This is a genomic window from Enterobacter sp. 241F3 (assembly GCF_034106785.1).
Lineage (GTDB): Bacteria > Pseudomonadota > Gammaproteobacteria > Enterobacterales > Enterobacteriaceae > Enterobacter > Enterobacter vonholyi.
Genome location: NZ_JAWNDD010000006.1, coordinates 1 through 57671, shown reverse-complemented (window position 1 = coordinate 57671; position 57671 = coordinate 1). Strand labels below are relative to the sequence as shown.

The window sequence follows — 57671 nt, the reverse complement described above, 5'->3', positions numbered from 1 at the left end:
GCAAAACCGGCGACGGCAATGGCGATGCGGTAGTGGTTTTCGTCAACCAGCTCAACATTGTATGGAGGGTAGCCGTTGCTCTGGCTTTGGTTATTTTCTAAATGATTAAACAGGCGGTCAAAACCAATTGCAGAACGGTAGAGCGGAGAAAGATCGAAGTTACGCATAAATAAAACTCCTGAAATCAGCGAGAAGTTGAAGCCTTCCACCATGGACAGGCCTTTGCGCCCCCGAACACCCATCAGGCGAGTTCGTTATCGGGCCACATGATTAAAATGGGTCTGCAATCGGCCTTTTCAAGATCGACACCTGCACTTTTTTTTGCACTTTCCTGCATCTCGCTTAGACTGGGACAACAGCACAAAGGGTTAAATTGCGATGGCTGCCACAGTGCGGGGTTATCGGGCTATCCATTTTGGATAAGGCTCGCTATAACCCTGAGTTGAAGGTCTATGCAGTGCCATTAACGATGACTGAGTGATGATGAAAAATGTTCTGATAAAGCTGACGACGTTCAGCGGGGTTGTTTTACTTTGCGGGTGTTCGAGCGTGATGTCTCACACCGGCGGTAAAGAAGGAACATATCCGGGGACGCGAGCCAGCGCGACGATGCTCTCCGATGACGATACAAACTGGGGCACAAAATCCCTGGTAATCCTCGATATGCCGTTTACGGCCGTGGCGGATACGCTTCTGCTGCCGTGGGATATGTTTCGTAAGGACAACTCCGTACGCTCACGGGTAGAAAAAAGCGAGCAGGAGAATCTGGCGACAAACGCCGTCATCCCGCCCGCTGACATGCCTCCACGCTAGCGCTGCGCGGTTTCCGTTACCCAAAGCTGACGGAAACCGGCTGTCTCTTCCATCCATGCAATAACGCGTCCGTCCGGAGAAAACACGACCGCATCAGCAGATGGCGGATTGCCGTGATCGGACGTCAAAAACGTCACCTCTCCGGTCTGTGCGTCGCAGCACGCGATCCTATTTTCGAGCACAAACCCCAAACGATCGCCGGAAGGATGCCAGTTAAATGCAGACTGAATATCGCTTCCGTTTCGCGTCAACTGGCGCGGCTCGCCGCCCTCCGGCGAGATCAGCCACAGCTGCACAATGCCGTTATCATCCCGCATCAGAAACGCAATCTGTGTCCCCTGCGGATTACTGCGAACCCAGTGACGCGGCACGTTTACCAGACCCGGATACGCCCTCTGATGCGTAAAGGTTAAACGACGCTGCTCTACTCCCGCTGGCGGCGCTGGCAGGGTATCCGTCGTGCCCTGTAGCGGCGCATCGCCCGCACGCTTCCAGCCCTGCTCGTCTTCGGGCAGATTAACAATAAAAAGTTCAGGCACTTTCTCGCCCGTTGCAGACAGGGTATCGCCGATAAACGCCAGCCTGTCGTTGCCCACCCAGCCCTCTTCGTAAGCGCGGTTAATCTCGTCGCTGCCCGGCTGCGGATTGGGCGTCGTGCGGCTAACCAGTACGCTCCAGAAGGTTCCCGAATATTCACGGGGATGGTTCCCCTGCGGGTTTACCGGACCGAAAGGCGCCGCCACGCCGACGTTGCGTAAATCAAGTTTAGGATCGCGCACGTGCAGCACGTGGTCGTTATAGGTAAAGCTGACGAGCAGGCCGTTCGGGCTGAAGACATGGACGTGGCTTCCGCCGCGCAGCGCGCCAGGAGTGTACGGCGAAGTGATATCCATCGCGTCCAGGTTGCTCAACTGGCCGTGATGCGCAATCACCCCCTGACGATGATGAAAATCGTAGTGCCAGTCTGCATCCGGATTTTTCGGACCGTGGATAAACACGTATTTCTCCTGCGCGGGATGAACGGTCACCACGCCGACGTGCGCGCCGTCAGTGGCGCGATAAACCACCTCCACCTCACCCGTGCCGACGTTGACCCGCTCGATGGTTTCACCGGTGAACGACGCACCTGACGGGCGCACGTCATAGACCAGCCACTGGCTGTCCGGCGTCCAGGTATTGATGTTGGTCAGCTGGTGGTTGCGGGAAGCGAAGGTGATTTGTTTCATGAGGATACCCTGATGCACAGTTATCGCATCAGGGTATAGCAAGCGGGTGTTTAGTTCAGCACAAACTTCTCAATCGCGTAGGCCACGCCGTCTTCGAGATTGGATTTGGTGACAAAATTAGCCACTTCTTTCACCGACGGAATAGCGTTTTCCATCGCCACGCCCATGCCCGCATATTCAATCATCGCGATGTCGTTTTCCTGATCGCCCAGCGCCATGATTTCATCCGGCTTAATGCCCAGCGCGTCGGCCAGCGATTTAACGCCGGTGCCTTTATTGACGCGTTTATCGAGGATTTCGAGGAAGTACGGCGCACTTTTCAGCACGGTGTATTTCTCTTTCACCTCGGCCGGAATGCGTGCAATCGCCTTATCCAGGATCTTCGGCTCGTCGATCATCATCACTTTCAGGAACTGGGTCGCGGGATCCATTTTCTCGGCTTCACAGAACACCAGCGGAATGGTCGCAACGTAGGATTCATGTACCGTGTAGTAGCTGATATCACGGTTGGCGGTGTAAAGCGTATTGCGATCGAGGGCGTGGAAGTGGGAACCCACCTCACGGGACAGTTTTTCCAGGAACAGGTAGTCATCGTAGCTCAGCGCGGTTTGCGCAACCGTACTGCCATCCGCGGCTTTCTGTACCAGCGCGCCGTTATAGGTGATGCAGTAGTCGCCAGGCTGATTCATGTGCAGCTCTTTCAGGTAGCTGTGCACGCCCGCATACGGACGCCCCGTGGTCAGAACCACATTCACGCCCTTTGCGCGCGCCGCGGCGATCGCGTTTTTAACAGCTGGAGAAATGGTGTGGTCCGGCAACAGCAGCGTGCCGTCCATATCGATTGCAATGAGTTTGATAGCCATGAGTTCCCCGGGATAAATGAGTGCTGCCTCATGCTAACGCGATTAAGCACACAAAAATAGAGCTACATTGCGCAACAGGAACACCCCTTTTACGTTTATTCCGGGGAACAAAGGCTTACTCGCGGGTGAGAACGATTTTACCGAACGCGCCGCGATCCAGATGTTCAAGTGCCTGTTCAAGCTCGTTAAAGCGGTAGCGATGCTCAATCACCGGCTTCAGTCCCGTGACGTCAACAGCGCGAACGAAATCTTCCAGCGCCCTGCGGTGGCCTACGCCGATCCCCTGAATGACGGGAGATTTCAGCAACAGTTCGCCAGCAGAGAGCGAAATGTCAGACCCGGCCAGCACGCCAATGACCGATATGCGTCCATGAACGGCAACGGCGCGCAGGGAATGCTTCAGGTTCTCTCCGCCCACGGTTTCAATAATATGGTCGATGCCGCGATCCTGAGTCAGCGCCAGCGTATTTTCAGCCCAGTCGCCTTTCAGACGGTTGATGCCCTGGCTGGCCCCCAGCGTTTTGGCCAGCGCCAGTTTTTCATCGCTCCCCGAGGTGACAAACACCTCCGCGCCGTGCGCTTTGGCAATTTGCAGGGCGAAAATCGCCACGCCGCCCGTTCCCTGTACCAGCACCGATTGCCCGGCGCGCAGCTGACCGCGTTCCACCAGCGCAAACCAGGCGGTAAGCCCTGCGCAGGGTAAGGTGCTGGCCTCGGCGTCATCCAGGGTCTCCGGGGAGGCCGCCAGCGCGTCTTCCTTCACAATCACGTACTCGGCCAGCATTCCCTGGAAGTATCCGCCGGACGTTTTATAGGGCAAATTGCGCGCGTCAGCCTGCGGTTTACCGTCGATCCACTCCGGGAAGAAGGTTGAGATGACGCGGGCGCCTGGCTGGAAACGCGTGACTCCTTCACCAATGCTGTCGACGACGCCCGCCATGTCAGACGCCGGGGTAAACGGGAAGGAAAGCGGAATCGGCATCGTGCCTTCAATCACCATTTTGTCGCGATAGTTGAGCGCGACGGCATTCACCCTTACGCGCACTTCACCCGGACCGGGCTGTGGAATGGGCTCCTGAATAAGCGTAAGGCTCTCGCGCCCGAGGGCGCTCATCGTCCAGCGTTGCATTGTCTCGGTCATTTTTTTCTCCGGCCATCAAGTAAGCTTTGGTCCTGACAGTCTACCGTTGACTTATGATCTCCAGTGGCGATAAGTTTTCTCTTTATTGATGCCTGAATGGATACAATCCATGACCGATACGCTGAAAGATATTCCTGTTTTTGTCGCTGCCGTTGAGGCAGGAAGCTTTGCACAGGCCGCAGTTCGCCTGCACCTGTCGCGCTCGGCGGTGGGAAAAAGCATTGCTCGCCTAGAGGAACGCCTTGGAGTACGGCTCTTTCAGCGCACCACCCGCAGCCAGAGGCTGACCGATAACGGCGCCCTTTTTTATGAACGCTGCCTGCGCGCGCTGGAGGAGATTCGGGGCGCAGAGTCGCTGCTTGAAACGGGGAAACAGCAGGTCAGCGGCCGCCTGCGCGTTGCCATGCCGGTACTCTTTGGCCGCCAGTGCGTCGCGCCGCTGTTGATTGAACTGGCGCAGGAACACCCCGGGCTTGAGCTTGAAATGTCGTTCAGCGACCGCGTGGTGGATCTGGTGGAGGAAGGGTTTGATATGGCGGTGCGTAACGGCACGCTGCAGGACAGCAGCGTGCTGGTCGCCAGAAAGCTGGGAGAACACCGCATGGTGCTGTGCGCCACGCCGGAGTATCTGCTGAAGAAAGGCCAGCCACAAAGCGTTAATGATTTATCCCAGCATACGGCCATCAACTATTTGAGCGCAGGCAGAGTGTTGTCCTGGCAGCTGATGGATAACGAAGGAACGTCACACACCTTTACACCCCGGTCATCACTCAATATGGATGATTTGCAGGCGATCTGCGACGCGGCGCTGACCGGGCACGGCATTGCCTGGCTCCCCTGCTGGATGGCCGTTAAAGAAATCCATCAGGGAAAACTCGTCCCGCTCCTGAAGCAGGCGCCGGATGTCCATTTTGACGTCCATGCTGTCTGGCAGCAGACGCCGCACCTGCCGCTGAGGGTAAGAATGGCCATAGACACGCTGGCGAGCCGTTTACCGTTCGTGATGTCGCTGGATATGCCTGCGCCCATAAAAAAGCCGCGCTAAACGCGCGGCCAGTTATCGTGCGGTATAACGTCGATTAAATATCGATATTTGCCGCTTTCAGGGCGTTCTCTTCGATGAAGGCACGACGTGGTTCAACCGCATCGCCCATCAGGGTGGTGAACAGCTGGTCTGCAGCAATCGCGTCCTTAACGGTAACGCGCAGCATGCGGCGGCTTTCCGGATCCATGGTGGTTTCCCACAGCTGCTCCGGGTTCATTTCGCCCAGACCTTTATAGCGCTGGATCGCGAGGCCGCGACGGGACTCTTTCACCAGCCAGTCCAGCGCCTGCTCGAAGCTGGCTACCGGCTGACGACGTTCGCCACGTTCGATGAACGCATCGTCTTCAATCAGACCGCGCAGCTTCTCGCCTAGCGTGCAGATACGACGGTATTCCGGACCGGTCACAAACTCGTGCTCCAGCGGGTAGTCGGTGTCGACGCCGTGAGTACGCACGCGAACGATCGGCTCGAACTGCTGATCGGCATTCTGCTGAACATCGCATTTCCACTGGCTGCCGTGCTGCTCTTTTTCGTTGAGATCGGTCACCAGGGCGTTCACCCAGCGAGTGACGGTCTGCTCGTTGCTCAGATCGGCTTCGGTCAGGGTTGGCTGATAAACCAGCTCCTTCAGCAGCGTTTTCGGATAACGGCGTTCCATACGCGTAATCATTTTCTGCGTGGCGTTGAACTCGGACACCAGACGCTCCAGCGGCTCACCGGCCAGTGCAGGGGCGTGCGAGTTCGCGTGCAGGGTCGCGCCATCAAGCGCGATTGCGATTTGGTACTGATCCATCGCTTCGTCGTCTTTGATGTACTGTTCCTGCTTGCCTTTCTTCACTTTGTACAGCGGCGGCTGGGCAATGTAGACGTGGCCACGCTCAACGATTTCAGGCATCTGACGATAGAAGAAGGTCAACAGCAGCGTACGAATGTGCGAGCCGTCGACGTCCGCATCGGTCATGATGATGATGCTGTGGTAGCGCAGTTTGTCCGGGTTGTACTCGTCACGGCCAATGCCGCAGCCCAGCGCGGTGATGAGGGTCGCCACTTCCTGAGAAGAGAGCATCTTGTCGAAACGGGCTTTCTCAACGTTGAGGATTTTACCCTTCAGCGGCAGAATCGCCTGGTTCTTACGGTTACGGCCCTGCTTCGCAGAACCGCCCGCGGAGTCCCCTTCCACGAGGTACAGTTCGGACAGCGCCGGGTCGCGTTCCTGACAGTCAGCCAGTTTGCCCGGCAGGCCTGCCAGGTCCAGCGCGCCTTTACGGCGGGTCATTTCACGCGCTTTACGCGCCGCTTCACGGGCACGCGCCGCATCGATAATTTTGCCCACCACGATTTTCGCGTCGGACGGGTTTTCCAGCAGGTATTCGCTCAGCAGTTCGTTCATCTGCTGCTCAACCGCCGATTTCACCTCAGAGGAGACCAGCTTGTCTTTGGTCTGTGAGGAGAACTTCGGATCCGGCACCTTCACGGAAACCACGGCAATCAGGCCTTCACGGGCATCGTCACCGGTGGCGCTGACTTTCGCTTTCTTGCTGTAGCCTTCTTTGTCCATGTAGGCGTTCAGGGTACGGGTCATCGCCGCACGGAAGCCTGCAAGGTGAGTACCACCATCACGCTGTGGAATGTTGTTGGTAAAGCAGTAGATGTTTTCCTGGAAACCGTCGTTCCACTGCAGCGCCACTTCTACGCCGATACCGTCTTTTTCGGTGGAGAAGTAGAAGATATTCGGGTGAATAGGCGTTTTGTTCTTGTTCAGATACTCAACGAACGCCTTGATACCGCCTTCGTAGTGGAAGTGGTCTTCTTTGTTGTCACGCTTGTCGCGCAGGCGAATCGAGACGCCGGAGTTCAGGAACGACAGTTCACGCAGGCGTTTCGCCAGGATGTCGTACTCAAACTCGGTGACGTTGGTGAAGGTTTCAAGGCTCGGCCAGAAACGCACCATGGTACCGGTTTTGTCGGTGTCGCCAGTGACGGCCAGCGGTGCCTGCGGCACGCCGTGCGTATAAAGCTGACGGTGGATTTTGCCTTCGCGCTGGATAACCAGCTCCAGCTTCTGCGACAGGGCGTTTACTACCGAAACACCTACGCCGTGCAGGCCGCCGGAAACTTTATAGGAGTTATCGTCGAACTTACCGCCTGCGTGCAGGACGGTCATGATCACTTCCGCCGCAGAGACGCCCTCTTCCGGGTGAATACCGGTTGGGATGCCACGACCGTCATCGGTGACGGAGACGGAGTTGTCCGCATGGATGGTGACCACGATGTCTTTACAGTGACCCGCGAGCGCTTCGTCGATAGCGTTATCTACCACCTCGAATACCATGTGGTGCAGACCGGTGCCGTCATCCGTGTCGCCGATATACATACCCGGGCGCTTACGCACCGCATCCAGCCCTTTCAGGACTTTGATACTGGAGGAGTCATAAGAATTCGACATCAACGTTTCTCGCTCATTTCAACTTGGGTTAATCCGTTATTTTACCCTTTTCCACGGTAAACATCTTCGAATTTTCGTCCGACATGTCTATAACGTGTTCAGCGCTTATCGCGCTAACGAAAACCTGCGACTGCGTGGCTTTTAAGCGGCTGGCAAGCAGCCCGCGCCGCGCGTCGTCAAGTTCCGAGGCAAAATCATCTATCAGGTACAGGCAGCGTCTTCCGCTCTCGCGGGTGAGAAACTCTCCCTGTGCCAGGCGCAGCGCACACATCAGGAGCTTGAGCTGCCCGCGCGACAGCGTGTCTTCCACTGGCGCACCGTCAGCACGAATGCGGAAATCCGCCTTGTGCGGGCCGTGCGCGGTATAGGTCAACATGCGGTCGCGCTCGAAGCTTCTCTCTAACACCTCGGCATAGTCCGTCTCTTTCTCCCAGCCGCGCTGGAAGGAGAAGGTGAGAGAGAATTCAGGTAAAAACTGTTTGCAGGTGTCGGCCATGTCTTCGGCGATACCAGCGCTGTATTCGGCACGCCAGCGGCTAATCTGTTCCGCAAGAGGGATTAACTCCATGTCCCACGGACGCAGCTGGGCGTAGCGCGTCACCTGGCGCAGCGCGGCGTTACGCTGCTTGAGCAGACGCTTCAGGTTGCTCCAGGCGTTAAAGAATCCGGCTTCGTTGTGAAAGCATCCCCAGTCAAGGAACGCTCTTCTGTATTTGGGGCCGCCGTTGAGTAAAGTAAACCCCTCGGGCGTTATCAGCTGCATCGGCATCAGCAGCGCCAGCTCCGCCACTTTATGGCCGTCAGTGCCGTCGATGCGCACCTTGCTGTCGCCCTGCTTGTCTTTGGTCAGGCCGATGGCGGTCTCCCGCTCCTCGCCCTGCAAACGCCCGTGCAGAACAAAGGATTCCTGCTCGTGGCGAATAACGCGACCAATCTGCAAACTGCGAAACGCCCGGCCGTGGCCGAGCGTATAGATGGCTTCCAGCACGCTGGTTTTGCCGCTGCCGTTCGCGCCAACCAGGAAGTTAAAGCCGGGGGATAAAGCGAGATCCGCGCTTTCGATATTGCGAAAGTCGCGGATCAACAGACGGGTGAGCGACATTACAGTCTCATTGGCATGACAACATAGGCAGCCGACTGTGATGCGGCATCTTCAATCTGTACGCTCGAAACGGAGTCGGTCAGCAGGATGCGCACGTTCTCACATTTCAGCGCATTCAGCACATCCAGCACGTAGCTAACGTTGAAGCCGATTTCCATCTCAGCCCCGGCGTAGGTGACGTCCAGAATCTCTTCTGCCTCTTCCTGCTCCGGGTTGTTGGCGGTGATTTTGATCTGGTTTTCACTCACGTACAGGCGCACGCCGCGGAATTTCTCGTTAGAGAGAATGGCCGCACGTGCAAACGCCTGCTTGAGGCTATCGCAGCCTGCTTCCAGCGTTTTGTCCGGATTCTTCGGCAATACGCGGCGATAATCCGGGAAACGGCCGTCAACCAGCTTAGACGTGAAGACAAAATCACCCACGTGTGCACGGATGTTGTTGCTGCCGATCTGCACGCGCAGCGGCGTGTCGCCACCGTCGAGCATACGCATCAGCTCAATCACCCCTTTACGCGGCACGATCACCGAATGGTTTGGCAGTGAGTCGCCAATCGGCATAGAACAGACCGCCAGACGGTGGCCGTCGGTTGCCACGGTACGCAGCTCTTCACCTTCGGTTTCGAACAGCATGCCGTTTAAGTAGTAACGAACGTCCTGATGCGCCATGGAAAACTGCGTGGCTTCAATCAGACGCTTCATCGTCGCCTGAGGCAGGGTGAATTCAACTTCGCTCTGCCAGTCGTCCAGGTTCGGGAAGTCCGCTGCTGGCAGCGTGGAGAGCGAGAAACGGCTGCGGCCAGAACGCACCAGCATACGGTCGCCTTCCAGCTGCACGGCGATTTCAGCGCCTTCCGGCAGCCCGCGGCAGATATCAAAGAATTTACGTGCCGGAACCGTGGTCGCGCCCGCGTCGTGCGGCTGCGTCAGCGTAACGCGCGCGATCATTTCCATTTCCAGATCTGTACCGGTCAGCGACAGCGTACCGTCCGCGACCTGAAGCAGCAGGTTTCCGAGAATAGGCAGCGTTGGGCGACCGCCTAATGGGCCACTCACCTGTTGCAGCGGTTTTAATAAATGTTCACGTTCAACGGTAAATTTCATAGCGTCACGATGATAATGTTCTGATTAGATTGGAAAAATCTTCTTTTATGTCGTGGCTTTCTTCGCGTAACTGCTCAATCTTGCGACAAGCGTGCAGCACGGTCGTATGGTCACGGCCACCAAACGCATCCCCAATTTCCGGCAGACTGTGGTTGGTTAACTCCTTTGCCAGCGCCATCGCCATCTGACGCGGACGCGCCACCGAGCGGGAACGACGTTTAGACAGTAAATCTGCCACTTTGATCTTGTAGTACTCAGCCACCGTCTTTTGAATATTGTCGATAGTGACCAGTTTTTCCTGCAATGCCAGCAAATCGCGCAGCGCTTCACGCACAAAATCGATGGTGATCGCACGACCGGTGAAGTTGGCATTGGCGATAACGCGGTTCAGTGCCCCCTCCAGCTCACGGACGTTGGAGCGCAGACGCTTGGCAATGAAGAACGCCACTTCACCCGGCAGGCGAATGTCGTTTTCATCGGCTTTCTTCATCAGGATCGCGACGCGGGTTTCCAGTTCCGGTGGCTCGATCGCCACGGTCAGGCCCCAGCCGAAGCGGGATTTCAGACGATCTTCAACGCCGTTGATCTCTTTTGGGTAACGATCCGAGGTCAAAATGATCTGCTGATTGCCTTCCAGCAGGGCATTGAAGGTGTGGAAAAACTCTTCCTGCGATCGTTCTTTATTGGCAAAGAACTGGATGTCATCGATCAGCAGCGCGTCAACGGAACGATAGTAGCGTTTAAACTCTTCGATCGCATTGTTTTGCAGGGCTTTTACCATGTCCTGAACGAAGCGTTCGGAGTGCATATACACCACTTTTGCATTGGGCTTGCGCGCCATAATGCCGTTGCCCACCGCATGCAGCAGGTGCGTTTTACCCAGACCCGTGCCGCCATAAAGAAACAGCGGGTTGTAGGCTCCACCGGGATTATCAGCAACCTGACGAGCCGCCGCGCGCGCCAGCTGGTTCGATTTACCTTCAACGAAGTTATCGAACGTGTGTTTCACGTTAACGTTAGAGCGGTAGGTTGGCTCAGCCGGTGCAGGGACATTATCCCAGCCCTGACGAGCGGGTGCGACGCGAGGGGCCGGAGCAGGAGCGGCCTGAGCAGGTGCTGCGACGTTCACGGTTTCACGTACGGTTTGGGTGACCGGCTTTGTGCCCACTTCAAAGCGCAGCTGCGGGGCATCTGACCCACAGAAATCGTTTAGCAGTCCATTGATGTTATTAAGGTACTTGTCCCTTACCCAATCGAGCACAAAACGGTTTGGCGCATACAAAGCCAGCGTGTTATCGCTCAGTTCCGCCTGCAACGGGCGGATCCACATACTGAATTCTGTGGCTGGTAACTCATCCTGCAATCGGGCAAGACACTGCTGCCAAAGCGAAAGTGACACGGCGGACTCCACTCGAACAATAAAAGAAAACTATTGAATATTCATGATTGTTGGCGCACATCGACATGACCCTGTGTAAAGGGGGACGTGCGAATTGCTATCTGCAATTTATCCTGACCAGGATCCTGGGATCCCGATCGGGACCGCGGATCATAGCTTAAACTGAGCCAGAGATCTTCTGTTTCTCACAGATTCTTCCCGATTTATCCACAGGAAGATCCAGAACCGGGTAAGTGTAAACGATCCTGGCGCGAGTGCCCCGCGATTTAGTCCGCATATTGGAAAAATTAATGAGCACAGACAATTTATTGCTTAAATGATCTAACGAAGATCCGGGACGATCCTTGCGCTTTGTCGGTGAGCCCGTATAATCCTCGACCCGGCGCGTGATGCTCATCTTCCTGCGTCGTCCGTTGCTCATTTTCCACGCGAAAACGTGCGGAAATACGCGGGAAATAAGGAAAGAGAATTGACTCCGGAGTGTACAATTATTACAATCCGGCCTCTTTAATCACCCACGCTGAGGCGTTAGTCGTTCGAAACTCGTTCGGGTATACGCAAAAGTCAGTGAATTTATTCAAGTTTAGGTAGAAATCGCCATGAAACGCACTTTTCAACCGTCTGTACTGAAGCGCAACCGTTCTCACGGCTTCCGTGCTCGTATGGCTACTAAAAATGGTCGTCAGGTTCTGGCACGTCGTCGTGCTAAAGGCCGCGCTCGTCTGACCGTTTCCAAGTAATAAAGCTAACCCCTGAGTGGTTAAGCTAGCATTTCCCAGGGAGTTACGTTTGTTAACTCCCGCTCATTTCACTTTCGTCTTCCAGCAGCCACTACGGGCTGGCACGCCGCAAATCACCATCCTCGGCCGCCAAAATTCGCTGGGGCATCCCCGCATCGGTCTCACAGTCGCCAAGAAAAATGTTAAGCGTGCGCATGAACGCAATCGGATTAAACGTCTGACGCGTGAAAGCTTCCGTTTACGTCAGCACGAACTGCCTTCAATGGATTTCGTGGTGGTGGCTAAAAAGGGGGTTGCCGACCTCGATAACCGTGCTCTCTCGGAAGCGTTGGAAAAATTATGGCGCCGCCACTGTCGCCTGGCTCACGGGTCCTGATAGCCCTCATTCGGGTCTATCAACGCCTGATTAGTCCGCTACTCGGGCCGCACTGCCGTTTCACACCAACATGCTCAAGCTACGGAATTGAGGCATTGCGCAGGTTTGGAGTGATAAAAGGCAGTTGGTTGACGGTGAAACGCGTATTAAAATGCCACCCTTTACACCCCGGTGGAGACGACCCCGTCCCTCCAGGACCCTTTGATACCAGAGAACACTAACGATGGATTCGCAACGCAATCTTCTTATCATCGCTTTGTTGTTCGTGTCTTTCATGATCTGGCAGGCATGGGAGCAGGATAAAAATCCTCAACCCCAGCAGCAGACCACGCAGACTACGACCACCGCAGCGGGTAGCGCCGCCGACCAGGGCGTACCGGCCAGTGGCCAGGGGAAACAGATTACGGTTAAGACCGATGTGCTTGAGCTGACAATCAACACCCGTGGTGGTGATGTTGAGCAGGCGCTGCTGTTGACCTACCCGAAAGAGCTGAAGTCTAACGAACCGTTCCAGTTACTGGAAACCACGCCTGAGTTTATCTACCAGGCGCAGAGCGGCCTGACCGGTCGTGATGGCCCGGATAACCCGGCTAACGGTGCGCGTCCACTGTATACCGTCGAGAATGACACCTTTGTGCTGGCTGATGGCCAGAACGAACTCGTTATCCCGATGACCTATACCGACGCCGCAGGCAACACCTTCACCAAAACCTTCACCCTGAAACGCGGTGAGTATGCGGTGAACGTGGGCTACAGCGTACAGAACGCCAGTGCGAAACCGCTGGAACTGTCCACCTTTGGCCAGCTGAAGCAGTCCATCAATCTGCCGTCTCACCGTGACACCGGAAGCAGCAACTTTGCGCTGCATACCTTCCGTGGCGCGGCGTACTCCACGCCAGACGCGAAGTATGAGAAATACAAATTCGACACCATTGCCGATAACGAAAACCTGAACGTCAGCGCTAAAGGCGGTTGGGTGGCAATGCTGCAGCAGTATTTCGCCACTGCGTGGGTGCCAAATAACGACGGTACCAACAACTTCTATACCGCGAACCTGGGCAACGGTATTGCAGCCATCGGCTACAAATCTCAGCCGGTTCTGGTACAGCCGGGTCAAACCGGTAAGCTGGCAAGCACCCTGTGGGTCGGCCCGGAAATTCAGGACAAAATGGCCGCTGTTGCGCCGCACCTGGATCTGACCGTGGATTACGGTTGGTTGTGGTTCATCTCTCAGCCGCTGTTTAAGCTGCTGAAGTTCATCCACAGCTTCCTGGGTAACTGGGGCTTCTCCATCATCGTTATCACCTTCATCGTTCGTGGCATCATGTACCCGCTGACTAAAGCGCAGTACACCTCCATGGCGAAGATGCGCATGCTGCAGCCGAAGATTCAGGCAATGCGTGAGCGTCTGGGCGATGACAAACAGCGTCAGAGCCAGGAAATGATGGCCCTGTACAAAGCAGAGAAAGTGAACCCACTGGGTGGCTGCTTCCCGCTGCTGATTCAGATGCCAATCTTCCTTGCGCTGTACTACATGCTGATGGGTTCCGTTGAGCTGCGCCACGCGCCGTTCGCTCTGTGGATCCATGACCTGTCCGCACAGGACCCGTACTACATCCTGCCGATCCTGATGGGCGTGACGATGTTCTTCATCCAGAAGATGTCGCCGACCACCGTGACCGACCCGATGCAGCAGAAGATCATGACCTTTATGCCGGTCATCTTCACCGTGTTCTTCCTGTGGTTCCCGTCAGGTCTGGTGCTGTACTATATCGTCAGCAACCTGGTGACCATCATCCAGCAGCAGCTGATTTACCGTGGTCTGGAAAAACGTGGCCTGCATAGCCGCGAAAAGAAAAAGTCCTGATCCGATAAGTTAACGCTAAAATAAGGGCGGTCGATTGACCGCCTTTTTTATTTGTATTGAACGAGAGCAACCATGAGCCATAACGACACTATCGTCGCCCAGGCAACCCCACCGGGACGCGGTGGTGTAGGCATTCTGCGCATCTCCGGCCTGAAGGCGCGCGAGGTGGCCGAAGCGGTGCTGGGTAAACTGCCAAAGCCGCGCTACGCTGATTACCTGCCGTTTAAAGATACCGACGGCACGCCGCTGGACCAGGGCATTGCGCTGTGGTTCCCCGGCCCTAACTCCTTCACCGGTGAAGACGTGCTGGAGCTGCAGGGCCACGGCGGCCCGGTAATCCTCGACCTGCTGTTAAAACGGATCCTGACCCTGCCGGGCCTGCGCATTGCGAAGCCGGGCGAGTTCTCCGAACGTGCCTTCCTCAACGACAAGCTCGACCTGGCGCAGGCTGAGGCCATTGCTGACCTGATCGACGCCAGTTCTGAACAGGCGGCCCGCTCCGCCCTGAACTCGCTGCAGGGGGCATTCTCCGCGCGTGTGAATCACCTTGTGGAAGCACTTACTCACCTGCGCATCTACGTGGAAGCGGCTATCGACTTCCCGGATGAGGAGATCGACTTCCTCTCTGACGGTAAAATCGAAGCCCAGCTCAACCAGGTGATGAGCGATCTCGACGCCGTTCGCGCCGAAGCGCGCCAGGGCAGCCTGCTGCGCGAAGGGATGAAGGTAGTGATTGCAGGACGTCCTAACGCCGGCAAATCGAGCCTGCTGAACGCCCTGGCGGGCCGTGAAGCGGCAATTGTGACCGACATTGCCGGTACCACTCGCGACGTGCTTCGCGAGCACATCCACATCGACGGCATGCCGCTGCACATCATCGACACCGCCGGTCTGCGCGATGCCAGCGACGAGGTTGAGCGCATCGGTATCGAACGCGCCTGGCAGGAGATCGAGCAGGCCGACCGCGTGCTGTTTATGGTGGACGGCACCACGACCGACGCCGTTGACCCGGCAGAGATCTGGCCGGACTTTATTGCCCGCCTGCCGACCAAACTGCCGATCACCGTGGTACGTAATAAGGCAGACGTGACTGGCGAAACGCTGGGCATCAGCGATGTGAATGGTCACTCACTAATCCGCCTGTCGGCGCGTACCGGTGAGGGCGTGGACGACCTGCGCAATCATCTCAAACAGAGCATGGGCTTTGACACCAGCATGGAAGGCGGCTTCCTGGCGCGTCGCCGTCACCTGCAGGCGCTGGAAGAGGCGGCTAACCACCTTGTCCAGGGTAAAGCGCAGCTGATCGGCGCGTGGGCGGGTGAACTGCTGGCGGAAGAGCTGCGTCTGGCGCAGCAGAATCTGAGCGAGATCACCGGGGAGTTTACCTCGGACGATTTGCTGGGACGGATCTTCTCAAGCTTTTGTATTGGTAAATAATTCCCGCTAATCCATGGTGATTTCCTCCTGGGAAATCACCATTGTCCAAATGGCAACTCGCCTAATCCCTTTTCACCCCCTATCCTGCATGCCTGCATCTATGGGGGGTTTATGGCGCGTTTTCTGTTTTGTAGTTTCGCATTAGTTCTGCTTTATCCGTCCGGTATTGATATGTATCTGGTGGGATTACCGCATATCGCCAGCGATCTGGGCGCCAGCGAAGCGCAGCTGCACATCGCGTTTTCGGCCTACCTCGCGGGGATGGCGTCGTCGATGGTGTTTGCCGGAAAGATCGCGGATAAGGCAGGCCGTCAGCCTGTCGCTATCTCCGGTGCCATCGTTTTTGCCCTGGCGTCCCTTCTCTGCTCACAGGCGCAAAACAGCACCGTGTTTCTGACCGGGCGCTTTATCCAGGGCATCGGGGCGGGCGGTTGCTACGTGGTGGCGTTTGCCATTTTACGCGACACCTTAAGCGCCCAGCGTCGCGCCAAAGTGCTGTCGATGCTGAACGGCATTACCTGCATCATCCCGGTGCTAGCCCCGGTTGTGGGCTATCTCATCATGCTGAAATTCCCCTGGCAGAGCCTGTTCTGGACCATGGCGGCGATGGGCGTGCTGGTGTTTGTCCTGTCAATTGCCGTGCTGAAAGAGACCCACCCAGGCTCGCAGAATACCGGCCATACCGCAACCATTCACCCGGCAGAGAAGCTCCTCAACCGCTTTTTCCTCAGCCGTCTGGCCGTGACCACGTTAAGCGTGGCGGTGATCCTGACCTATGTAAACGTTTCCCCGGTTTTGCTGATGGAGACCATGGGCTTCGATCGCGGTCAGTATTCAACGGTGATGGCATTAACCGCGATGGTCAGTATGGCCGTTTCGTTTTCGACGCCGTTTGCGCTAAATGTTTTCAGCCAGCGCACATTGATGCTGACCTCACAGGTTTTATTCCTCGCCGCCGGCGCGATCCTGGCGACCACCAGCTCACATGCGGTCATGCTGGCGGGTATTACGCTGATTTGTGCCGGGTTCTCGGTTGGCTTTGGCGTGGCGATGAGCCAGGCGCTTGGCCCATTTTCGCTGCGGGCAGGCGTGGCAAGCTCGGTACTGGGGATCGCGCAGGTCTGCGGCTCGTCGCTGTGGATTTGGCTGGCGGCGGTCATCGGGCTTAACGCGCTGAATATGCTGATCGGGGTTCTGATTGGCTGTAGCATACTCTGCATTACCTTACTTATGGTCATCCAGCCCGCGGCGCACTATGAAGAAGCCCATCAGCAGTCTCGATCTTAACCTGTTGCTGTGCCTGCAGCTTTTGCTGCAGGAGCGCAGCGTCACCAAAGCGGCAAAGCGGATGAACGTGACGCCGTCGGCGGTAAGCAAATCGCTGGCCAAACTGCGCGACTGGTTCGAAGACCCGCTGTTTGTTAAAACGCCGCTAGGGCTGCTGCCGACGCCGCTGACGGTGAGTCTTGAGCAGGATCTGGCTGACTGGATGCAAATCGGCAACCAGATCCTCGATAAATTCCACCATGATTCTCCGGGCGGGCTGACGTTCGTGCTGGCCGCGGAAACGCCGTTGATACTGATCCGCTTCAATGCCCTGCTGGAGCAGGTGAACCAGCGCTATCCGCAGGCTACGGTGAAAATGCGCCACTGGGATTACGACTCTCTGGACGCCATTACGCGTGGAGAGGTGGACCTGGGATTCACCGGACGCGAAACACACCCGCGATCGCGTGAATTGCTGAAGCTAATGCCGTGGTTCATCGACTATGAGATCCTGTTCAGCGACCGTCCGTGCGTGTATCTGCGTGAGGATCACCCCGCGCTACAGGATGAATGGAACCTCGAGACCTTTCTGCGCTACCCTCACATCAGCATCTTCTGGGAACGCAGCGACACCTGGGCACTGGACGAAGTGCTAAAGGAGATGGGTCGGGAGAGAAACATTGCCATGAGCGTGCCGGGCTTTGAGCAGTCGATGTTTATGGCAGCGCAGCCCGGTCATAGCTATATCGCCACGGCTCCGCACTACTGCCATCACTACAATCAACTCCACCAGCGGAAGCTGATCGCGCTTCCTATTCCCATTGACGAAGCGCAGGCTGAAAAGCTCACCGTTCCCTTCACGCTGATCTGGCATAAACGGAACAGCCATAATCCGAAAATTCTATGGTTGCGGGAAACCATCAAGGCGCTGTACGGTGCGAGCGATCCAATTTTTGCCTAAGAAAATGTAAAGTTCGGTCCTAAGGCTTCTCTTACTCCCATTTACTGATTAAAACAGGAGTCAAGTTAAGCGATAATCATGTAACCGTTTAACCGATTACGACCATTATCAAGGAGCGAAAAATGGCTACGCACTTTGCAAGAGGGATACTTACGGAAGGACGTCTCGTATCGGCAAGAATTTCTTCAGCCTGTCACCGTGAAGCACTCGATCTCCCGGAACACCGGAGGACGCGGTTTTTAGCGTCCAGAGCACTTCTCGCAGAACTGCTGTTTATGCTGTACGGCACCAGCGAGCTGCCGGACATCATTACCCAACCCGAAGGCCGCCCGGTCTTTGCCGACCCGGATCTCCCTCGTTTTTCGATTGCCTACGCGGGCAATATCATTGGCGTCGCGCTGACCACCGAAGGGGATTGTGGGCTCGATATGGAACTTCAGCGCGCAACGCGCAGCTTCCATGGCGGTAACGCACATGAAGACTATCCGCTCTCCAGCAATGAGAAGCTGTGGGTACGCAACCAGAACGATCCTGTCGAAGCCCGAGCCCAGCTCATTACCCTGCGCCAGAGCATTCGTAAGCTCTGCGGATGCGCCTCAGACGACGCCAGCTTGCTGCAGCTGTTGCCTGGTTCCGGACGTCTGCGTGCCGCCCAGGCCACGCTGGTGGAGGCACTCAGTGACGCAGAGGATGTGCTCATTTGGTCCATTGCGGTTACCCCTGCCATTGAACGCATGAAAATCTGGGAATTTGACAGTCAACAGGGATGGCGTAGCCTTCCTGATGTGCCCGAGCGCGCCAACGAGCCCGCCGCACGCCTGATGCGTTTAACCAGTTTACCGACAGAAAAAGCATTCACCCTTAGCTGATCCAATCAGGGTCATCATGATGAAACAGGAGTAATCATGTCTGATACGTTGAAAGTAGTTACGTTACTGGGAAGCCTGCGCAAAGGTTCATTTAACGGGATGGTTGCCCGCACGCTGCCACAGCTGGCACCGGCAGGTATGGAAATTAGCGCCCTGCCGTCTATTGGCGATATTCCGCTGTATGATGCGGACGTCCAGCAGGAAGAAGGGTTCCCGCAGAGCGTCGAGGCGCTGGCAGAGCAGATCCGCCAGGCTGACGGCGTGGTCATCGTCACGCCGGAATATAACTACTCGGTTCCGGGTGGCCTGAAGAATGCCATCGACTGGCTGTCCCGTTTACCTGAACAGCCTCTGTCAGGCAAACCGGTGCTGATCCAGACCAGCTCAATGGGCGCGATTGGCGGCGCTCGCTGCCAGTATCATCTGCGTCAGATCCTGGTATTCCTGGATGCGATGGTGATGAACAAGCCGGAATTTATGGGCGGAGTGATTCAGAACAAAGTCGACCCGCAAACGGGTGAAGTGGTGGATCAGAGCACGCGCGACCATCTCTCTGGCCAGCTGACGGCGTTCGGGGATTATATTAAGCGGGTAAAAGCCTGATAAAAAGCCCGGTGGCGCTAGCGCTTACCGGGCCTACACTCGTCAGTAGGTCAGGTAAGCGAAGCGCCACCTGACACCACAAACCGCACCTTAGTGCGCGTCAATAAACACAATCTTCAGCACAAACAGCAGCGCCACAATGATGACGCAAGGGCTGAGGTCGCGGAAGCGGCCGGTACCGATCTTCATTACGCAGTAAGAAATAAAGCCCAGCGCGATACCTTCGGTAATCGAGAAGCTGAACGGCATCATCACGGCGGTAATAAACGCCGGCACCGCTTCGGTTAAATCATCCCACTTCACGCGAGACAGGCTGGAGGTCATCAGCACCCCCACATAGATCAGCGCGCCGGCCGCCGCGTACGGAGGCACCATGCCCGCCAGTGGCGAGAGGAAGATCACCAGCAGGAACAGAATACCCACCACAACCGCCGTCAGGCCGGTACGGCCGCCTACGGACACGCCGGAAGAGGATTCAATGTAAGCGGTAACAGACGAGGTCCCGATAAATGAGCCGGTCACGGAGGAGATACTGTCCACAAACAGCGCCTGCTTCATGCGCGGGAATTTGCCTTTCTCATCTGCCAGACCCGCTTTGTCGGTCACGCCGATCAGCGTACCGGAGGAGTCGAACAGATTCACCAGCATGAAGGAGAAAATCACGCCCGCCAGGCCCAGGTTCAGGGAACCCGCCAGATCAACATGACCAACAACAGTAGAAACGCTCGGTGGCGCGGAAACGATGCCGTTATAGTGAACGTCGCCCAGAATCCAGCCCAGCAGCGTGGTCACCACGATGGACACCAGCACTGCCGCGTGAATATTGCGGGAAGCGAGGATCGCGATGATAAAGAAGCCCAGCACGCCCAGCAGCACGTTATGCGAGGTCAGGTGACCGATGCTCACCAGCGTATCCGGGTTCGCCACGATAACACCCGCGTTTTTCAGCCCCATCATACCGATGAACAGACCGATACCGCTGGTAATGCCCACGCGCAGGCTCACGGGAATGTTTGCAATCATCCAGTAACGTACGCGGAAAATGGTCAGCAGCAGCAGGCCAACCGCGCCCCAGAAGATAGCGCCCATGCCCACCTGCCAAGGCAGACCCATCGCCTGAACAACCACAAACGCGAAGAACGCATTCAGGCCCATCGCCGGTGCCAATGCAACCGGCAGGTTAGCGAATACACCCATCAGAATGCTGCCAAGGGCGGCGATCAGGCAGGTGGTTACAAAGACGGCGCTGGTATCCATGCCAGCAACGCCCAGAATTTGTGGGTTCACAAAAACGATATAGACCATCGTCAGGAAGGTGGTGAAACCTGCGATCACTTCGGTGCGTGCCGTTGTGCCGTGCTCGCGCAGTTTAAAAACGCGCTCAAGCAGACCCTGACCAGATGTCTGGGTAGTGTGTTGTTGACTCATCATCAATTTCCGAACAAGGAGGGAAAATTCGTCGCTATCCTATACCAAAATGCGACAATAGTGGCGGTTACGTGATACTTTTTTCATTGATTTTGCTTATACGGCAACGATTGCGTCCCGGTGAACCGCCGTACGTAAACGTTAAACTTGTTAAAAGGGAAAGGCATGTCCGGAATTGAAGCGGTATTTTTCGACTGCGACGGTACGCTGGTCGACAGTGAGGTCATTTGTTCCCGCGCGTATGTCACCATGTTCCAGGAATTTGGCATTACTCTGGAACTCGAAGAGGTGTTTAAACGCTTTAAGGGCGTGAAGCTCTACGAGATCATCGACATCATTAACGAAGAACACGGCGTCGTTCTTGAGAAGGCGGCTCTGGAACCGGTGTACCGCGCCGAGGTTGCACGCCTGTTCGATTCGGAGCTGGAGGTGATTCCGGGCGCAAACGCGCTGCTGGATGCCATGACGGTGCCGATCTGCGTGGTCTCCAACGGTCCGGTCAGCAAAATGCAGCACTCGCTGGGCAAGCTTGAGATGCTGCACCACTTCCCGGAAAAACTGTTCAGCGGCTACGATATCCAGCGCTGGAAGCCGGACCCGGCGCTGATGTTCCATGCGGCAAAAGCGATGAACGTTAACGTAGAGAACTGCATTCTGGTGGATGACTCGTCTGCGGGCGCGCAGTCGGGGATTGATGCGGGAATGGAGGTGTTTTACTTCTGCGCCGACCCGCACAACAAGCCGATCGATCATCCAAAAGTCACGACCTTCACCGATCTGGCGCAGCTACCCGCGCTGTGGAAGGCTCGCGGGTGGCATATTACGCGTTAAGTTGCCCCTCCCTGCAGGGAGGGCGACAGGTTTATCTGAAGAGCTTTTGAACAAACTCAGCATAGGCCGGACGCCAGACGTCCATTTCGTGATTCAGACCGGGGTACATCTTATAGTCGAATTTGATGCCCTGTTTTTCCAGCTCCGCTTTCAGACCGGCGATATCTTTGCCGGTCACTGAATCGCGCTCGCCGACAACGACGGTGAAGTTATGCAGCTGCCGGTTAATGGCCTCCGGCTGCTTAAAGCGTGCGGCCACGCCTTCGTCAGGTACGGTTGTTGTGGTAACGCCGCTGAACGTTCCCAGCCAGCCGAAGTTCTCCAGATGATTCATCCCGGAGACCAGCGCCTGATAACCGCCCTGTGACAACCCCGCCAGCGCCCGGCCGTCAGCATCTTTACGCACGTTGAAGCGTGTATCCACCAGCGGAATAATCTCGCTCATCAGTTCACGGTCTGCGGCTTTCGCATTGAGCGGGTAGAAAGACTTCCGTCGTTCTGCCGGTGGGAAGTTCTCGGGGATGGCCTCAGCGCTCTCCGTCTCGGTGTCGGGTACCACCACCAGCATCGGTTTGATTTTCCCCTCGGCCATCAGGTTATCCATGATTTGCGGCAGACGGACCTGGTCGATGGCCGAGAGCCCGGTATCCCCAAAACCATGGTAGAAGTAGAGCACCGGTAAGGGTTCCCCTGTGCCGTTGTAGCCAGGGGGAGTCCATACATAGACGCGGCGCTCTGACCTGAGCGACGGCGAGTGCCAGGTCAGGGTGGTGAGATCGCCATGCGGTACGGCGCGATCGTCGAGAATACTGCCCGGAACCAGAATCAGGCTGGTGTTCACCTGCCTCTGAGGTTTTTGATAGCGGCTTCCCGTGTCGACTGAACGGAAACCATCGATGTCGAAATAATATTCGTAGAGATTCGGGGCCATCGGCTCGCTTTTCCATGACCAGACGCCATTGTTCTCTTTCGTCATATCATGGGAAACCTGGCTTTCAGGCATTGACCCCGTCACCACGGAGACTCGCGTTGCGCCGGGTGCAAACAGGCGAAACGTAATGCTTTTATCCGCATTAACCTGGGTCACATAGTGGCTGACCGGGGTAGTCTGGTCAGGTGTGACCGGCAACGGTGCGGCAATAACGTCTGTTCCAGTACCGATCCCGATGCTGATGGCCACCGCCAGGCACGCTAATGAATTTTTCATATCCCATCCTTTGCTGTTTTTTTCGTCTCACGTTAGCGCGTTTCGAACGTCAGGCAACGGATGAAGGGGAAAATTGTGATTACACTAGAAATAACAACGCCGGTGAGTACCGGCGTTGTTATCAGATGACAGGATTACTCTTTCGGATCTTTACCCGCCAGCAGCTTGTCCAGCTCGTCGCCGCCCACGTGACGGAAGTCCTGACCTTTCACGAAGTAGAAAATGTATTCGCAAATGTTCTGGCAGCGGTCGCCGATACGCTCGATGGAGCGCGCGCAGAACAGGGCGGTCAGTACGCTTGGGATCGTACGGGAATCTTCCATCATGTAAGTCATCAGCTGACGCACGATGCCTTCATACTCCTGATCGACCTTTTTATCTTCACGGTAGATACGCACCGCTTCGTCAAGATCCATTCGCGCAAAGGCATCCAGCACGTCATGAAGCATCTGCACGGTGTGGCGGCCCAGCGACTCCAGGCTCACCAGCAGCGGCTGGTGCTGCTGAGAGAACTTCTCCAGCGCGGTGCGGCAGATTTTATCCGCAACGTCGCCAATACGTTCCAGCTCGGCGATGGTTTTGATAATGGCCATCACCAGACGCAGGTCGCTCGCCGTCGGCTGACGTTTCGCGATAATACGCACGCAGGCCTCGTCGATAGCGACTTCCATCATGTTGACGTTTTTGTCGCCTTCAATGACGCGTTTCGCCAGCTCGCTGTCCTGGTTGTGCATCGCCGTAATCGCATCAGAAAGCTGCTGCTCGACCATACCGCCCATGGTCATCACCTGGGTGCGAATGCTTTCCAGCTCTGCGTTGAACTGGCCGGAAATGTGTTTATTAAGATTGAGGTTGTCCATGGTTTCTCCACATGCACTAAGGCAAATCAACCGTAGCGGCCAGTAATATAATCTTCGGTTTGTTTCTTCGCGGGCTTAGTGAAGAGATCGTCCGTGTTGCTGAACTCAATCAATTCACCCAGGTACATAAACGCCGTGTGATCGGAGCAACGTGCAGCCTGCTGCATGTTATGGGTCACGATAACCACGGTGTAATCCTGCTTCAGCTCGGTGATCAGTTCTTCAATACGACCGGTTGAGATCGGGTCCAGCGCTGAACACGGTTCATCCAGCAGCAACACTTCCGGGCGAATCGCAATACCACGCGCAATGCACAGACGCTGCTGCTGACCACCGGAGAGAGAGTAACCGCTCTGGTGCAACTTATCTTTGGTTTCGTTCCATAATGCGGCCTTGGTCAAAGCCCACTGCACGCGCTCGTCCATATCGGCGCGGGAGAGCTTTTCAAACAGGCGAACGCCAAAGGCGATGTTGTCATAAATGGACATCGGGAACGGCGTGGGTTTCTGGAACACCATCCCCACTTTCGCGCGCAGCAGGGCGATATCCTGAGCCTGGGTCAGAATATTTTCGCCATCGAGGATGATTTCCCCTTCAGCGCGCTGCTCCGGATAGAGCGAATACATTTTGTTAAAGGTACGCAGCAGCGTGGATTTCCCACAGCCGGACGGACCGATAAATGCCGTGACCTGGTTCTTCGCGATATCCAGGTTGATGTTCTTCAGGGCATGGAATTTGCCGTAGTAGAAGTTCAAATCACGAACCTGAATCTTACCCGGGGCAGTATCAACCATACTCATTGACTCATTTCCTCATTCGGCGCCGCGAGCTGCCGCGCCGTAAAAAATTAACCGTGTTTCTTCTTCGCGAAAATGACGCGCGCCAGAATGTTCAGCAACAGTACGCAAAGGGTAATGATCAGCACCCCGGCCCACGCCAGCTGCTGCCATTCCGCGAATGGGCTCATCGCAAATTTAAAGATCGTCACCGGCAGGTTGGCGATCGGCTGCATCATGTCCGTGCTCCAGAACTGGTTGGAGAGGGACGTAAACAGCAGCGGCGCAGTTTCACCCGCGATACGCGCAACCGCCAGCAGGATACCGGTCATGATCCCGGATACGGACGCCTTCAGCGTAATCGCAGAGATCATCTTCCATTTCGGCGTACCCAGTGCATAAGCCGCTTCACGCAGGCTGTCCGGCACCAGTTTCAGCATGTTCTCGGTGGTTCGAATCACAATCGGCACCTGCAGCAGCGCCAGGGCAATCACACCCGCCCAGCCGGAGAAGTGTTCCATCTGCGCTACAACAACGGTGTAAACGAACAGACCCACCACGATAGACGGGGCTGACAGCAAAATATCGTTAATGAAGCGAATCACTTCCGCCAGCCAGGATTTACGACCGTATTCTGCCAGGTAAATGCCCGCCATGATGCCCAGCGGCGTGCCGAAGACCGTCGCCCAGAGGATCAGCAACCCGCTGCCGGCCAGCGCATTCGCCAGGCCACCGCCCGCCGTGTTCGGCGGCGGCGTCATTTCGGTGAACAGCGAGAGTGACATTCCGTCAATCCCACGAACGATTGTCGAGAAGAGGATCCAGACCAGCCAGAACAGGCCGAATGCCATCGTCGCCATTGAGAGCGTCAGGGCAATGCGGTTTTTCATGCGGCGTCTGGCCTGCATCTTGCGGCGGGATTCCGCCAGTTCAGCGGTAGCTTGCATTTCGAGAGTAGCCATTAGCGTGCTCCCTCATTTTTAGCGAGGCGCATAATCATCAGCTTGGAAATCGCCAGAACAATGAAGGTAATAACGAACAGAATCAGACCCAGCTCCATCAGCGCCGCCACGTGCAGCCCGGATTCCGCTTCCGCAAATTCATTCGCCAGCGCCGAGGTAATACTGTTACCCGGCATGTAGAGCGACGCGCTGTCGAGCTGGTAGGTGTTACCGATGATAAAGGTGACCGCCATGGTTTCACCCAGCGCACGACCTAAGCCCAGCATCACGCCCCCGATCACCCCATTTTTGGTGAACGGAAGGACAATGCGCCAGATCACTTCCCAGGTGGTGCAGCCGATGCCGTAGGCCGACTCTTTCATCATCACCGGCGTTTGTTCGAACACATCACGCATGACCGCCGCAATGTACGGAATTATCATGATGGCGAGGATCACACCTGCCGCCAGAATGCCGATACCGAAAGCCGGGCCAGAGAACAGGGCCCCCACAAACGGAATGGCAGAGAGGACATTACCCACCGGTTCCTGGAAATATGTAGCGAACAGCGGGGCAAAGATGAACAGGCCCCACATGCCGTAGACGATACTCGGAATAGCTGCCAGCAGTTCGATGGCAATACCCAGCGGACGACGGAGCCAGCCTGGCGCCAGCTCCGTCAGGAACAGGGCAATACCAAAGCTTACCGGAACCGCAATCAGCAAGGCGATGAACGAGGTTACCAGCGTGCCGTAAATCGGCACCAGAGCACCGTAGATGTCGTTCGGCGCGTCCCACTCTTTGGTCCACAGGAAGGAGAAACCGAATTTCTGGATGCTCGGCCATGAGGAGAAAATCAGAGACACGATAATGCCGCCCAGCAGCAATAGCACAATCAGCGCAGCCAGTTTGACCAGCGCGCTGAAAATCATGTCACCTTTTTTACCCGGAGGGTTAAATGCAGGCTTGGTTGCAGCCATAAATTACTCTTCTGTTTGAGACGTTTTTACGAATATGCCCGGTGGCGCTGACGCTTACCGGGCCTACAGCTTAAACCGTAGGGCGGGTAAGCGCAGCGCCACCCGCCATCTTCGTTAAATATATCCTGTTAGTACAGCGCTTTACCGCTGCTGTCTTTCACGTTGGTTTTCCATGCAGCACGAATCTGCTCAACCACGTTGTCCGGCAGGGTGGCGTAATCCAGAGCGTTAGCCTGTTTGCCGCCGTTTTTGTATGCCCAGTCGAAGAACTTCAGCACTTCAGCGCCCTGCTCAGGTTTCTTCTGCTCTTTGTGCACCAGGATGAAGGTGGTAGAGGTGATTGGCCATGCACCTTCGCCCTTCTGGTTAGTCAGATCCTGAGCGAAGGATTTGCTCCAGTCAGCGCCTTTGGCAGCGTTAGCAAAGTTCTCTTCGGTCGGGCTAACCGGTTTGCCGTCTGCAGACACCAGTTTGGTGTAGGACAGGTTATTCTGCTTCGCGTACGCATACTCTACGTAGCCGATGGAGCCAGGCAGACGCTGTACGAACGCGGCGATACCGTCGTTACCTTTACCGCCCAGACCGGTAGGCCAGTTAACGGTTGAGCCGGAGCCGACTTTAGATTTCCACTCTTCGTTCACTTTCGCCAGGTAGCTGGTGAACACGAAAGACGTACCGGAACCATCCGCGCGGCGAACCACGGCGATGTTCTGAGAAGGCAGCTTCAGGCCTGGGTTGAGCTTAGCGATCGCTTCGTCATCCCATTTTTTGATTTTGCCCAAGTAGATGTCACCCAGCGTTTTGCCGTCCAGCACCAGCTCGCCCGACTTCACGCCCGGCAGGTTGATCGCCAGGACCACGCCACCGATCACGGTAGGGAACTGGAACAGGCCTTCCTGAGCCAGCTTATCATCAGACAGCGGAGCGTCAGATGCGCCGAAATCAACCGTGTTCGCGGTAATTTGTTTCACGCCACCGGAGGAGCCGATACCCTGATAGTTAACCTTGTTACCGGTTTCTTTCTGGTAGGTATCCGCCCATTTGGCATACACCGGCGCAGGGAAGGTTGCACCAGCGCCAGTCAGGCTTGCTTCTGCAAATACAGAGAACGCGCTCAGAGATAAGGTCGCGGCGACAACAGTTGCGACAGTGGTACGCATAACTTTCATAATGTCTCCTGCAAGATTTTCATAAATCGTTGTTTAGTGGCTACGATGAGCAAAATAGGACAAACAGGTGACAGATAAATGTACGAATTATGACAGTTTTATGACAATGAAAATTTAACTTAAAATACCGCTCAATAAAGCTTAATTTTCATCGTGTTAGCCACTTTTATGACAATACGTTTTCAGAAATATTTTCTTTATGTGACACTGAAAAAAGTAGCTGAAGATGACAAATTGTCATTATTAAAAACGAGACAGGATTGATTAAAAACAAACCGGGCGGGATAAAAAAGCTCCACCCGAGGGTGGAGCCTGAAGGGATTATTCTACGGTAACTGATTTCGCCAGGTTACGCGGCTGGTCAACGTCGGTGCCTTTGATCAGCGCCACATGGTAAGCCAGCAGCTGCAGCGGAACGGTATAGAAGATCGGTGCAATCACCTCTTCCACATGCGGCATCTCGATGATGTGCATGTTGTCGTTGCTGACAAAACCGGCATCTTTGTCGGCGAAGACGTACAGAACACCACCGCGGGCACGCACTTCTTCGATGTTAGATTTCAGTTTTTCCAGCAGTTCGTTGTTAGGTGCCACAACGATGACCGGCATATCCGCGTCAATCAGAGCCAGAGGGCCGTGTTTCAACTCGCCTGCCGCATAGGCTTCCGCGTGGATGTAGGAGATCTCTTTCAGCTTCAGCGCGCCTTCCAGCGCAATCGGATACTGATCGCCACGACCCAGGAACAGGGCGTGATGTTTGTCAGAGAAATCTTCCGCCAGCGCTTCGATGCGTTTGTCCTGAGACAGCATCTGCTCAATACGGCTCGGCAGCGCCTGCAGGCCGTGAACGATGTCGTGCTCAACGGACGCATCTTCACCTTTCAGACGCGCAAGCTTCGCCACCAGCATCAGCAGAACGGTCAGCTGCGTGGTAAACGCTTTGGTGGAGGCCACACCGATTTCGGTGCCCGCTTTGGTCATCAGCGCCAGATCGGACTCACGCACCAGCGATGAGCCAGGGACGTTACAGATGGCCAGCGAGCCCAGGTAACCCAGCTCTTTAGACAGACGCAGCGCTGCCAGCGTATCCGCCGTTTCGCCGGACTGGGAAAGGGTGATCATCAGGCTGTTACGACGCACCGCGGATTTGCGATAGCGGAATTCAGACGCGATTTCCACATCGCACGGCACGCCCGCCAGGGATTCAAACCAGTAGCGAGAAACCATACCGGAGTTGTAGGAGGTGCCGCAGGCCACGATCTGAATATGCTCGACCTTGGCGAGCAGTTCGTTCGCGTTTGCGCCCAGCTCGCTCAGATCCACTTCACCGTGGCTAATGCGCCCGGTCAGGGTGTTTTTGATGGCGTTTGGCTGCTCGTAAATCTCTTTCTGCATATAGTGACGGTAAGCGCCTTTGTCGCCCGCGTCGTACTGCAGATTCGATTCGATCTCCTGACGCTTCACCTGCTCGCCTTTAGTATCGAAGACGGTCACGCTGCGACGGGTCACTTCCGCGATATCACCCTCTTCGAGGAAGATAAAACGACGGGTAACCGGCAGGAGCGCCAGCTGGTCAGAGGCGATAAAGTTTTCACCCATGCCCAGACCGATAACCATCGGGCTACCGGAACGCGCGGCCAGAAGCGTTGACGGATCGCGGGAATCCATGATCACCGTACCGTACGCACCGCGCAGCTGAGGGATAGCACGGATTACCGCATCACGCAGTGTACCGCCCTGCTCCAGCTCCCAGTGCACCAGGTGAGCAATCACTTCGGTGTCAGTTTCAGAGACGAAGGTGTAGCCGCGCGCTTTCAGTTCTTCGCGCAGCGGTTCGTGGTTTTCGATAATGCCGTTGTGCACCACCACGATGTGTTCAGACACATGCGGGTGCGCGTTACCTTCAGACGGTTCGCCGTGCGTCGCCCAGCGGGTGTGCGCAATACCGGTTCCCCCGTGCAGCGGATGTTCTTCCGCGGCCTGGGCCAGCATCTGCACTTTACCGAGACGACGCAGACGGGTCATATGACCTTCTGCATCGACGACAGCCAGACCGGCAGAGTCGTAACCACGGTATTCCAGACGACGTAAACCTTCGAGAAGGATTTCAGCAATATCACGCTGCGCAACTGCGCCAACAATTCCACACATAATTTTAGATTCCGAATTTAGGCATTATGCCTGCGTTGTCGCTGACCTGTATTTGCCCTTTCCGGGCGCCCCGAGCCTTGTAGAGAGTGGGGTTATTTTTATGGGTACTGCTTGTGGGGGGAGGATTATATTATCCCCTCACCCCGGCCCTCTTCCCAAAGGGGCGAGGGAGAAAAACACCGCACCGAACGATCCCTTCTCTCCTTTGGGGAGAGGGGTAAATCCGTTACTTTTTCTTCACCGGACGTTTCCAGCCCTGTTTGCTGACCTGCGGAACGCGGCTTAACACCAGCTCGTTCTCGGCCACATCGCGCGTTACGGTTGTTCCGGCTGCAATGGTCACCCCGTTACCCACGGTAACAGGCGCCACCAGCTGCGTATCGGAGCCCACGAACACATCATCACCAATGATGGTTTTAAACTTATTCGCGCCGTCATAGTTACAGGTTATGGTCCCTGCACCAATATTCACGTTATTGCCAATTTCCGCGTCGCCCAGATAGGTCAGATGACCGGCTTTCGAGCCTTTACCCAGACGCGCTTTTTTCATTTCCACGAAGTTACCAACGTGAGCGCCTTCCAGCAGCTCTGCGCCCGGGCGCAGACGCGCAAACGGGCCGATGGTACAGGCCACGTCCAGACGGGCATCTTCCACCACGCTGTACGGGCTGATTTCGCAGTCGTCACCAATAATGCTGTTTTTAATCACGCAGCCGGCACCGATTTTGACGCGGTTACCCAGCGTCACGTTACCCTCGAGGATAACGTTAGTATCAATTTCAACGTCACGACCGTGAGATAACGAACCACGCAGATCGAAACGCGCCGGATCGCGCAGCATCACACCTGCCAGAAGCAGTTTTTCAGCCTGCTCGGACTGATAAACACGCTCCAGACGGGAAAGCTGAAGGCGGTTATTCACCCCTTCGGTTTCGCTAATACGCGCCGGATGAACCGCCGCAATCTCACGTCCTTCCTGATACGCCATCGCAATGATGTCGGTGATGTAGAATTCACCCTGCGCGTTGTTGTTGTCGAGTCTGGACAGCCAGCGCTTCATATCCGCGCCATTGGCAATCAGGATACCGGTGTTGATCTCCTGAATCTGGCGCTGTTCATCGCTGGCATCTTTGTGCTCAACAATACCCGTGACGTTACCGTTTTCACGGGTGATACGGCCATAACCGGTTGGATCGTCCAGCACGACGGTTAATAAACCGATGCCGCCCTGCGGTTTGGCTTCACGCAGGCGAGTCAGGGTTTCAACGGAGATCAGCGGGACATCGCCGTAGAGCATCAAAATGTCTTCGTCATCCGCAAAGAACGGTGCTGCCTGCTGCATCGCATGACCTGTGCCCAGCTGTTCAGCCTGAAGCACCCAGTTGAGCTTGTCGTCGCTCAGCGTCTTTTTAAGAAGATCGCCGCCGTGGCCGTAGACCAGGTGGACCTGATTGGCACCCAGTTCATTCGCTGCATCAATGACATGCTGCACCATTGGCTTTCCAGCAAGCGTGTGAAGCACTTTAGGCAGATCGGAATACATGCGGGTCCCTTTGCCTGCGGCAAGGATCACCACGCTCATCGCACTGTTTGACATACGCATCCTGACGGTAGTTTGAGTGTGAAGTAAAAACGTTTGATGCTTAAAATTCTACATCTTTTTCATCATGAATTAAGGCCGAAAAAAAAAGCCAGCCTGGTATCCAGACTGGCTTTTGTGCTTTTCAAGCCGGTGTTACATCGCTTTTTTGGTCAACTCGATAACGCGCAGTTTCGCGATCGCTTTGGCCAGCTCCGCAGACGCCTGAGCGTAATCCACGTCACCATGAGAGCTGTTAATGTGCTCTTCAGCCTTACGCTTCGACTCCAGGGCTCGCGCTTCGTCGAGATCCTGGCCACGAATAGCGGTATCGGCCAGAACGGTCACACTGCCAGGCTGCACTTCAAGAATGCCGCCGGACAGATAGATAAACTCTTCGTGACCGAACTGTTTAACGATGCGGATCATACCAGGCTTAATGGCGGTGAGCAGCGGTGCGTGACCCGGGAAAATACCCAGTTCACCTTCACTACCCGTTACCTGGATTTTCTCGACCAGACCAGAGAACATTTGTTGCTCTGCGCTGACGACGTCCAGGTGGTAAGTCATTGCCATATCACCCTCCGATTAAGGCGTTAAAGTTTTTTGGCTTTTTCCACAGCTTCTTCGATGGAACCAACCATGTAGAACGCCTGCTCTGGCAGGTGATCGTATTCGCCTTCCATGATGCCTTTAAAGCCACGGATGGTGTCTTTCAGGGAAACGTATTTACCTGGAGAACCGGTAAATACTTCCGCAACGAAGAACGGCTGGGACAGGAAGCGCTGGATCTTACGCGCACGTGCTACCACCAGTTTGTCTTCTTCAGACAGTTCATCCATACCCAGGATGGCGATGATGTCTTTCAGTTCCTGATAACGCTGCAGCAGAGACTGTACGCCACGCGCGGTGTCGTAGTGCTCCTGACCAACAACCAGTGGATCCAGCTGACGGCTGGTGGAGTCCAGCGGGTCAACGGCCGGGTAGATACCCAGAGACGCGATCTGACGGCTCAGTACCACGGTTGCATCTAAGTGCGCAAAGGTGGTTGCTGGAGATGGGTCAGTCAAGTCATCCGCAGGTACGTATACCGCCTGAACGGAAGTGATAGAACCAGTTTTGGTAGAGGTGATACGTTCCTGAAGAACACCCATCTCTTCCGCCAGCGTAGGCTGGTAACCTACCGCTGAAGGCATACGACCCAGCAGTGCAGATACTTCCGTACCGGCCAGGGTGTAACGATAGATGTTATCAACGAACAGCAGAACGTCACGGCCTTCGTCACGGAACTTCTCAGCCATCGTCAGGCCGGTCAGCGCAACGCGCAGACGGTTTCCAGGTGGCTCGTTCATCTGGCCGTAAACCAGGGATACTTTGTCCAGAACGTTGGAGTCGGTCATTTCGTGGTAGAAGTCGTTACCCTCACGAGTACGTTCACCTACACCCGCAAATACGGAGTAACCGGAGTGCTCGATCGCGATGTTACGGATCAGCTCCATCATGTTTACGGTTTTACCTACACCCGCACCACCGAACAGACCAACTTTACCGCCCTTCGCAAATGGACACATCAGGTCGATAACTTTGATACCGGTTTCCAGCAGTTCCTGAGAGCTGGACAGCTCTTCGTAGGAAGGTGCCGCGCGGTGGATAGCCCAACGCTCTTCTTCACCGATGTCGCCTTTCATGTCGATTGGCTGACCCAATACGTTCATGATACGACCCAGTGTTGCTTTACCTACCGGGACTTCGATCGGGTGCTCAAGGTCTTTTACTTCCAGACCACGACGCAGACCGTCGGAAGAACCCATCGCGATGGTACGCACGATACCGCCGCCGAGCTGCTGCTGAACTTCCAGCACCAGGCTCTCGTTACCATTCTGTACCTCAAGCGCGTCGTACACGCGTGGTACGGCGTCCTGAGGGAACTCGACGTCCACCACGGCGCCGATTACCTGGACAATCTTTCCAGTAGCCATCTTGAATCCTCTACGTAATTCGTAAACCTGGTTAAACCGCGGCGGCCCCCGAGACGATCTCGGTGAGTTCCTGAGTAATGCTGGCCTGACGAGCTTTGTTGTAAACCAACTGCAGCTCTTTAATCAGGCTGCCGCCATTATCGGTCGCGGCTTTCATCGCCACCATTCGTGCGGCCTGCTCGCTGGCCAGGTTTTCTACAACGCCCTGATAAACCTGAGATTCAACGTAACGACGCAGCAGGGTATCCAGCAGCGGTTTCGGATCGGGTTCATACAGGTAATCCCAGGTTTTTTGCTTCAGCTCGCCATCTTCTGATGCCGGTAACGGCAGCATCTGAGTGAGCGTTGGAACCTGAGACATGGTGTTAATGAATTTGTTGCTGACAACGTACAGTCTGTCCAGACGGCCTTCATCATAAGCCTGCAACATCACTTTAACCGGGCCGATCAGTTCGGACAGGGACGGGTTATCACCCATACCGGTCACCTGAGCGACAATGTTGCCACCAACGGAGTTAAAGAAAGAGACGCCTTTAGAGCCGATCATTGCGATATCGCACTGAACGCCTTTTTCAGACCATGCTTTCATATCCGCCAGCAGTTTTTTGAACAGGTTAATGTTCAAGCCGCCACACAGACCACGGTCGGTCGACACCACCAGGTAGCCCACGCGCTTAACGTCGCGTTCTTCCAGGTAAGGGTGCTTATATTCCAGATTACCGTTTGCAAGGTGACCAATCACTTTGCGCATGGTTTCTGCATAAGGACGGCTGGCCGCCATGCGATCCTGCGATTTACGCATTTTGGAAGCGGCGACCATCTCCATCGCTTTAGTGATCTTTTGCGTGTTCTGGACGCTTGCGATCTTACTACGTATCTCTTTTGCGCCGGCCATGAGCTTCTCCTCAATGCCAGGCGGCTTGTCCTGAGACAAGCCGCCGGACGATTACCAGGATTGGGTTGCTTTGAAGGAATCGAGGATAGCTTTCAGCTTGCCTTCGATTTCGTCGTTATAGCCACCGGTCTGGTTGATCTCTTGCATCAGCGGAGCGTGATCACGGTCGACGTAAGCCAGCAGAGCGGCTTCGAAGCTACCGATTTTCGCCAGTTCCACATCTTCGAGGTAACCGCGTTCAGCCGCGAACAGTACCAGGCCCTGCTGAGCAACAGACATTGGTGCGTACTGTTTTTGCTTCAGCAGCTCGGTCACTTTCTGACCGTGGCTCAGCTGTTTACGGGTTGCTTCGTCCAGATCGGATGCGAACTGAGAGAACGCAGCCAGTTCACGATACTGTGCCAGCGCGGTACGGATACCACCGGACAGTTTCTTGATGATCTTGGTCTGAGCAGCACCACCAACACGGGATACGGAGATACCCGGGTTAACTGCCGGACGAATACCGGAGTTAAACAGGTTGGTTTCCAGGAAGATCTGACCATCGGTAATAGAGATTACGTTGGTCGGAACGAACGCAGAAACGTCACCCGCCTGGGTTTCAATGATCGGCAGAGCGGTCAGAGAGCCCGTTTTACCCTTCACTTCACCTTTGGTGAAGTTCTCGACGTATTCCGCGTTAACGCGGGAAGCACGCTCCAGCAGACGAGAGTGGAGGTAGAATACGTCGCCAGGGAACGCTTCACGTCCAGGTGGACGACGGAGCAGCAGGGAAACCTGACGATAAGCAACAGCCTGTTTAGACAGGTCATCGTATACGATCAGCGCATCTTCACCGCGGTCACGGAAGTATTCGCCCATTGCGCAACCGGCGTAAGGCGCCAGGTATTGCAGTGCAGCAGATTCAGACGCGGTCGCTACCACAACGATGGTGTTAGACAGTGCGCCGTGCTCTTCCAGTTTACGAACCACGTTAGAAATGGTGGACGCTTTCTGGCCGATGGCCACGTACACGCATTTGATGCCGGAGTCACGCTGGTTGATGATGGCGTCGATAGCCATCGCGGTTTTACCGGTCTGACGGTCACCGATGATCAGTTCACGCTGACCACGACCGATTGGGATCATGGCATCAACGGACTTATAACCTGTCTGAACAGGCTGATCTACGGACTGACGGTCGATAACGCCTGGTGCGATAACTTCGATTGGAGAGAAGCCATCGTGCTCAACCGGACCTTTACCGTCGATTGGCGCACCCAGGGTGTTAACAACGCGACCCAGCAGGCCACGGCCAACCGGTACTTCCAGAATACGGCCAGTACACTTAACCTTCATGCCTTCGGCGAGGTCAGCGTATGGACCCATCACAACTGCACCTACGGAGTCGCGCTCCAGGTTCAGTGCGATAGCGTAACGGTTACCCGGCAGGGAAATCATCTCACCCTGCATACAATCGGCCAGGCCGTGGATGCGGATAACACCGTCACTTACAGAAACAATAGTACCTTCGTTGTGAGCTTCACTCACAACACTGAACTGAGCAATGCGCTGCTTGATCAGTTCGCTGATTTCGGTGGAATTCAGTTGCATGCTCCAGTCCCCTTAAGACTGCAAGACGTCTGCAAGGCGTTCAAGACGGCCGCGTACGCTGCCATCAATGACCATATCACCCGAACGGATGATTACGCCTGCCATTACAGACTTATCGATTTTGCAATTCAGCTTAACTTTGCGTGACAGACGTTTTTCCATCGCGGCGGTGATTTTCGCAAGCTGTTCATTACTCAGTTCAGTCGCAGAAGTCACTTCGACTTCAGCGGTTGCTTCACTAAGGGCACGTAAGTGCTCAAACTGCTCGAGAACATCCGGGAGCACACGGAGACGACCATTTTCTGCCATCACCTTAATCAGGTTCTGGCCGTTGGCATCCAGTTGCTCTCCGCACACGGCGATAAACGACGCGGCGAGAGTTTCAGGTGCTAACGCACCGGAAAGCAACTCAGCCATTTGTTCGTTTTTCGTCACCTCAGCGGCAAACGCCAGCATATCCTGCCAGCGATCGACATTTTGGTGTTCGACAGCAAAGTCAAAAGCTGCTTTGGCGTAGGGGCGAGCTACCGTAACAAATTCAGACATCAGCCCCTCCCTCCTTACAGTTCAGCGACAAGTTTGTCCACGATGTCGCTGTTAGCAGCTTCATCCACGGAACGTTCGATGATCTTCTCGGCGCCAGCAACAGCCAGAATCGCAACCTGCTTACGCAGTTCTTCACGAGCACGTTTACGCTCAGCATCAATTTCTGCCTGAGCCTGTGTCACGATCTTAGTACGTTCCTGTTCTGCTTCAGCTTTGGCTTCGTCCAGGATCTGCGAACGGCGTTTGTTAGCCTGTTCGATGATAACCTGAGCTTCCGCTTTCGCTTTTTTCAGCTGGTCTGTCGCGTTGGCCTGTGCAAGGTCCAAATCTTTCTTAGCGCGTTCTGCAGAAGCCAGACCGTCAGCAATTTCTTTCTGACGTTTTTCGATGGCAGCCATTAAAGGCGGCCATACATACTTCATGCAGAACCAGACAAAGAGAATAAACGCGATGGCCTGGCCGAGGATTGTTGCGTTCATGTTCACAGCACAATACCTCTTTAATATCTGTGGCTTAGGGTTTTAAAACTACTACTACGCGACAGCAAACATCACGTACAGACCCAGACCTACAGCGATCATTGGGATAGCATCCACCAGACCCATAACGATAAAGAACTGAGTACGCAGCAGAGGAATCAGATCAGGTTGACGCGCTGCGCCTTCCAGGAATTTGCCCCCGAGGATGCCGATACCGATCGCAGCACCGATAGCCGCCAGACCCATCATCACAGCGGCAGCCATGTACAGCAGATCCATATTCAGGTTTTCCATGACAGTCTCCAGTTTGTTTCAATTAAAACGTAGTAGTGTTGGTAAAAAATCAGTGCTCTTCAGACGCCATCGACAGATAGACGATCGTCAGAACCATGAAGATAAAGGCTTGCAGCGTAATGATCAGGATGTGGAAAATGGCCCACGGCACATTCAGAACCCACTGTGACCACCACGGCAGAAGACCCGCGATCAGAATGAAAATCAGCTCACCCGCATACATGTTGCCGAACAGTCGCAGACCCAGTGAGACAGGTTTGGACAGCAGGCTAACGCCTTCCAGGATCAGGTTGACCGGAATAAACGCCCAGTGGTTGAACGGCTGCAAGGTAAGCTCTTTCACAAAGCCGCTTACGCCTTTCATTTTGATGCTGTAGAAAAGAATCAGGATAAATACGCCCAGCGCCATCGACAGGGTGATGTTCACGTCCGCAGACGGTACAACACGCAGCGCTGGCAGGCCGAAGATGTGCTCACCGATAAACGGCAGCAGATCGATTGGCAGCAGGTCCATCAGGTTCATCAGGAAGACCCAAACGAACACGGTCAGGGCCAGCGGAGCAATCAGCTTGCTCTTGCCATGGTACATGTCTTTGACGCTGCCATGGACGAAGCCGATGATCATTTCGATGAAGGTCTGGAATTTCCCTGGTACACCGCTGGTCGCTCGTTTAGCAACACCGCGGAACATGGCCAGGAACAGAAGACCCAAAACCACCGAGAAGAACATGGAGTCGATGTTGATCGTCCAGAAGGTGGCCGGGGGGTTATGTGGATCCACCAGCGAGAATGTACGCAGGTCCAACTGAAGGTTATTCAGATGGTGACCTATGTAATCCTGCGGCGTCATATTTTCTGAAGCCATGATGCCTTTTACCCTTTGTTATTGATTACAGCTGGAGCCAGAACTTGTACCACCAGCACCAAAACCCACGTTGCTATCAGCGGCATGAAGACCACTTTCAAAACCGCCAGCGCCATCACCAGTAGAGCAAAGGTCAGCAACACCTTACACACTTCGCCGAGAGCGAAGGACCAGGCCACGCGGCCTTTGGCGGGTGTATGCGCCTGATGACGCCAGGCAAAAATCATAAACAACACGTTTGGCAGCACAACCGCCAAACCCCCGCACACGGCGGAGATGCCCCAGAAGGGGTCTTTGAGGCTAAACAGCAGTCCACTTGCTATCACAGCCAGAAACTGAATGAACAGAAGCTTACGAGCAACGTTTCTACTCAAGAGCGACACAGACATCACGTTTTTACTCCTGCTCCCTTCGAGGTATGCCGCGTGTCGTATAAAACGTCCTTTAAGGCTCAGAGTCAAGCATCAAAAAGCGGTCAAATTATACGGTGCGCACCCGTGATTTCAAACATTAAGTAGCGAAAAGGTGAATAAATGTTTAAATATTTTTCCCCACCGCTATTTTTTAACTTTCGAGCAAAGCACCAACCTTCGACCAAAACTGCAAACAGCGCGAAAACGTTGTCGATAAAGCGTGCACGAGATCACAAAACACACATTTGCGATAAGGTTGTATTTATCAAAGGCGCAAATCGCAGAAATTTATCTTTATGAAATTAAACGCAAAATGTCGCAACTATTTTCAAAACAGCCCGGTACACAATAAAAACGTTTTATTGACATTCTTAATAAATAATTAACATTGCGTTCTGGTTACTGCTTTCCACTTTTAGCAGACTTATATTTTCACAGATGACTATCTTCCAGGGGAAGAATAGTCGCCAGGTTAACCAGAAGAAAAACCTTAGTGAAAACGAGGTTAAGAGCTCACCAGTAAATCCCCTGTAGTTGTGCTGTTTTTTAACATGCGAAGAACAGCACAAATTCCACATTTTTTATTAATTTTTTAAAAATTGTTTGGCTTAATTATCACCAGATGACGTTCGCCATCGAGCTGAGGAATGTTTAATTTCTCGATGGATTCAACAGCAAAACCGTCCGGAAGCTGTTCAATCTCATCGCCTGGCAACTGCCCTTTTAGCGCATAAAAGCGGCCATTCTCAGCAGGTAAGTGCTTGCACCAGCTCACCATATCATTGAGCGACGCAAATGCGCGGCTGATAACCCCGTCAAACGGCGGCTCTGCCGGGAAAGCCTCTACCCTGCTCTGTACGGGCGTAATATTTTCAAGCTTCAGCTCATGCTGTACCTGACGTAAAAAGCGCACACGCTTGCCAAGACTGTCCAGAAGCGTGAAATGGCTCTCAGGGCGAACAATCGACAGCGGAATACCCGGCAGACCAGGGCCCGTCCCTACGTCGATAAAACGCTCACCTTTCAGATAAGGGGCAACCACGATGCTGTCGAGAATGTGGCGAACGAGCATCTCGTTGGGGTCGCGAACAGACGTCAGGTTGTACGCTTTATTCCATTTATTCAGCATATCGACATAGGCCACCAGCTGATTTTTCTGGTGATCGGTGAGCGAAATACCTGCCTGATCCAGCAGACGAGAGAGTTTGTTGAGCACGGTGAATACCTGTTGGAAAACTTAGGTGGCGGGTGGCGCTTGGCTTACCCGCCCTACGGGTTCAGTAGGCCCGGTAAGCGCTGCGCCACCGGGCAATATTCCGGGCCTTACGCGCTACGGCGCAGCATGCCCTGCTTTTTCAGCCACACCAGCAGAATGGAAATCGCTGCAGGCGTGACGCCGGAGATACGTGAGGCCTGGCCGATCGAGACCGGTTTGTGCTCGTTCAGCTTGGCGATCACTTCGTTGGAAAGGCCAGTCACCTGGCGGTAGTCCAGCATTTCCGGCAGCAGCGTGTTTTCGTTACGCTGCTGTTTTTCGATCTCATCCTGCTGACGCGCGATGTAACCTTCGTACTTAACCTGGATCTCAACCTGCTCTGCCGCTTCAGCATCTTCCAGGCCCGGCGCGAACGCGGTCAGTTTGACCAGGTTCTCGTAGGTGACTTCAGGACGGCGCAACAAATCTTCACCGCTGGCCTCGCGCGACAGCGGCGCGGTTAAGTGAGCGTTTACTTCGGCAGCGGTTTCCGCCTGCGGATTCACCCAGGTGGTTTTCAGGCGCTGACGTTCCTGTTCAATGCGCTCCAGCTTCTCGTTAAAGCGCGCCCAGCGTTCGTCATCGACCAGACCCAGCTCGCGGCCGATTTCGGTCAAACGCAGGTCGGCGTTATCTTCACGCAGCATCAGGCGATATTCCGCGCGAGAGGTAAACATACGGTACGGTTCTTTGGTACCCAGCGTGCAGAGATCGTCAACCAGCACGCCCAGATACGCCTGAGAACGGCCGGGTGCCCAGCCCTCTTTCTCAGCAGAGAAGCGCGCGGCGTTCAGACCGGCAAGCAGGCCCTGTGCAGCCGCTTCTTCGTAGCCGGTGGTGCCGTTAATCTGACCCGCAAAGAACAGACCGTGGATGAATTTGCTCTCCAGGGTTGGCTTCAGGTCACGCGGATCGAAGAAATCGTACTCAATAGCGTAGCCAGGGCGAACGATTTTTGCGTTCTCCATGCCCTGCATTGAGCGAACAATTTGCATCTGCACGTCAAACGGCAGGCTGGTGGAGATGCCGTTCGGGTAAATTTCGTTCGAGGTCAGCCCTTCCGGCTCCAGGAAGATCTGGTGCTGGTTACGATCGGCGAAGCGCATCACTTTGTCCTCGATCGACGGGCAGTAGCGCGGACCGATCCCTTCGATCACGCCGGCGTACATCGGGCTGCGATCGAGGTTATTGCGGATCACATCGTGGGTTTTCTCGTTGGTATGCGTGATATAGCACGGCACCTGCTGCGGATGCTGTGCCGCATTGCCCATGAACGAGAAGACCGGCATTGGGTTATCACCGTGCTGTTGCGCCAGCACGCTGAAATCAATGGTGCGCGCATCAATACGCGGCGGCGTACCGGTTTTCAGGCGGCTGACGCGCAGCGGCAGTTCACGCAGACGGCGAGACAGTGGAATAGAAGGCGGATCGCCGGCACGGCCACCGCTGTAGTTATCGAGACCAATATGAATTTTACCGTCAAGGAATGTACCCACGGTCAGCACCACGGCTTTGGCGCGGAATTTGAGGCCCATCTGGGTCACGGCACCCACGACGCGATCGTTCTCAACGATTAGATCTTCAACCGCCTGCTGGAAGATCATCAGGTTCGGCTGATTCTCCAGGGCGGTACGCACCGCCTGACGGTAAAGCACGCGGTCTGCCTGGGCACGGGTCGCACGCACAGCGGGACCTTTACTCGCGTTTAGTATCCTAAACTGGATGCCGGCCCGATCGATCGCTTTCGCCATCAGGCCGCCAAGTGCATCCACTTCTTTTACCAGGTGTCCTTTCCCAATGCCGCCAATCGCCGGATTACAGGACATTTGTCCCAGCGTGTCGATATTGTGTGTCAAAAGCAGGGTCTGCTGACCCATTCGCGCTGCGGCCATTGCGGCCTCAGTGCCTGCGTGACCCCCGCCAATGATGATGACGTCAAAAGGATCCTGATAAAACATGGTGGTCTGCCTCGCGTAAAGCGGTATGAAAATGGATTGAAGCCCGGGCCGTGGATTCTACTCAACTTTAGTCTTTCGAGAAAGCATTGGGATCCTGGGCTATTAAAAAGAAGATCTTTTTATTTAGAGATCTGTTCTATTGTGATCTCTTATTAGGATCGCGAACCTGTGTGGATAAGTCCGATCTCATAAAGAAGATCATGCAGTTAGAAAGGATCGTTTGCTGTTAATGATCGGTGATCCTGGACCGTATAAGCTGGGATCAGAACGCGACTTTATACACAGGCTAAAAACGGCGCTACGGTTGTTATTTGGATAACTACGGGTTAATACGAGCTTTTAACCAGAGTTATCCACATCTGTTCGCGCGATCTTTAATCGTTTTTGAGTAAATTTTTCCATTCCGCGAGCCAGATCTCGGCTGGATCCTCGGGAATGTCATGATCGAGGATGTTGATCTTGAGCGTTTCACCCAGCTGTTTTGCTCCGCAGGAGGTAACAGCGGCTTCGACTTTCTCTATTGCCCCGCAAAAGGTGTCATATTCACGACTGCCGATCCCCACTGCGCCAAAACGGATGTTTGACAGGTCGGGCTGCTGTTCCAGCAGTTCGTCATATAAAGGTTGCAGATTATCCGGCAGATCCCCCGCGCCGTGCGTGGAGGTGATCAGCAGCCAGACCCCGTCAGTCGGGAGATCTTCAAGCAACGGGCCGTGCAGGGTTTCCGTGGAAAAGCCCGCCTCTTCCAGCTTTTCAGCCAGATGTTCCGCTACGTATTCCGCACCACCAAGGGTGCTGCCGCTGATAAGGGTAATGTCCGCCATTGATCGCTCGCCCAGATAAAGAGACGGCCATTGTACGCTGTGAACGAGCTGGGATCTACCTGTGGAAAATGTGGGAATGAATTTGCCCGATCACGGGCGGATGGTACGCATGATCGGGTTTTGCAGGGAGATCAGGGTCTCGGTGGACTGAATTTCATCGATTGTTTGGATCTTGTTGATAAGTACCTGCTGGAGCGCGTCGATGGATCGGCACATAACTTTAATAAAGATGCTGTAGTGCCCGGTGGTGTAGTACGCCTCGGTGACTTCATCCAGCGCGTTCAGTTTCGCCAGGGCAGAAGGGTAGTCTTTGGCGCTTTTAAGAATGATGCCGATAAAGCAGCAGACGTCGTAACCCAGCTGCTTTGGGCTGACGTCAATGCGCGCACCGGTAATGATCCCTGCCTGCTTCATCTTTTCTACGCGAACGTGAATGGTTCCCGGGCTGACGCCAAACTGTTTCGCCAGTTCGGCATAGGCGGTACGGGCATTGGCCATTAACGCCTCCAGAATGCCGCGGTCGAGATTGTCGATCTGATAATTTTCCATAGCTTTTTCTTATGAAGATTAATGAATCACTTTATTCTAGCGCTATATTTTATCGAATCAAAAATGAAGGTGGCTTTTTGTTGATGGGTTATTGAATAAGGCGCCGTTTCTGTTGCTTAATCAATATCAACAGGACGCAGGAGTATAAATAATGAAAACCGCTTACATCGCAAAACAACGCCAGATCAGTTTCGTAAAATCCCATTTTTCCCGCCAGCTGGAAGAGAAGCTTGGGCTGATTGAAGTCCAGGCACCGATCCTCAGCCGCGTGGGTGACGGGACGCAGGATAACCTCTCTGGATGCGAAAAAGCGGTACAGGTGAAAGTGAAAACACTGCCAGACGCCCAGTTCGAAGTGGTTCATTCACTGGCGAAGTGGAAGCGTCAGACCCTGGGACAACACGACTTCAGCGCGGGCGAAGGGCTCTACACGCACATGAAAGCCCTTCGCCCTGATGAAGATCGCCTTTCACCGATTCATTCTGTTTACGTTGACCAGTGGGACTGGGAGCGCGTAATGGGTGATGGTGAACGTCATATCGGCACGCTGAAATCCACCGTTGAGGCGATCTACGCCGGGATCAAAGCAACCGAAGCGGCAGTGAGCAAAGAGTTTGGTCTGGCAACGTTCCTGCCGGATACGATCCACTTTGTCCACAGCCAGGAACTGCTGACCCGTTTCCCGGATCTGGATGCCAAAGGCCGCGAGCGTGCGATCGCCAAAGAATTAGGTGCTGTGTTCCTGATCGGTATCGGCGGCAAATTGTCTGATGGCAAACGCCACGACGTTCGTGCGCCTGATTATGATGACTGGAGTACTGCGGGTGAGGGCGAATTTGCCGGGCTGAACGGCGATATTCTTGTCTGGAACCCGATACTGGAAGACGCATTCGAGCTCTCTTCTATGGGGATCCGCGTGGATGCTGACGCGCTGAAGCGCCAGCTGGCGGTCACCGGTGATGTAGACCGTCTCAAACTCGAGTGGCACCAGGCGCTGCTGCGCGGCGAAATGCCGCAGACGATTGGCGGCGGTATCGGCCAGTCCCGTCTGACCATGCTGCTGCTGCAATTACCTCATATCGGTCAGGTTCAGTGTGGTGTCTGGCCGCAGCAGGTACGTGAAAGCGTTGGCTCTCTTCTGTAATTAACGCTGCCAGCGTCTGAGCAGGCGGCTACGCAGCCCGGTATCAAAGCGCCAGATATGATCGAAGATGCGCATGATGCCGGGTTTTCCATGGGCGGACATCGCCACCGCATGAAAACGGTGTTGATGCACCCGCTGTAATTCCTTCACCTTATTGACCACATCATCCGGCAGCCGCTGGGCAATAAAATCGGAAATCACCACTGCGTCAGCGTCGTACCAGTCGCCGTCCTGCATACGCTCCACAATGCTGCGAAAACAGCTTGCCAGATCGGTTCCACCGCGAAAACGCTGGCTCAGGAAGCGGATTGCCTGCTCGATCCCCTGCTGGTTCGTCAGCTCATAGCCCACGACTTCGCTGGAGAACAGCATGATGAAGCAGCGACGGCGATCGGCGAGCGCCACGCGCATCAGTGCCAGACAGAACGCCTTCGCACACTGCTCGTTAAACCCACCCATCGATCCGGACGTATCCACGCAAACTATGAATGGCCCGCGCGGCTGTTCATCAAAATCCTGATGAGCCACAGGACGCTGGCTTACCTTTTCGCGCCAGGCTTCGCCGTGCAGCCGGTAGGTGAGGAGCTGTTTTTCCACCAGCCGACGATAAAACTCATACTCCAGCTCGGTCATCCCGAGCGTGCTCAGTTCCGTGGGCAGCAGGCGTAAAATGTCATCACTCTGCTGGAGCCCGTCGACCTGCTCCGGCACGGTAGCCGGTTCGCGCACCAGGGTGCGGAAGGTCTCCATGGGGGCATCTTTCTTTGGGACCGACTTTGCCTCCCTTGAGCGACCCAGCTGTTCTGCAAGCTTCATCAGCTCGGGCTGCTGCGCCAGAAAATCGCCGTATTTGACGATCAGCTGATAGTCCCCGCGCCGGAGCTGACCGGCGCTCATATCCCAGAGACGCCCTGCGGCGTTTTCATTCTCCACCAGCACCTGCTCAAGCTGGCCGCTTAAGGTCATGCGCTCCTGAACTTCACTGAGCAGCTGTTCGCGCTCTTCGTCCAGCAGCTGCTGGTTTAGCGTCGTAGCCTGCACCACCAGGCTGAGGCGCCAGCGCTGTAAGAAGAGGGTGTGCAGTGCGGGAGTGAACGTGGCGTTATCCGTGACCAGCGCCCGGGCCTGGCTGGCAAACGGAGAGTGGACCTTGTCGAGCAGCGTCAGGGTTTGCGGAAGCTGAACGATAAACTGCGATGTGGAGAGCCGCTGGCACTGCTGATAACAGGCCACCTCTTCCGTTAGCTCAGGCGGAACTTCGGTCTCCCTGAACCGCTGACGCAAATTTTCCCGCCAGCGCGGAAGATCGTCCGTCATCGCCTTTTTGAGCTTCGGAAATTTTTCAAAGAAGGCTGCCAGCTGCGGCGAAGCCAGAAGGGTTATGACCACTTCTTCGATCAACCCTTCCTCGCTGACGGCCAGCATGACGTTAAGCGTATCCAGAGTTAGCATTGACGCGCCTGTTTAATCTGCGCGCTGACGTCCTGCAGGCTGGCTTCGATGCGACCTAACCAGTCGCTATGAATAAAGAGGCACTTTTGCTGCTCGCTAAAGCGGGTGTGCTGCTGGTGCCATTCCGTATCCAGCGCTTCCAGCTGCTGCTTAATCTCTTCCGGTACGCTGTCCGAGGCGGTGCCCGGCAGCGCCAGACGCGATCCCTGCAGGCTGACGTCGCGGATCACCAGATGCTGGCTGCTGTCCACTTCCATATTCAGCGGCTGCGCGAAACCGATGCCGTTGAGCTTTCCACGGATCTCTCCGCCCTTATCCAGCCACTGTGCCAGCGCCTCGCGCTCAATCGTCACATGCACCACCTGCATATCATGCAGCTTAAGCGGCTGTTGGAGCAGCAGGGTCAGCGTCGGGCTGGTGAGTTCGGTGGGTAATTCATAGTGCGGTTTGCGTGCGAACATCCCCCCCAGGCGATTCACTTTCAGCGCGGTTTTATCACTTTGCTGCTGCTGGAGCTGGATGCGCCGCTGGGCAATCGCCCCCAACTGATTGAGCATCGCCTGCTGTCCCCAGGCGTGTCCGGTCATCAAAACGTCAAGCTGCTGCTGCATCAGGTTCATGCCTTCCGCGTCGTGCCAGAGGCAGTCTTTCAGCAGGATCAGATCGATGGGCGCCACGGCATCGCGGCCGCTGAACAGGGCGCTAGCCTGCAGAAGACGGATCGCTTTTTTCCAGCGGCGATCGGAGACATAGGGCGCCGAGGGAAGGTGATCAAGCTGCTGACGCAGCAGATAGATCAGCTCGAATACCGCGTCCGGCAATTTGATTTTGCCAATATCCTGCTGCCACTGGTGGTACTCCTCATCCGTCACCTGCAGCGAAGCGGGTACCGGATTTTCGCTCTCGTCCTGCTGGCTGACCAGCATGGAGCGGAAGTTGGATTTATCCTGTACTTTGTCCAGCCACAGGCGGATCAGCATACGGTCATACAGCGCTTCCAGGCTGCTGTCGGCTTCAGGCAGTTCGTTTGAGGCGGCCACCAGCAGGCGCATTGGGATTTTTTCTTCACTGGCGCCGTTGCGGAACCGACGTTCGTTTATCGCCGTGAGCAGGGTGTTCAGAATGGCCGGTCCCGCTTTCCAGATCTCATCAAGAAAGACAATTTCAGCCTCCGGAAGATACCCTTCTGTCAGACGCTGATAGCGCCCCTCATCTTTCAGTGCCTGAATGGAAAGCGGGCCAAAAACTTCTTCTGGGGTGGAAAACCGGGTCATGAGATATTCGAAGGCGCGGGCGTTCTGAAAAGCAAATTTTAGCCTGCGGGCAATCAGGCTTTTGGCAATGCCCGGCGGACCCAGCAAAAACACGCTCTCGCCGCTCAACGCCGCCAGTAAACAGAGGCGAATGGCGTGGCTACGCTCGAAAAGGCCTTTCTCCAGCGCGCTGCTAAGGCGGGAAATTCTTTCTGCTAATAAATGTGAGTGAGCCATAATAGTTTTGCATCCTTTCGCCGTCGTGGCGGCCAATTGAAGCGAGTATAGACGTTTCAGTCAGGGCTGGTAATAGACTGAAGTGCGGCGCAATTTTCTTTGCGCTACATTAATGCGGTTGCATTTAGGGGTACGATTTTGCAATGAATCGTGCATACTGTGCGCTTTTTGTGGGCCAAGGGACCAGGAACACATTTGTTATTTAAACGAAAAGACTAGTCTATGAGCACTGATAATAAGCAATCATTACCCGCAATAACGCTTGCGGCGATCGGGGTTGTCTACGGTGATATTGGCACCAGCCCGCTTTATACGCTTCGTGAATGTCTGTCCGGCCAGTTTGGCTTTGGTGTTGAGCGCGATGCCGTATTTGGCTTCCTGTCCCTCATCTTCTGGCTGCTGATCCTGGTGGTTTCCGTTAAATATCTCTCCTTCGTTATGCGTGCTGATAACGCAGGTGAAGGTGGGATCCTGACCCTGATGTCCCTGGCAGGGCGCAATACGTCAGCCAGGATGACGTCCGTTCTGGTGATTATCGGCCTGATTGGCGGCAGCTTCTTCTATGGGGAAGTGGTGATAACGCCGGCTATTTCGGTGCTCTCGGCGATAGAGGGGCTGGAAATTATTGCCCCGCAGCTCGATTCATGGGTTGTTCCTTTGGCCATTATTGTCCTGACGCTGCTGTTTATGATCCAGAAGCACGGTACCGGGCTGGTGGGCAAACTGTTTGCGCCGATTATGCTGGCCTGGTTCCTGATCCTGGCCGCGCTTGGTTTGCGCAGCATTATCGCGAATCCGGAAGTGCTGCATGCGCTGAACCCTTACTGGGCCGTGCATTTCTTCCTTGAATACAAAGTGGTTTCCTTCGTGGCGCTGGGTGCCGTCGTGCTCTCCATTACCGGCGTTGAAGCGCTATATGCTGACATGGGGCACTTCGGGAAACTGCCTATCCGCGTGGCATGGTTTATTGTGGTGCTGCCGTCGCTGGTGCTGAACTACTTTGGCCAGGGCGCGCTGTTACTTAAAAATCCGGAAGCGATCAAGAACCCGTTCTTCCTGCTGGCGCCTGACTGGGCGCTGGTGCCGATGCTGATTCTGGCGACGCTGGCGACCGTCATTGCCTCTCAGGCGGTGATTTCCGGCGTGTTTTCTCTGACGCGCCAGGCCGTGCGTCTGGGGTATCTCTCTCCGATGCGCATCATCCATACCTCTGAGATGGAGTCGGGCCAGATCTACATCCCGTTCGTTAACTGGCTGCTCTACTTCGCTGTTGTGATTGTTATCGTCAGCTTCGAGCACTCCAGCAACCTGGCGGCGGCGTACGGTATTGCGGTAACCGGTACGATGGTGCTGACATCGCTTCTCTCCACCACGGTGGCGTACCGAAACTGGCACTGGAATAAATTCCTCGTGGCGATGATTCTGGTGGGCTTCCTGTGCATTGACGTGCCGCTGTTCTCCGCAAACCTCGACAAGATTGTCTCCGGCGGCTGGCTGCCGCTGACGCTGGGTCTGGTGATGTTCATCGTCATGACCACCTGGAAAAGCGAGCGTTTCCGTCTGCTGCGCCGCATGCACGAGCACGGGAACTCTCTTGAGGCGATGATCGCTTCTCTGGAGAAATCCCCGCCGGTCCGCGTGCCGGGCACCGCGGTGTACATGTCTCGCGCCCTGAACGTCATTCCCTTCGCGCTGATGCATAACCTCAAGCACAACAAAGTGCTGCACGAGCGCGTGATCCTGCTGACGCTGCGCACTGAAGATGCGCCTTACGTTCACAACGTGCGTCGCGTGCAAATCGAGCAGCTCTCCCCGACATTCTGGCGCGTGGTGGCGAGCTACGGCTGGCGTGAAACGCCAAATGTGGAAGAGGTGTTCCACCGCTGCGGTCTTGAAGGGCTGAGCTGCCGGATGATGGAGACGTCGTTCTTTATGTCTCACGAATCGCTTATCATCGGCAAGCGCCCTTGGTATTTGCGCCTGCGCGGCAAACTGTACCTGATCCTGCAGCGTAACGCCCTGCGCGCGCCTGACCAGTTTGAGATCCCGCCTAACCGCGTGATAGAGCTGGGTACGCAGGTCGAGATTTAAGTCCTTTCGAAAATGCCGGGTGGCGCTGCGCTTACCCGGCCTACCAAACCCGTAGGCCCTTGCAAGCGAAGCGCCGTCGGGCTATTTCTCCCATCAATATTTCACTTAGCGAAACGTTTCGACGTCGATCACAAATCTGTTACGTCATGATGGTTTTCTGAACATTTCTGGCGCTACACTACTTTTAGCGAAACGTTTCGCTAGTGGAGCAAGAAAATGAAGAAAGGCACGGTACTCAACTCAGAAATCTCATCGGTTATTTCCCGCCTTGGGCATACCGATACGCTGGTGGTTTGCGATGCAGGCTTACCGGTTCCGCGCAGCACAACCCGTATTGATATGGCGTTAACGCAGGGTGTTCCTTCGTTTATGCAGGTACTGGAAGTCGTGACGGCGGAGATGCAGGTTGAGGCAGCCATTCTCGCGGCGGAAATCAAACAACATAATCCGCAACTCCACGAAACGTTGCTCAGCCATATTGAGCAACTGCAACAACACCAGGGAAACACCATAGAAATTCGTTACACAACGCACGAGCAGTTCAAACAACAAACCGCAGACAGTCAGGCGGTAATTCGCAGCGGGGAGTGTTCCCCGTATGCGAATATCATTCTCTGTGCTGGCGTCACCTTCTGAGGCCATCATGGACGCATTACTGCAACTCAAAGGGATCGATAAGTCGTTCCCGGGCGTAAAAGCCCTCTCCGGCGCGGCGCTGAACGTCTACCCCGGGCGCGTAATGGCGCTGGTGGGGGAAAACGGCGCCGGCAAATCCACCATGATGAAAGTGCTAACCGGTATCTATCAACGCGATGCCGGTTCACTCCTCTGGCTGGGTAAAGAAACCACCTTCACTGGCCCGAAATCTTCTCAGGAAGCGGGTATCGGCATTATTCACCAGGAACTGAACCTGATCCCGCAGCTCACCATTGCGGAAAACATCTTCCTCGGCCGCGAGTTTGTTAACCGGTTCGGCAAAATCGACTGGAAAACTATGTATGCTGAAGCGGACAAGCTGCTGGCGAAGCTGAACCTGCGCTTTAAGAGCGACCGTCTGGTAGGCGATCTGTCGATTGGCGATCAGCAGATGGTGGAAATCGCGAAGGTGCTGAGCTTTGAGTCTAAGGTCATCATTATGGATGAACCGACCGACGCCCTGACCGATACTGAAACCGAATCCCTGTTCCGCGTCATCCGCGAGCTGAAGTCGCAGGGGCGCGGGATTGTCTATATCTCTCACCGCATGAAAGAGATCTTCGAGATCTGCGACGACGTCACCGTTTTCCGCGACGGGCAGTTTATTGCCGAGCGCGAAGTGGCCACGCTGACCGAAGATACGCTCATTGAAATGATGGTGGGACGTAAGCTTGAAGATCAATATCCGCATCTGGATAAAGCGCCGGGAGAGATCCGCCTGAAGGTAGACAACCTCTGCGGTCCGGGCGTGAACGACGTGACCTTTACCCTGCGCCAGGGCGAGATCCTGGGCGTGGCGGGCCTGATGGGGGCGGGACGTACCGAGCTGATGAAAGTGTTGTACGGCGCACTGCCGCGCACCAGCGGTTATGTCACCCTTGACGGCCATGAAGTGGTCACCCGCTCTCCGCAGGATGGTCTGGCGAACGGCATCGTCTATATCTCCGAAGACCGCAAACGCGATGGCCTGGTGCTGGGCATGTCGGTAAAAGAGAACATGTCCCTGACCGCGCTGCGCTATTTCAGCCATAGCGGTGGAAGCCTGAAGCATAAAGACGAACAGCAGGCGGTCAGTGATTTTATCCGCCTCTTTAACGTCAAAACCCCGTCGATGGAGCAGGCGATTGGCCTGTTATCCGGCGGGAATCAGCAGAAAGTGGCGATTGCGCGCGGGCTGATGACGCGCCCGAAAGTGCTGATCCTCGACGAGCCAACCCGCGGCGTGGACGTGGGCGCGAAGAAAGAGATCTATCAGCTGATTAACCAGTTTAAGGCCGACGGTCTGAGCATCATTCTGGTCTCTTCCGAGATGCCAGAAGTATTAGGCATGAGCGATCGCATTATCGTTATGCATGAAGGGCATCTCGGCGGTGAATTCACTCGCGAGCAGGCCACCCAGGAAGTTCTGATGGCTGCCGCTGTGGGCAAGCTTAATCGCGTGAATCAGGAGTAAGAAGATGACTACCCAGGCTGTTTCTGGTCGCCGCTATTTCACAAAGGCGTGGCTCATGGAGCAAAAATCGCTGATTGCCCTGCTGGTGCTGATCGCGATTGTATCGACCATGAGCCCGAACTTTTTCACCGTTAATAACCTGTTCAACATTCTGCAGCAGACGTCGGTGAATGCCATTATGGCGGTCGGCATGACGCTGGTAATTTTGACCTCAGGTATCGATCTGTCCGTCGGTTCCCTGCTGGCCCTTACCGGCGCGATCGCCGCTTCGCTTGTCGGGATTGAAGTCAACGCGCTGGTGGCTGTGGCCGCGGCCCTGGCGGCAGGGGCCGCGATTGGCGCCGTCACCGGCGTGATTGTGGCAAAAGGTCGCGTTCAGGCATTCATCGCCACGCTGGTGATGATGCTGCTGCTGCGCGGGGTGACCATGGTTTATACCAACGGCAGCCCGGTCAATACCGGCTTCACCGATAACGCCGATCTGTTTGGCTGGTTCGGTATCGGTCGCCCGCTGGGTGTTCCGACACCGGTCTGGATCATGGCTATCGTCTTCCTGGCGGCGTGGTACATGCTGCACCATACCCGTCTGGGCCGTTATATTTATGCGCTGGGCGGTAACGAAGCGGCAACGCGCCTGTCCGGTATCAGCGTTAATAAAGTCAAAGTTATCGTGTACTCCCTGTGCGGTCTGCTGGCGTCACTGGCGGGCATTATCGAAGTGGCGCGCCTCTCTTCCGCGCAGCCGACGGCGGGTACGGGGTATGAGCTGGATGCTATCGCGGCAGTGGTTCTGGGCGGTACGAGTCTTGCGGGCGGTAAAGGTCGCATTGTTGGGACATTGATCGGCGCACTGATTCTCGGTTTCCTGAATAATGGTTTGAATTTGTTAGGTGTTTCCTCCTATTACCAGATGATCGTTAAGGCAGTGGTGATTTTGCTGGCGGTACTGGTAGACAACAAAAAACAGTAACTGACGACACTACAGGACATCTTAGATATGAACATGAAAAAACTGGCTACCCTGGTTTCCGCTGTCGCGCTGAGCGCAACCGTAAGTGCTAACGCCATGGCGAAAGATACCATCGCGCTGGTTGTCTCAACCCTGAACAACCCGTTCTTCGTCTCCCTGAAGGACGGTGCGCAGAAAGAAGCGGACAAGCTGGGCTACAACCTGGTGGTGCTGGATTCACAGAACAACCCGGCGAAAGAGCTGGCTAACGTTCAGGACTTAACCGTTCGTGGCACCAAAATTCTGCTGATCAACCCAACCGACTCTGACGCCGTAGGTAACGCCGTGAAGATGGCAAACCAGGCGAAAATTCCGGTGATCACCCTGGACCGTCAGGCAACGAAAGGCGAAGTAGTGAGCCACATTGCGTCTGATAACGTGCTGGGCGGCAAAATCGCGGGTGATTACATCGCGAAGAAAGCTGGCGAAGGCGCGAAAGTTATCGAACTGCAGGGGATTGCCGGTACGTCTGCCGCCCGCGAGCGTGGCGAAGGCTTCCAGCAGGCTGTGGCTGCACACAAATTCAACGTGCTGGCGAGCCAGCCAGCAGACTTCGATCGTACCAAAGGTCTGAACGTCATGCAGAACCTGCTGACCGCACACCCTGATGTGCAGGCGGTCTTCGCGCAGAACGACGAAATGGCGCTCGGTGCGCTGCGTGCTCTGCAGACTGCAGGTAAATCTGATGTGATGGTTGTCGGATTTGACGGCACGCCGGATGGTGAAAAAGCAGTAAACGATGGCAAACTGGCTGCGACCATCGCTCAGCTGCCTGAGCAGATTGGCGCCACTGGCGTTGAAACTGCCGACAAAGTGCTGAAGGGCGAAAAAGTTCAGGCTAAATACCCGGTTGACCTGAAGCTGGTCATCAAGCAGTAAAAGGCGAATCAGGCAGTCGCTGGCTGCCTGAGGGACACCAATAAAAGAAAAGTGTGGCATACGCCACCGGGTAACACCGGTGGCGCTCTCAGATGGACAACCCAACCATGAAAACCGCAGGCAACCTCGTCGTCCTTGGCAGTATCAATGCCGATCACATTCTTAACCTTGAATCGTTCCCTGCACCGGGCGAAACCGTCACGGGTAATCAGTATCAGGTGGCATTTGGCGGTAAAGGTGCCAACCAGGCCGTCGCTGCCGGTCGTAGCGGGGCGAATATTGCGTTTATCGCCTGCACGGGTGATGACGATACCGGTGAGCGTGTACGCAAGCAGCTCGCGAGCGACAATATTGATATCGCACCGGTCAGCGTTGTTGCAGGGGAATCTACCGGCGTGGCGCTGATTTTCGTCAACGCTGAAGGTGAGAATGTCATCGGTATTCATGCTGGGGCTAACGCTGCGCTGACGACGGAGCGCGTAGAAGCGCAACGTGCAATCATCGCCGGAGCGGAAGCCCTGCTCATGCAGCTGGAATCACCGGTTGAAAGCGTGCTGGCCGCCGCAAAAATTGCGCATGAAAATCATACCACTGTTGTACTGAATCCGGCCCCAGCACGTGTATTATCAGACGAGCTGCTGGCGCTGGTGGACATCATTACGCCGAACGAAACCGAAGCCGAAAAGCTGACGGGCATTCGCGTAGAAAATGATGACGATGCCGCACGAGCCGCGCGTGCACTGCATGATAAGGGCATCGGCACCGTGATTATCACCCTTGGCAGCCGTGGGGTGTGGGCAAGCGTCAATGGCGAAGGCCGTCGTGTGCCGGGCTTTAAGGTGAAGGCGATTGATACCATTGCAGCGGGAGACACCTTCAATGGTGCACTGGTGACCGCGCTGCTGGAAGGCAAGAAAATGGATGACGCTATTCGCTTCGCTCACGCCGCTGCCGCGATTGCGGTGACGCGCAAGGGCGCCCAGCCTTCCGTTCCGTGGCGTAAAGAGATCGATGAATTCTTAAGTCAGCAGGGGTAACGCTTGGCTACAATGAAAGATGTCGCCCGTATGGCGGGCGTTTCTACCTCGACGGTCTCCCACGTCATTAATAAAGATCGCTTCGTCAGCGAGGCGATTCGGGAAAAAGTCGAAGCTGCGGTAAAAGAACTCAACTATGCACCGTCTGCGCTGGCGCGCAGCCTTAAGCTCAATCAGACGCGCACCATCGGTATGCTGATCACCGCAAGTACCAACCCCTTTTATTCAGAACTGGTTCGCGGCGTGGAGCGCAGCTGCTTCGAGCGCGGCTACAGCCTGGTGCTGTGTAACACCGAAGGTGACGAGCAGCGCATGAATCGTAACCTGGAGACGCTGATGCAAAAACGCGTCGACGGGCTACTGTTGCTCTGCACCGAAACGCACCAGCCCTCGAAAGAGATCATCCAGCGCTATCCTTCTATTCCCACCGTGATGATGGACTGGGCCCCATTCGACGGAACCAGCGATCTCATTCAGGATAACTCCCTGCTGGGTGGTGATATGGCGACTCAGTATCTGATTGATAAAGGCTATACCCGCATCGCCTGTATTACCGGTCCGCTGGATAAAACCCCGGCGCGTTTGCGTCTGGAAGGGTATCTCTCCGCCATGGATCGAGCAGGGCTCGCCATTCCTGATGGCCACCGGATCACTGGTGATTTCGAATTTAACGGTGGCTTCGAGGCTATGCAGAAACTGCTGACGCAAGCGCAGCGCCCGCAGGCGGTCTTTATTGGTAATGATGCGATGGCGTTTGGTGCCTATCAGGCGTTGTACCAGGCGGGGCTACGCGTGCCGGACGATATGGCGGTGATTGGCTACGATGATATTGAACTTGCCCGCTACATGACGCCGCCGCTGACTACTATTCATCAGCCGAAGGATGAACTGGGCGAGCTGGCCATAGATGTGTTGATCCACCGTATGGCGCAGCCCACGCTGCAGCAACAACGCCTGCAGCTTACTCCTGTTCTGATGGAACGCGGTTCGGTTTAGCTTTCTCTTTATGACGTTCTTTAATCAGGTTTCTGCCGTCTTTCGGTTTTAACAGCATAAAGACCAGCGCCGATACCACGGTAAGTGCACCCATGGTAATAAAGGTATAGTGGAACTGCTCAACGGTATTTGCGTTGTCAAAACCCTCATAAAACCTCAGCACCGCTGCACTCACGGCAACCCCTAAACTGATCGACAGCTGTTGCGTTACCGCCAGCACGCTGTTGCCGCTACTGGCGTTCTCGTCAGTCAGGTCGGCGAGGGTGATGGTGTTCATCGATGTGAACTGCGTCGACATCGCCATGCCCAACACAAACAGCGGCAGGATCAGCATCCAGACGGGTAACGCGGCGGACTGCAGCGAAAACTGCGCAATCATCAAACCGATAAAGACCGTCACGCCAACCAGCGTCTTACGATAGCCAAACCAGCGCAGCACCTGCGTAACGGTTGATTTTGCCAGAATCGAGCCCATTGCCGTGGGCGCCATCATGCAGCCAGCAATCAGGGCCGGGTAGCCGAAACCCACCTGCAGCATCAATGGCATCAGGAACGGCACACAACCCGTCCCCAGACGAGACGCAATGTTGCCTGCAATCCCTACGGAAAAGGTTCGGGTGTTAAAGAGCCCCAGGGAGATTAACGGTGTCGGATGGCGGCGCGCGTGACGTATATAAAGAAGAAATAACAGAATACCGCCCAGGATAACGGAGAGCGCTATCCACGTTGCGACGATCTTCTCGCCAAACAGCTCCATCCCGCTGGAGAATAATACCAGGCTCAGGCCGAACAGGAAAAAGCCGCCCATGTCGAAGCTGCGCCTTGGCGTGGTGAAGTTCGGCATATATTTGCGGGCATACAGCAGCCCCGCAACGCCAATTGGGATATTAATCAGGAAGATCCAGTGCCAGCTTGCCCATGTGACAAACACGCCACCGAGTACCGGGCCAAGTATCGGGCCAACAAGGCCTGGCATGGTAACGAAGTTGAGCACGGGAAGTAACTCGCTGCGCGGGTAGGCTCGCAGTAGGGCAAGGCGCGCCACGGGCATCATCATCGCGCCGCCGATACCCTGCAATACGCGGAAGATAACCAGCTCTGTTAATGATGAGGAGAGCGCACAGGCCAGTGAACCGAGCGTAAAGAGCGTTACGGCCAGCATGAAAACTCTGCGGGTGCCAAAGCGGTCGGCCAGCCAGCCGCTGACCGGTATTAACATTGCCACCGTCAGGGTGTAGCTGATGATGGCGGACTGCATCGCCAGTGGGGAACGGTTGAGGCTTTGCGCAATAGCGGGAAGCGCGGTGTTGAGGATGGTAGCATCCAGTGCCTGCATAAAAAACGCCATGGCTGCAATCCACGGCAATCCGGCCATGCTGCGCGCTTTTTTCTTTGTCATTTATTTACCTGCTGGTGGGTTGGCGCGGCCAGTAATGCCTGGCACGCACTCAGGGCTCGTTGCCCGTCGCTTTCCTGGATGGCATCCACTATCGCCTGATGCAAATCCAGTTTTACCACTTCGTTTTGTGTAATAGAGGTAAAGTAGGTGTGATACACCGAATGAAATAATGAGGCAAAAGAGGTAAGGAACGGATTGGCGCTCATCATATAGATGTGTTCATGCCAGGCCATATCGACCTCAACCCAGCGTTCGCGGTTGAAGTGTTTTTTCAGGAACACCATCTCTGCCATCAACGCGTTAAGCTGCGCTTTCTGCTCTGCTGTTCCCAGCGTAGCGGCAAGCAGACATGCCTGAGGTTCAAGGCTGCTGCGCATCACCAGAAAGTGATCGACGACCTGATGAAAGTTATCTTCCGTCATCCACCAGGAGAGCAGCTCCTGATCGAGAAAATTCCAGTTACTCTGTGGCATTACGCGTGTGCCAATGCGAGGACGTGGAAGCACCATACCTTTTGCCGTCAGGGTTTTTACCGCCTCGCGAACCGCGGTACGACTCACCCCAAACTGCTCACCCAGCTCCATTTCACCCGGCAGGATGCTACCGGGGGCATATTTACCCGCTAAAATTCGCTGCGCCAGCTTTTCTGCCAGCACGTACGACAGGTTTTTTTGGGCGGCCAGCTGTTGTGCGCTTAATGGCATCGCTTTTATTCCTTAAAGATACATGCTGATAATTATGCCACCTCGAATGTGATTGTGGTTGCAGATACATCAAATAGAACAATTTGTAGCTTGATTTCACCTCTGGTGGTGAAAAAAAACGCGGATGAAAACTTTTTTTAAATTTCCTCTTGTCACGTCGGAATAACTCCCTATAATGCGCCTCCACTGACACGGAACAACGGCACACACGCCGCCGGGTCAGCAGAGAATAGCGTAAATAAACGCTTGACTCTGAAGCGGGAAAGCGTAATATGCACACCCCGCGCCGCTGTGAAAAGCGAAGCGGCACTGCTCTTTAACAATTTATCAGACAATCTGTGTGGGCACTCAAAGTGACATGGATTCTTAACGTCCTCGGACGAAAAATGAATACCAAGTCTCTGAGTGAACATGCGTAATTCATTACGAAGTTTAATTCACGAGCATCAAACTTAAATTGAAGAGTTTGATCATGGCTCAGATTGAACGCTGGCG

54 protein-coding genes and 1 other annotated feature (1 of these 55 running past the window's edge) are annotated in these 57671 nt (G+C 55.1%); of the genes, 20 read left to right on the top strand and 34 right to left on the bottom strand.

From position 1 onward, the window contains the following. Positions 1 to 167: the beginning of a small heat shock chaperone IbpA gene (gene ibpA, locus UR504_RS16090; RefSeq protein WP_008500162.1), read on the bottom strand. It extends 244 nt beyond the left edge of the window; the window shows 167 of its 411 coding nt (coding positions 1–167); its start codon is at positions 165 to 167; the stop codon falls past the left edge of the window. After that, positions 161 to 232, bottom strand: a sequence feature (ROSE (Repression Of Heat Shock gene Expression) occurs in the 5'-region of heat shock genes and acts as an RNA thermometer to modulate expression.). It overlaps the preceding gene by 7 nt. A 248-nt stretch (positions 233 to 480) precedes the next feature. On the opposite strand from ibpA, the gene UR504_RS16085 reads away from it, so the two are divergent. After that, positions 481 to 813, top strand: coding sequence for a YceK/YidQ family lipoprotein (locus tag UR504_RS16085; RefSeq protein ID WP_096150942.1), 333 nt, complete (start codon positions 481 to 483; stop codon positions 811 to 813). Here the strand turns inward: UR504_RS16085 and UR504_RS16080 are convergent. The 3 genes from UR504_RS16080 to UR504_RS16070 form a co-directional block, all read right to left on the bottom strand. Then, on the bottom strand, positions 810 to 2039 hold the full coding sequence (locus tag UR504_RS16080; RefSeq protein WP_302237065.1) for a DUF3748 domain-containing protein: 1230 nt from the start codon (positions 2037 to 2039) through the stop codon (positions 810 to 812). The genes UR504_RS16085 and UR504_RS16080 overlap by 4 nt on opposite strands. 50 nt (positions 2040 to 2089) lie before the next feature. Next, complete coding sequence (gene yidA, locus UR504_RS16075) at positions 2090 to 2902, bottom strand: sugar-phosphatase (protein WP_302237063.1); 813 nt, start codon at positions 2900 to 2902, stop codon at positions 2090 to 2092. A 115-nt stretch (positions 2903 to 3017) separates the two neighbouring features. Continuing rightward, positions 3018 to 4043 (bottom strand): zinc-dependent alcohol dehydrogenase family protein, encoded by a 1026-nt coding sequence (locus UR504_RS16070; RefSeq protein WP_302237061.1) that lies wholly within the window; start codon positions 4041 to 4043, stop codon positions 3018 to 3020. A 109-nt stretch (positions 4044 to 4152) separates the two neighbouring features. On the opposite strand from UR504_RS16070, the gene UR504_RS16065 reads away from it, so the two are divergent. Continuing rightward, complete coding sequence (locus UR504_RS16065; RefSeq protein ID WP_302237058.1) at positions 4153 to 5088, top strand: LysR family transcriptional regulator; 936 nt, start codon at positions 4153 to 4155, stop codon at positions 5086 to 5088. A gap of 34 nt (positions 5089 to 5122) precedes the next feature. Here UR504_RS16065 and gyrB read toward each other — a convergent pair whose 3' ends face one another. The 4 genes from gyrB to dnaA are packed head-to-tail and all read right to left on the bottom strand — an operon-like array spanning position 5123 to position 11135. Next, complete coding sequence (gene gyrB / locus UR504_RS16060) at positions 5123 to 7534, bottom strand: DNA topoisomerase (ATP-hydrolyzing) subunit B (protein ID WP_127729011.1); 2412 nt, start codon at positions 7532 to 7534, stop codon at positions 5123 to 5125. A 28-nt stretch (positions 7535 to 7562) separates the two neighbouring features. Further along, positions 7563 to 8636 (bottom strand): DNA replication/repair protein RecF, encoded by a 1074-nt coding sequence (recF, locus tag UR504_RS16055; RefSeq protein WP_048030318.1) that lies wholly within the window; start codon positions 8634 to 8636, stop codon positions 7563 to 7565. Next, positions 8636 to 9736 carry a DNA polymerase III subunit beta gene (gene dnaN / locus UR504_RS16050; protein ID WP_008500170.1) on the bottom strand — a complete coding sequence of 367 codons (1101 nt, stop codon included), beginning with the start codon at positions 9734 to 9736 and terminating at the stop codon, positions 8636 to 8638. The genes recF and dnaN overlap by 1 nt, the downstream gene beginning before the upstream one ends. A 4-nt stretch (positions 9737 to 9740) precedes the next feature. Next, positions 9741 to 11135: a chromosomal replication initiator protein DnaA gene (dnaA, locus tag UR504_RS16045; protein WP_010426558.1), complete on the bottom strand. Its 1395-nt coding sequence runs from the start codon at positions 11133 to 11135 to the stop codon at positions 9741 to 9743. Between the two features lie 599 nt (positions 11136 to 11734). On the opposite strand from dnaA, the gene rpmH reads away from it, so the two are divergent. The 9 genes from rpmH to UR504_RS16000 all read left to right on the top strand — a co-directional run bounded on the left by rpmH (position 11735) and on the right by UR504_RS16000 (position 19254). After that, entirely contained in the window at positions 11735 to 11875 is a 141-nt protein-coding gene (gene rpmH, locus UR504_RS16040) for a 50S ribosomal protein L34 (RefSeq protein ID WP_000831330.1), read from the top strand. 16 nt (positions 11876 to 11891) lie between these two features. Then, positions 11892 to 12251, top strand: a complete 360-nt coding sequence (rnpA, locus tag UR504_RS16035; RefSeq protein WP_032640303.1) for a ribonuclease P protein component — start codon at positions 11892 to 11894, stop codon at positions 12249 to 12251. Next, the gene (yidD, locus tag UR504_RS16030) at positions 12215 to 12472 is read left to right on the top strand and encodes a membrane protein insertion efficiency factor YidD (RefSeq protein WP_001307474.1); all 258 of its coding nucleotides are present in this window, start codon (positions 12215 to 12217) and stop codon (positions 12470 to 12472) included. Before rnpA ends, yidD begins: the two co-directional genes overlap by 37 nt. Before the next feature lie 2 nt (positions 12473 to 12474). After that, on the top strand, positions 12475 to 14118 hold the full coding sequence (gene yidC / locus UR504_RS16025; protein WP_115876769.1) for a membrane protein insertase YidC: 1644 nt from the start codon (positions 12475 to 12477) through the stop codon (positions 14116 to 14118). Between the two features lie 72 nt (positions 14119 to 14190). After that, on the top strand, positions 14191 to 15555 hold the full coding sequence (gene mnmE / locus UR504_RS16020) for a tRNA uridine-5-carboxymethylaminomethyl(34) synthesis GTPase MnmE (RefSeq protein WP_115876770.1): 1365 nt from the start codon (positions 14191 to 14193) through the stop codon (positions 15553 to 15555). A 111-nt stretch (positions 15556 to 15666) separates the two neighbouring features. Continuing rightward, entirely contained in the window at positions 15667 to 16842 is a 1176-nt protein-coding gene (locus tag UR504_RS16015; protein WP_302237052.1) for an MFS transporter, read from the top strand. Continuing rightward, positions 16811 to 17782, top strand: coding sequence for an HTH-type transcriptional regulator YidZ (yidZ, locus tag UR504_RS16010; RefSeq protein ID WP_302237050.1), 972 nt, complete (start codon positions 16811 to 16813; stop codon positions 17780 to 17782). The genes UR504_RS16015 and yidZ overlap by 32 nt, the downstream gene beginning before the upstream one ends. Positions 17783 to 17904: 122 nt before the next feature. Further along, on the top strand, positions 17905 to 18651 hold the full coding sequence (locus UR504_RS16005; RefSeq protein WP_271369055.1) for a 4'-phosphopantetheinyl transferase family protein: 747 nt from the start codon (positions 17905 to 17907) through the stop codon (positions 18649 to 18651). 36 nt (positions 18652 to 18687) lie between these two features. Beyond that, on the top strand, positions 18688 to 19254 hold the full coding sequence (locus UR504_RS16000) for an NADPH-dependent FMN reductase (protein ID WP_014833835.1): 567 nt from the start codon (positions 18688 to 18690) through the stop codon (positions 19252 to 19254). Between the two features lie 90 nt (positions 19255 to 19344). Here UR504_RS16000 and adeP read toward each other — a convergent pair whose 3' ends face one another. Beyond that, positions 19345 to 20682, bottom strand: a complete 1338-nt coding sequence (adeP, locus tag UR504_RS15995) for an adenine permease AdeP (protein WP_302237046.1) — start codon at positions 20680 to 20682, stop codon at positions 19345 to 19347. 165 nt (positions 20683 to 20847) lie between these two features. On the opposite strand from adeP, the gene yieH reads away from it, so the two are divergent. Beyond that, positions 20848 to 21513, top strand: a complete 666-nt coding sequence (gene yieH, locus UR504_RS15990; protein ID WP_302237044.1) for a 6-phosphogluconate phosphatase — start codon at positions 20848 to 20850, stop codon at positions 21511 to 21513. Between the two features lie 31 nt (positions 21514 to 21544). On the opposite strand, the gene UR504_RS15985 is transcribed toward yieH, so the two are convergent. From UR504_RS15985 to asnC, 21 genes are all read right to left on the bottom strand, one after another. Further along, positions 21545 to 22720 (bottom strand): esterase, encoded by a 1176-nt coding sequence (locus UR504_RS15985; protein ID WP_302237042.1) that lies wholly within the window; start codon positions 22718 to 22720, stop codon positions 21545 to 21547. Positions 22721 to 22854: 134 nt separating this feature from the next. After that, complete coding sequence (phoU, locus tag UR504_RS15980; protein ID WP_008500182.1) at positions 22855 to 23580, bottom strand: phosphate signaling complex protein PhoU; 726 nt, start codon at positions 23578 to 23580, stop codon at positions 22855 to 22857. A gap of 26 nt (positions 23581 to 23606) precedes the next feature. Continuing rightward, positions 23607 to 24380, bottom strand: coding sequence for a phosphate ABC transporter ATP-binding protein PstB (gene pstB, locus UR504_RS15975; RefSeq protein ID WP_008500183.1), 774 nt, complete (start codon positions 24378 to 24380; stop codon positions 23607 to 23609). 47 nt (positions 24381 to 24427) lie between these two features. Then, positions 24428 to 25318: a phosphate ABC transporter permease PstA gene (pstA, locus tag UR504_RS15970; protein WP_111964235.1), complete on the bottom strand. Its 891-nt coding sequence runs from the start codon at positions 25316 to 25318 to the stop codon at positions 24428 to 24430. Further along, positions 25318 to 26277: a phosphate ABC transporter permease PstC gene (gene pstC / locus UR504_RS15965; RefSeq protein ID WP_023309793.1), complete on the bottom strand. Its 960-nt coding sequence runs from the start codon at positions 26275 to 26277 to the stop codon at positions 25318 to 25320. The genes pstA and pstC overlap by 1 nt, the downstream gene beginning before the upstream one ends. A 128-nt stretch (positions 26278 to 26405) precedes the next feature. Next, entirely contained in the window at positions 26406 to 27446 is a 1041-nt protein-coding gene (pstS, locus tag UR504_RS15960; RefSeq protein WP_008500186.1) for a phosphate ABC transporter substrate-binding protein PstS, read from the bottom strand. Between the two features lie 321 nt (positions 27447 to 27767). Then, the gene (gene glmS / locus UR504_RS15955) at positions 27768 to 29597 is read right to left on the bottom strand and encodes a glutamine--fructose-6-phosphate transaminase (isomerizing) (RefSeq protein WP_302237036.1); all 1830 of its coding nucleotides are present in this window, start codon (positions 29595 to 29597) and stop codon (positions 27768 to 27770) included. A 226-nt stretch (positions 29598 to 29823) separates the two neighbouring features. Next, positions 29824 to 31194, bottom strand: coding sequence for a bifunctional UDP-N-acetylglucosamine diphosphorylase/glucosamine-1-phosphate N-acetyltransferase GlmU (glmU, locus tag UR504_RS15950; RefSeq protein ID WP_115876777.1), 1371 nt, complete (start codon positions 31192 to 31194; stop codon positions 29824 to 29826). Positions 31195 to 31332: 138 nt separating this feature from the next. After that, entirely contained in the window at positions 31333 to 31752 is a 420-nt protein-coding gene (locus UR504_RS15945; RefSeq protein ID WP_003862360.1) for a F0F1 ATP synthase subunit epsilon, read from the bottom strand. Between the two features lie 20 nt (positions 31753 to 31772). Then, complete coding sequence (gene atpD / locus UR504_RS15940; protein WP_003862362.1) at positions 31773 to 33155, bottom strand: F0F1 ATP synthase subunit beta; 1383 nt, start codon at positions 33153 to 33155, stop codon at positions 31773 to 31775. Positions 33156 to 33186: 31 nt separating this feature from the next. Further along, on the bottom strand, positions 33187 to 34050 hold the full coding sequence (atpG, locus tag UR504_RS15935; RefSeq protein ID WP_024907886.1) for a F0F1 ATP synthase subunit gamma: 864 nt from the start codon (positions 34048 to 34050) through the stop codon (positions 33187 to 33189). A 51-nt stretch (positions 34051 to 34101) separates the two neighbouring features. Beyond that, entirely contained in the window at positions 34102 to 35643 is a 1542-nt protein-coding gene (gene atpA / locus UR504_RS15930) for a F0F1 ATP synthase subunit alpha (protein ID WP_006808751.1), read from the bottom strand. A gap of 12 nt (positions 35644 to 35655) precedes the next feature. Next, complete coding sequence (gene atpH, locus UR504_RS15925; RefSeq protein ID WP_023309790.1) at positions 35656 to 36189, bottom strand: F0F1 ATP synthase subunit delta; 534 nt, start codon at positions 36187 to 36189, stop codon at positions 35656 to 35658. A gap of 14 nt (positions 36190 to 36203) precedes the next feature. Next, a complete protein-coding gene (gene atpF, locus UR504_RS15920) occupies positions 36204 to 36674 on the bottom strand; it encodes a F0F1 ATP synthase subunit B (protein WP_014072436.1) in 471 nt (156 codons plus the stop codon). 48 nt (positions 36675 to 36722) lie between these two features. Next, complete coding sequence (gene atpE, locus UR504_RS15915) at positions 36723 to 36962, bottom strand: F0F1 ATP synthase subunit C (RefSeq protein WP_000429386.1); 240 nt, start codon at positions 36960 to 36962, stop codon at positions 36723 to 36725. Between the two features lie 49 nt (positions 36963 to 37011). Beyond that, a complete protein-coding gene (gene atpB / locus UR504_RS15910) occupies positions 37012 to 37827 on the bottom strand; it encodes a F0F1 ATP synthase subunit A (RefSeq protein WP_008500193.1) in 816 nt (271 codons plus the stop codon). Between the two features lie 8 nt (positions 37828 to 37835). Next, the gene (gene atpI, locus UR504_RS15905) at positions 37836 to 38216 is read right to left on the bottom strand and encodes a F0F1 ATP synthase subunit I (RefSeq protein ID WP_008500194.1); all 381 of its coding nucleotides are present in this window, start codon (positions 38214 to 38216) and stop codon (positions 37836 to 37838) included. A gap of 616 nt (positions 38217 to 38832) precedes the next feature. Beyond that, a complete protein-coding gene (gene rsmG, locus UR504_RS15900; RefSeq protein WP_115876778.1) occupies positions 38833 to 39456 on the bottom strand; it encodes a 16S rRNA (guanine(527)-N(7))-methyltransferase RsmG in 624 nt (207 codons plus the stop codon). Between the two features lie 107 nt (positions 39457 to 39563). Next, positions 39564 to 41453 (bottom strand): tRNA uridine-5-carboxymethylaminomethyl(34) synthesis enzyme MnmG, encoded by a 1890-nt coding sequence (mnmG, locus tag UR504_RS15895; protein WP_302237026.1) that lies wholly within the window; start codon positions 41451 to 41453, stop codon positions 39564 to 39566. Between the two features lie 374 nt (positions 41454 to 41827). Then, positions 41828 to 42277 (bottom strand): FMN-binding protein MioC, encoded by a 450-nt coding sequence (gene mioC / locus UR504_RS15890; protein ID WP_271369048.1) that lies wholly within the window; start codon positions 42275 to 42277, stop codon positions 41828 to 41830. Between the two features lie 90 nt (positions 42278 to 42367). Further along, entirely contained in the window at positions 42368 to 42826 is a 459-nt protein-coding gene (gene asnC, locus UR504_RS15885; protein ID WP_008500198.1) for a transcriptional regulator AsnC, read from the bottom strand. A 151-nt stretch (positions 42827 to 42977) separates the two neighbouring features. On the opposite strand from asnC, the gene asnA reads away from it, so the two are divergent. Next, positions 42978 to 43970 carry an aspartate--ammonia ligase gene (gene asnA, locus UR504_RS15880; RefSeq protein WP_115876780.1) on the top strand — a complete coding sequence of 331 codons (993 nt, stop codon included), beginning with the start codon at positions 42978 to 42980 and terminating at the stop codon, positions 43968 to 43970. Here the strand turns inward: asnA and viaA are convergent, their stop codons facing one another. Continuing rightward, on the bottom strand, positions 43971 to 45422 hold the full coding sequence (viaA, locus tag UR504_RS15875; RefSeq protein WP_302237020.1) for an ATPase RavA stimulator ViaA: 1452 nt from the start codon (positions 45420 to 45422) through the stop codon (positions 43971 to 43973). It lies immediately after the preceding gene. Further along, entirely contained in the window at positions 45416 to 46912 is a 1497-nt protein-coding gene (ravA, locus tag UR504_RS15870) for an ATPase RavA (protein WP_115876782.1), read from the bottom strand. Before ravA ends, viaA begins: the two co-directional genes overlap by 7 nt. A gap of 222 nt (positions 46913 to 47134) precedes the next feature. On the opposite strand from ravA, the gene kup reads away from it, so the two are divergent. The 7 genes from kup (at position 47135) to rbsR (ending at position 55073) form a co-directional block, all read left to right on the top strand. After that, a complete protein-coding gene (gene kup, locus UR504_RS15865) occupies positions 47135 to 49003 on the top strand; it encodes a low affinity potassium transporter Kup (RefSeq protein WP_023309781.1) in 1869 nt (622 codons plus the stop codon). A gap of 216 nt (positions 49004 to 49219) precedes the next feature. Then, positions 49220 to 49639 (top strand): D-ribose pyranase, encoded by a 420-nt coding sequence (rbsD, locus tag UR504_RS15860; protein ID WP_003862392.1) that lies wholly within the window; start codon positions 49220 to 49222, stop codon positions 49637 to 49639. A gap of 7 nt (positions 49640 to 49646) precedes the next feature. Further along, a complete protein-coding gene (gene rbsA, locus UR504_RS15855; RefSeq protein WP_021242658.1) occupies positions 49647 to 51152 on the top strand; it encodes a ribose ABC transporter ATP-binding protein RbsA in 1506 nt (501 codons plus the stop codon). Positions 51153 to 51156: 4 nt separating this feature from the next. Next, on the top strand, positions 51157 to 52122 hold the full coding sequence (gene rbsC, locus UR504_RS15850; protein ID WP_021242657.1) for a ribose ABC transporter permease: 966 nt from the start codon (positions 51157 to 51159) through the stop codon (positions 52120 to 52122). 27 nt (positions 52123 to 52149) lie between these two features. After that, positions 52150 to 53040: a ribose ABC transporter substrate-binding protein RbsB gene (gene rbsB / locus UR504_RS15845; RefSeq protein WP_010426610.1), complete on the top strand. Its 891-nt coding sequence runs from the start codon at positions 52150 to 52152 to the stop codon at positions 53038 to 53040. A 107-nt stretch (positions 53041 to 53147) separates the two neighbouring features. Then, positions 53148 to 54077 (top strand): ribokinase, encoded by a 930-nt coding sequence (gene rbsK / locus UR504_RS15840; protein WP_115876792.1) that lies wholly within the window; start codon positions 53148 to 53150, stop codon positions 54075 to 54077. Positions 54078 to 54080: 3 nt separating this feature from the next. After that, positions 54081 to 55073 (top strand): ribose operon transcriptional repressor RbsR, encoded by a 993-nt coding sequence (rbsR, locus tag UR504_RS15835; RefSeq protein ID WP_320739883.1) that lies wholly within the window; start codon positions 54081 to 54083, stop codon positions 55071 to 55073. Here rbsR and mdtD read toward each other — a convergent pair. Continuing rightward, positions 55039 to 56472 (bottom strand): multidrug transporter subunit MdtD, encoded by a 1434-nt coding sequence (gene mdtD, locus UR504_RS15830; protein WP_115876784.1) that lies wholly within the window; start codon positions 56470 to 56472, stop codon positions 55039 to 55041. The genes rbsR and mdtD overlap by 35 nt on opposite strands. Next, positions 56469 to 57176 carry a FadR/GntR family transcriptional regulator gene (locus UR504_RS15825; RefSeq protein WP_111964224.1) on the bottom strand — a complete coding sequence of 236 codons (708 nt, stop codon included), beginning with the start codon at positions 57174 to 57176 and terminating at the stop codon, positions 56469 to 56471. Before UR504_RS15825 ends, mdtD begins: the two co-directional genes overlap by 4 nt. Positions 57177 to 57671 lie beyond the last annotated feature (495 nt).

Excerpts from the sequence above, each read along its gene's own strand:
- UR504_RS16085 (WP_096150942.1), top strand. The coding sequence starts at position 481 with ATGATGAAAAATGTTCTGATAAAGCTGACGACGTTCAGCGGGGTTGTT.
- UR504_RS16080 (WP_302237065.1), bottom strand. The coding sequence starts at position 2,039 with ATGAAACAAATCACCTTCGCTTCCCGCAACCACCAGCTGACCAACATC.
- yidA (WP_302237063.1), bottom strand. The coding sequence starts at position 2,902 with ATGGCTATCAAACTCATTGCAATCGATATGGACGGCACGCTGCTGTTG.
- UR504_RS16070 (WP_302237061.1), bottom strand. The coding sequence starts at position 4,043 with ATGACCGAGACAATGCAACGCTGGACGATGAGCGCCCTCGGGCGCGAG.
- UR504_RS16065 (WP_302237058.1), top strand. The coding sequence starts at position 4,153 with ATGACCGATACGCTGAAAGATATTCCTGTTTTTGTCGCTGCCGTTGAG.
- gyrB (WP_127729011.1), bottom strand. The coding sequence starts at position 7,534 with ATGTCGAATTCTTATGACTCCTCCAGTATCAAAGTCCTGAAAGGGCTG.
- recF (WP_048030318.1), bottom strand. The coding sequence starts at position 8,636 with ATGTCGCTCACCCGTCTGTTGATCCGCGACTTTCGCAATATCGAAAGC.
- dnaN (WP_008500170.1), bottom strand. The coding sequence starts at position 9,736 with ATGAAATTTACCGTTGAACGTGAACATTTATTAAAACCGCTGCAACAG.
- rpmH (WP_000831330.1), top strand. The coding sequence starts at position 11,735 with ATGAAACGCACTTTTCAACCGTCTGTACTGAAGCGCAACCGTTCTCAC.
- yidD (WP_001307474.1), top strand. The coding sequence starts at position 12,215 with ATGGCGCCGCCACTGTCGCCTGGCTCACGGGTCCTGATAGCCCTCATT.
- yidC (WP_115876769.1), top strand. The coding sequence starts at position 12,475 with ATGGATTCGCAACGCAATCTTCTTATCATCGCTTTGTTGTTCGTGTCT.
- mnmE (WP_115876770.1), top strand. The coding sequence starts at position 14,191 with ATGAGCCATAACGACACTATCGTCGCCCAGGCAACCCCACCGGGACGC.
- UR504_RS16015 (WP_302237052.1), top strand. The coding sequence starts at position 15,667 with ATGGCGCGTTTTCTGTTTTGTAGTTTCGCATTAGTTCTGCTTTATCCG.
- yidZ (WP_302237050.1), top strand. The coding sequence starts at position 16,811 with ATGAAGAAGCCCATCAGCAGTCTCGATCTTAACCTGTTGCTGTGCCTG.
- UR504_RS16005 (WP_271369055.1), top strand. The coding sequence starts at position 17,905 with ATGGCTACGCACTTTGCAAGAGGGATACTTACGGAAGGACGTCTCGTA.
- UR504_RS16000 (WP_014833835.1), top strand. The coding sequence starts at position 18,688 with ATGTCTGATACGTTGAAAGTAGTTACGTTACTGGGAAGCCTGCGCAAA.
- adeP (WP_302237046.1), bottom strand. The coding sequence starts at position 20,682 with ATGAGTCAACAACACACTACCCAGACATCTGGTCAGGGTCTGCTTGAG.
- yieH (WP_302237044.1), top strand. The coding sequence starts at position 20,848 with ATGTCCGGAATTGAAGCGGTATTTTTCGACTGCGACGGTACGCTGGTC.
- UR504_RS15985 (WP_302237042.1), bottom strand. The coding sequence starts at position 22,720 with ATGAAAAATTCATTAGCGTGCCTGGCGGTGGCCATCAGCATCGGGATC.
- phoU (WP_008500182.1), bottom strand. The coding sequence starts at position 23,580 with ATGGACAACCTCAATCTTAATAAACACATTTCCGGCCAGTTCAACGCA.
- pstB (WP_008500183.1), bottom strand. The coding sequence starts at position 24,380 with ATGAGTATGGTTGATACTGCCCCGGGTAAGATTCAGGTTCGTGATTTG.
- pstA (WP_111964235.1), bottom strand. The coding sequence starts at position 25,318 with ATGGCTACTCTCGAAATGCAAGCTACCGCTGAACTGGCGGAATCCCGC.
- pstC (WP_023309793.1), bottom strand. The coding sequence starts at position 26,277 with ATGGCTGCAACCAAGCCTGCATTTAACCCTCCGGGTAAAAAAGGTGAC.
- pstS (WP_008500186.1), bottom strand. The coding sequence starts at position 27,446 with ATGAAAGTTATGCGTACCACTGTCGCAACTGTTGTCGCCGCGACCTTA.
- glmS (WP_302237036.1), bottom strand. The coding sequence starts at position 29,597 with ATGTGTGGAATTGTTGGCGCAGTTGCGCAGCGTGATATTGCTGAAATC.
- glmU (WP_115876777.1), bottom strand. The coding sequence starts at position 31,194 with ATGTCAAACAGTGCGATGAGCGTGGTGATCCTTGCCGCAGGCAAAGGG.
- UR504_RS15945 (WP_003862360.1), bottom strand. The coding sequence starts at position 31,752 with ATGGCAATGACTTACCACCTGGACGTCGTCAGCGCAGAGCAACAAATG.
- atpD (WP_003862362.1), bottom strand. The coding sequence starts at position 33,155 with ATGGCTACTGGAAAGATTGTCCAGGTAATCGGCGCCGTGGTGGACGTC.
- atpG (WP_024907886.1), bottom strand. The coding sequence starts at position 34,050 with ATGGCCGGCGCAAAAGAGATACGTAGTAAGATCGCAAGCGTCCAGAAC.
- atpA (WP_006808751.1), bottom strand. The coding sequence starts at position 35,643 with ATGCAACTGAATTCCACCGAAATCAGCGAACTGATCAAGCAGCGCATT.
- atpH (WP_023309790.1), bottom strand. The coding sequence starts at position 36,189 with ATGTCTGAATTTGTTACGGTAGCTCGCCCCTACGCCAAAGCAGCTTTT.
- atpE (WP_000429386.1), bottom strand. The coding sequence starts at position 36,962 with ATGGAAAACCTGAATATGGATCTGCTGTACATGGCTGCCGCTGTGATG.
- atpB (WP_008500193.1), bottom strand. The coding sequence starts at position 37,827 with ATGGCTTCAGAAAATATGACGCCGCAGGATTACATAGGTCACCATCTG.
- atpI (WP_008500194.1), bottom strand. The coding sequence starts at position 38,216 with ATGTCTGTGTCGCTCTTGAGTAGAAACGTTGCTCGTAAGCTTCTGTTC.
- mnmG (WP_302237026.1), bottom strand. The coding sequence starts at position 41,453 with ATGTTTTATCAGGATCCTTTTGACGTCATCATCATTGGCGGGGGTCAC.
- mioC (WP_271369048.1), bottom strand. The coding sequence starts at position 42,277 with ATGGCGGACATTACCCTTATCAGCGGCAGCACCCTTGGTGGTGCGGAA.
- asnC (WP_008500198.1), bottom strand. The coding sequence starts at position 42,826 with ATGGAAAATTATCAGATCGACAATCTCGACCGCGGCATTCTGGAGGCG.
- asnA (WP_115876780.1), top strand. The coding sequence starts at position 42,978 with ATGAAAACCGCTTACATCGCAAAACAACGCCAGATCAGTTTCGTAAAA.
- viaA (WP_302237020.1), bottom strand. The coding sequence starts at position 45,422 with ATGCTAACTCTGGATACGCTTAACGTCATGCTGGCCGTCAGCGAGGAA.
- ravA (WP_115876782.1), bottom strand. The coding sequence starts at position 46,912 with ATGGCTCACTCACATTTATTAGCAGAAAGAATTTCCCGCCTTAGCAGC.
- kup (WP_023309781.1), top strand. The coding sequence starts at position 47,135 with ATGAGCACTGATAATAAGCAATCATTACCCGCAATAACGCTTGCGGCG.
- rbsD (WP_003862392.1), top strand. The coding sequence starts at position 49,220 with ATGAAGAAAGGCACGGTACTCAACTCAGAAATCTCATCGGTTATTTCC.
- rbsA (WP_021242658.1), top strand. The coding sequence starts at position 49,647 with ATGGACGCATTACTGCAACTCAAAGGGATCGATAAGTCGTTCCCGGGC.
- rbsC (WP_021242657.1), top strand. The coding sequence starts at position 51,157 with ATGACTACCCAGGCTGTTTCTGGTCGCCGCTATTTCACAAAGGCGTGG.
- rbsB (WP_010426610.1), top strand. The coding sequence starts at position 52,150 with ATGAACATGAAAAAACTGGCTACCCTGGTTTCCGCTGTCGCGCTGAGC.
- rbsK (WP_115876792.1), top strand. The coding sequence starts at position 53,148 with ATGAAAACCGCAGGCAACCTCGTCGTCCTTGGCAGTATCAATGCCGAT.
- mdtD (WP_115876784.1), bottom strand. The coding sequence starts at position 56,472 with ATGACAAAGAAAAAAGCGCGCAGCATGGCCGGATTGCCGTGGATTGCA.
- UR504_RS15825 (WP_111964224.1), bottom strand. The coding sequence starts at position 57,176 with ATGCCATTAAGCGCACAACAGCTGGCCGCCCAAAAAAACCTGTCGTAC.